This is a genomic window from uncultured Psychromonas sp. (assembly GCF_947489755.1).
GTDB lineage: Bacteria > Pseudomonadota > Gammaproteobacteria > Enterobacterales > Psychromonadaceae > Psychromonas.
This window is the reverse complement of sequence record NZ_CANLFB010000020.1, coordinates 1-57,671: the sequence shown is the minus strand read 5'-3', so window position 1 is coordinate 57,671 and position 57,671 is coordinate 1. Positions and strand designations below refer to the sequence as shown.

The 57,671-nt window shown below is 36.4% G+C and carries 48 protein-coding genes (1 of these 48 running past the window's edge); 21 read left to right on the top strand and 27 right to left on the bottom strand.

The genetic code is table 11. The features are described 5' to 3' along the window. Together Q0794_RS12295 and Q0794_RS12290 are read left to right on the top strand one after the other, a co-directional pair. Nucleotides 1-910: the 3' portion of a polysaccharide lyase family 7 protein gene (locus Q0794_RS12295; protein WP_298942291.1), read on the top strand. It extends 137 nt beyond the left edge of the window; the window shows 910 of its 1,047 coding nt (coding positions 138-1,047); the start codon falls outside the window, past its left edge; it ends in the stop codon at nucleotides 908-910. Nucleotides 911-1,234: 324 nt separating this feature from the next. Beyond that, nucleotides 1,235-2,323 carry a mannose-6-phosphate isomerase gene (locus Q0794_RS12290; protein WP_298942289.1) on the top strand — a complete coding sequence of 363 codons (1,089 nt, stop codon included), beginning with the start codon at nucleotides 1,235-1,237 and terminating at the stop codon, nucleotides 2,321-2,323. A gap of 202 nt (nucleotides 2,324-2,525) precedes the next feature. Here the strand turns inward: Q0794_RS12290 and uxuA are convergent, their stop codons facing one another. Next, the gene (uxuA, locus tag Q0794_RS12285) at nucleotides 2,526-3,710 is read right to left on the bottom strand and encodes a mannonate dehydratase (protein ID WP_298942287.1); all 1,185 of its coding nucleotides are present in this window, start codon (nucleotides 3,708-3,710) and stop codon (nucleotides 2,526-2,528) included. Between the two features lie 381 nt (nucleotides 3,711-4,091). On the opposite strand from uxuA, the gene Q0794_RS12280 reads away from it, so the two are divergent. Together Q0794_RS12280 and Q0794_RS12275 are read left to right on the top strand one after the other, a co-directional pair. After that, on the top strand, nucleotides 4,092-5,552 hold the full coding sequence (locus tag Q0794_RS12280) for a fructuronate reductase (protein ID WP_298942284.1): 1,461 nt from the start codon (nucleotides 4,092-4,094) through the stop codon (nucleotides 5,550-5,552). A gap of 228 nt (nucleotides 5,553-5,780) precedes the next feature. Further along, entirely contained in the window at nucleotides 5,781-6,596 is an 816-nt protein-coding gene (locus tag Q0794_RS12275; protein WP_298942282.1) for an FCD domain-containing protein, read from the top strand. A gap of 83 nt (nucleotides 6,597-6,679) precedes the next feature. Here Q0794_RS12275 and Q0794_RS12270 read toward each other — a convergent pair whose 3' ends face one another. Beyond that, nucleotides 6,680-8,812 carry an MFS transporter gene (locus tag Q0794_RS12270; protein ID WP_298942341.1) on the bottom strand — a complete coding sequence of 711 codons (2,133 nt, stop codon included), beginning with the start codon at nucleotides 8,810-8,812 and terminating at the stop codon, nucleotides 6,680-6,682. A 542-nt stretch (nucleotides 8,813-9,354) separates the two neighbouring features. Between Q0794_RS12270 and poxB the strand changes: the two genes are divergently transcribed. From poxB to codA, 4 genes are all read left to right on the top strand, one after another. Next, on the top strand, nucleotides 9,355-11,079 hold the full coding sequence (poxB, locus tag Q0794_RS12265; protein WP_298942281.1) for a ubiquinone-dependent pyruvate dehydrogenase: 1,725 nt from the start codon (nucleotides 9,355-9,357) through the stop codon (nucleotides 11,077-11,079). Between the two features lie 400 nt (nucleotides 11,080-11,479). Next, on the top strand, nucleotides 11,480-12,736 hold the full coding sequence (codB, locus tag Q0794_RS12260; RefSeq protein WP_298942280.1) for a cytosine permease: 1,257 nt from the start codon (nucleotides 11,480-11,482) through the stop codon (nucleotides 12,734-12,736). Nucleotides 12,737-12,739: 3 nt separating this feature from the next. Further along, the gene (locus Q0794_RS12255) at nucleotides 12,740-13,912 is read left to right on the top strand and encodes a PucR family transcriptional regulator (protein ID WP_298942278.1); all 1,173 of its coding nucleotides are present in this window, start codon (nucleotides 12,740-12,742) and stop codon (nucleotides 13,910-13,912) included. Nucleotides 13,913-13,953: 41 nt separating this feature from the next. Next, the gene (gene codA, locus Q0794_RS12250; RefSeq protein WP_298942276.1) at nucleotides 13,954-15,204 is read left to right on the top strand and encodes a cytosine deaminase; all 1,251 of its coding nucleotides are present in this window, start codon (nucleotides 13,954-13,956) and stop codon (nucleotides 15,202-15,204) included. A gap of 98 nt (nucleotides 15,205-15,302) precedes the next feature. Here codA and Q0794_RS12245 read toward each other — a convergent pair whose 3' ends face one another. Continuing rightward, nucleotides 15,303-16,166, bottom strand: coding sequence for a YicC/YloC family endoribonuclease (locus tag Q0794_RS12245; RefSeq protein WP_298942274.1), 864 nt, complete (start codon nucleotides 16,164-16,166; stop codon nucleotides 15,303-15,305). Between the two features lie 486 nt (nucleotides 16,167-16,652). Here Q0794_RS12245 and Q0794_RS18295 point away from each other — a divergent pair, with 486 nt between their 5' ends. Next, nucleotides 16,653-16,814: a GTP-binding protein gene (locus Q0794_RS18295; RefSeq protein ID WP_366522549.1), complete on the top strand. Its 162-nt coding sequence runs from the start codon at nucleotides 16,653-16,655 to the stop codon at nucleotides 16,812-16,814. A gap of 200 nt (nucleotides 16,815-17,014) precedes the next feature. Here Q0794_RS18295 and Q0794_RS12240 read toward each other — a convergent pair whose 3' ends face one another. From Q0794_RS12240 to Q0794_RS12230, 3 genes are all read right to left on the bottom strand, one after another. Then, nucleotides 17,015-17,845: an HDOD domain-containing protein gene (locus Q0794_RS12240; RefSeq protein WP_298942273.1), complete on the bottom strand. Its 831-nt coding sequence runs from the start codon at nucleotides 17,843-17,845 to the stop codon at nucleotides 17,015-17,017. Nucleotides 17,846-17,990: 145 nt separating this feature from the next. Then, nucleotides 17,991-19,880 carry a bifunctional diguanylate cyclase/phosphodiesterase gene (locus Q0794_RS12235; protein ID WP_298942271.1) on the bottom strand — a complete coding sequence of 630 codons (1,890 nt, stop codon included), beginning with the start codon at nucleotides 19,878-19,880 and terminating at the stop codon, nucleotides 17,991-17,993. Nucleotides 19,881-20,152: 272 nt separating this feature from the next. Beyond that, complete coding sequence (locus Q0794_RS12230; RefSeq protein WP_298942269.1) at nucleotides 20,153-22,495, bottom strand: fatty acid cis/trans isomerase; 2,343 nt, start codon at nucleotides 22,493-22,495, stop codon at nucleotides 20,153-20,155. A gap of 193 nt (nucleotides 22,496-22,688) precedes the next feature. Here Q0794_RS12230 and Q0794_RS12225 point away from each other — a divergent pair, with 193 nt between their 5' ends. The 3 genes from Q0794_RS12225 (at nucleotide 22,689) to dapB (ending at nucleotide 24,044) form a co-directional block, all read left to right on the top strand. Then, a complete protein-coding gene (locus tag Q0794_RS12225; protein ID WP_298942267.1) occupies nucleotides 22,689-22,904 on the top strand; it encodes a DUF1289 domain-containing protein in 216 nt (71 codons plus the stop codon). Between the two features lie 62 nt (nucleotides 22,905-22,966). After that, complete coding sequence (locus Q0794_RS12220; RefSeq protein ID WP_298942265.1) at nucleotides 22,967-23,293, top strand: DUF2956 domain-containing protein; 327 nt, start codon at nucleotides 22,967-22,969, stop codon at nucleotides 23,291-23,293. Nucleotides 23,294-23,312: 19 nt separating this feature from the next. Next, on the top strand, nucleotides 23,313-24,044 hold the full coding sequence (gene dapB / locus Q0794_RS12215) for a 4-hydroxy-tetrahydrodipicolinate reductase (protein WP_298942264.1): 732 nt from the start codon (nucleotides 23,313-23,315) through the stop codon (nucleotides 24,042-24,044). Nucleotides 24,045-24,147: 103 nt separating this feature from the next. Here the strand turns inward: dapB and Q0794_RS12210 are convergent, their stop codons facing one another. From Q0794_RS12210 to Q0794_RS12170, 9 genes are all read right to left on the bottom strand, one after another. Beyond that, the gene (locus Q0794_RS12210; RefSeq protein ID WP_298942263.1) at nucleotides 24,148-25,326 is read right to left on the bottom strand and encodes an MFS transporter; all 1,179 of its coding nucleotides are present in this window, start codon (nucleotides 25,324-25,326) and stop codon (nucleotides 24,148-24,150) included. Beyond that, nucleotides 25,327-26,232, bottom strand: coding sequence for a cyanophycin synthetase (locus Q0794_RS12205; protein WP_298942261.1), 906 nt, complete (start codon nucleotides 26,230-26,232; stop codon nucleotides 25,327-25,329). Next, complete coding sequence (locus tag Q0794_RS12200) at nucleotides 26,232-27,080, bottom strand: hypothetical protein (protein ID WP_298942259.1); 849 nt, start codon at nucleotides 27,078-27,080, stop codon at nucleotides 26,232-26,234. The genes Q0794_RS12205 and Q0794_RS12200 overlap by 1 nt, the downstream gene beginning before the upstream one ends. Nucleotides 27,081-27,098: 18 nt before the next feature. Then, nucleotides 27,099-27,590, bottom strand: coding sequence for a hypothetical protein (locus Q0794_RS12195; RefSeq protein ID WP_298942258.1), 492 nt, complete (start codon nucleotides 27,588-27,590; stop codon nucleotides 27,099-27,101). Between the two features lie 2 nt (nucleotides 27,591-27,592). Then, entirely contained in the window at nucleotides 27,593-28,048 is a 456-nt protein-coding gene (locus Q0794_RS12190; RefSeq protein WP_298942256.1) for a YHS domain-containing (seleno)protein, read from the bottom strand. 228 nt (nucleotides 28,049-28,276) lie between these two features. Further along, nucleotides 28,277-29,770, bottom strand: coding sequence for a sodium/proline symporter PutP (gene putP, locus Q0794_RS12185; RefSeq protein ID WP_298942254.1), 1,494 nt, complete (start codon nucleotides 29,768-29,770; stop codon nucleotides 28,277-28,279). 307 nt (nucleotides 29,771-30,077) lie between these two features. Further along, nucleotides 30,078-31,070, bottom strand: coding sequence for a DUF2860 domain-containing protein (locus Q0794_RS12180; protein ID WP_298942252.1), 993 nt, complete (start codon nucleotides 31,068-31,070; stop codon nucleotides 30,078-30,080). 330 nt (nucleotides 31,071-31,400) lie between these two features. Next, nucleotides 31,401-31,622 carry a DUF3820 family protein gene (locus tag Q0794_RS12175; protein ID WP_025563471.1) on the bottom strand — a complete coding sequence of 74 codons (222 nt, stop codon included), beginning with the start codon at nucleotides 31,620-31,622 and terminating at the stop codon, nucleotides 31,401-31,403. Further along, on the bottom strand, nucleotides 31,616-33,025 hold the full coding sequence (locus Q0794_RS12170) for a PLP-dependent aminotransferase family protein (RefSeq protein ID WP_298942248.1): 1,410 nt from the start codon (nucleotides 33,023-33,025) through the stop codon (nucleotides 31,616-31,618). Before Q0794_RS12170 ends, Q0794_RS12175 begins: the two co-directional genes overlap by 7 nt. 106 nt (nucleotides 33,026-33,131) lie before the next feature. On the opposite strand from Q0794_RS12170, the gene Q0794_RS12165 reads away from it, so the two are divergent. Further along, on the top strand, nucleotides 33,132-34,001 hold the full coding sequence (locus Q0794_RS12165; RefSeq protein ID WP_298942246.1) for an EamA family transporter: 870 nt from the start codon (nucleotides 33,132-33,134) through the stop codon (nucleotides 33,999-34,001). Between the two features lie 87 nt (nucleotides 34,002-34,088). After that, nucleotides 34,089-34,757: an HAD family phosphatase gene (locus Q0794_RS12160; RefSeq protein WP_298942245.1), complete on the top strand. Its 669-nt coding sequence runs from the start codon at nucleotides 34,089-34,091 to the stop codon at nucleotides 34,755-34,757. 11 nt (nucleotides 34,758-34,768) lie between these two features. Here Q0794_RS12160 and Q0794_RS12155 read toward each other — a convergent pair whose 3' ends face one another. After that, a complete protein-coding gene (locus tag Q0794_RS12155; RefSeq protein WP_298942243.1) occupies nucleotides 34,769-35,308 on the bottom strand; it encodes a lipocalin family protein in 540 nt (179 codons plus the stop codon). Between the two features lie 68 nt (nucleotides 35,309-35,376). Then, nucleotides 35,377-36,393, bottom strand: a complete 1,017-nt coding sequence (locus tag Q0794_RS12150; RefSeq protein WP_298942241.1) for an AraC family transcriptional regulator — start codon at nucleotides 36,391-36,393, stop codon at nucleotides 35,377-35,379. A 624-nt stretch (nucleotides 36,394-37,017) separates the two neighbouring features. On the opposite strand from Q0794_RS12150, the gene Q0794_RS12145 reads away from it, so the two are divergent. The 6 genes from Q0794_RS12145 (at nucleotide 37,018) to Q0794_RS12120 (ending at nucleotide 45,081) form a co-directional block, all read left to right on the top strand. After that, nucleotides 37,018-37,998, top strand: coding sequence for a rhodanese-related sulfurtransferase (locus tag Q0794_RS12145; RefSeq protein WP_298942240.1), 981 nt, complete (start codon nucleotides 37,018-37,020; stop codon nucleotides 37,996-37,998). 533 nt (nucleotides 37,999-38,531) lie between these two features. After that, entirely contained in the window at nucleotides 38,532-41,873 is a 3,342-nt protein-coding gene (locus Q0794_RS12140; RefSeq protein WP_298942238.1) for an MHYT domain-containing protein, read from the top strand. A 5-nt stretch (nucleotides 41,874-41,878) separates the two neighbouring features. Next, on the top strand, nucleotides 41,879-42,862 hold the full coding sequence (locus Q0794_RS12135) for a two-component system response regulator (protein ID WP_298942237.1): 984 nt from the start codon (nucleotides 41,879-41,881) through the stop codon (nucleotides 42,860-42,862). A 148-nt stretch (nucleotides 42,863-43,010) separates the two neighbouring features. Continuing rightward, nucleotides 43,011-43,637 (top strand): guanylate kinase, encoded by a 627-nt coding sequence (gmk, locus tag Q0794_RS12130; RefSeq protein WP_298942235.1) that lies wholly within the window; start codon nucleotides 43,011-43,013, stop codon nucleotides 43,635-43,637. An 86-nt stretch (nucleotides 43,638-43,723) separates the two neighbouring features. Continuing rightward, nucleotides 43,724-43,999 carry a DNA-directed RNA polymerase subunit omega gene (gene rpoZ / locus Q0794_RS12125; protein ID WP_025563521.1) on the top strand — a complete coding sequence of 92 codons (276 nt, stop codon included), beginning with the start codon at nucleotides 43,724-43,726 and terminating at the stop codon, nucleotides 43,997-43,999. Between the two features lie 92 nt (nucleotides 44,000-44,091). Continuing rightward, a complete protein-coding gene (locus Q0794_RS12120) occupies nucleotides 44,092-45,081 on the top strand; it encodes a calcium/sodium antiporter (RefSeq protein WP_298942232.1) in 990 nt (329 codons plus the stop codon). Nucleotides 45,082-45,269: 188 nt separating this feature from the next. Here Q0794_RS12120 and Q0794_RS12115 read toward each other — a convergent pair whose 3' ends face one another. The 5 genes from Q0794_RS12115 to Q0794_RS12095 all read right to left on the bottom strand — a co-directional run bounded on the left by Q0794_RS12115 (nucleotide 45,270) and on the right by Q0794_RS12095 (nucleotide 50,350). Next, on the bottom strand, nucleotides 45,270-46,082 hold the full coding sequence (locus Q0794_RS12115) for a formate/nitrite transporter family protein (protein ID WP_298942230.1): 813 nt from the start codon (nucleotides 46,080-46,082) through the stop codon (nucleotides 45,270-45,272). 131 nt (nucleotides 46,083-46,213) lie between these two features. After that, nucleotides 46,214-46,540 (bottom strand): nitrite reductase small subunit NirD, encoded by a 327-nt coding sequence (gene nirD, locus Q0794_RS12110; RefSeq protein WP_298942229.1) that lies wholly within the window; start codon nucleotides 46,538-46,540, stop codon nucleotides 46,214-46,216. Then, on the bottom strand, nucleotides 46,540-49,086 hold the full coding sequence (gene nirB, locus Q0794_RS12105) for a nitrite reductase large subunit NirB (RefSeq protein WP_298942227.1): 2,547 nt from the start codon (nucleotides 49,084-49,086) through the stop codon (nucleotides 46,540-46,542). The genes nirD and nirB overlap by 1 nt, the downstream gene beginning before the upstream one ends. Nucleotides 49,087-49,342: 256 nt before the next feature. Beyond that, the gene (locus tag Q0794_RS12100) at nucleotides 49,343-50,134 is read right to left on the bottom strand and encodes a dTDP-glucose 4,6-dehydratase (protein WP_298942224.1); all 792 of its coding nucleotides are present in this window, start codon (nucleotides 50,132-50,134) and stop codon (nucleotides 49,343-49,345) included. A 24-nt stretch (nucleotides 50,135-50,158) separates the two neighbouring features. Next, nucleotides 50,159-50,350 (bottom strand): DUF1289 domain-containing protein, encoded by a 192-nt coding sequence (locus Q0794_RS12095; protein ID WP_298942222.1) that lies wholly within the window; start codon nucleotides 50,348-50,350, stop codon nucleotides 50,159-50,161. 98 nt (nucleotides 50,351-50,448) lie between these two features. On the opposite strand from Q0794_RS12095, the gene Q0794_RS12090 reads away from it, so the two are divergent. Next, a complete protein-coding gene (locus Q0794_RS12090) occupies nucleotides 50,449-50,805 on the top strand; it encodes a glutathione S-transferase N-terminal domain-containing protein (protein ID WP_298942221.1) in 357 nt (118 codons plus the stop codon). Nucleotides 50,806-50,857: 52 nt separating this feature from the next. On the opposite strand, the gene Q0794_RS12085 is transcribed toward Q0794_RS12090, so the two are convergent. The 5 genes from Q0794_RS12085 to hemC form a co-directional block, all read right to left on the bottom strand. Next, entirely contained in the window at nucleotides 50,858-52,867 is a 2,010-nt protein-coding gene (locus tag Q0794_RS12085; RefSeq protein WP_298942218.1) for a permease, read from the bottom strand. Between the two features lie 375 nt (nucleotides 52,868-53,242). Then, complete coding sequence (locus Q0794_RS12080) at nucleotides 53,243-54,424, bottom strand: heme biosynthesis HemY N-terminal domain-containing protein (protein ID WP_298942217.1); 1,182 nt, start codon at nucleotides 54,422-54,424, stop codon at nucleotides 53,243-53,245. Between the two features lie 5 nt (nucleotides 54,425-54,429). Further along, entirely contained in the window at nucleotides 54,430-55,557 is a 1,128-nt protein-coding gene (locus tag Q0794_RS12075; RefSeq protein ID WP_298942215.1) for a uroporphyrinogen-III C-methyltransferase, read from the bottom strand. Nucleotides 55,558-55,581: 24 nt separating this feature from the next. Next, nucleotides 55,582-56,334, bottom strand: a complete 753-nt coding sequence (locus Q0794_RS12070) for a uroporphyrinogen-III synthase (protein WP_298942214.1) — start codon at nucleotides 56,332-56,334, stop codon at nucleotides 55,582-55,584. Continuing rightward, entirely contained in the window at nucleotides 56,331-57,257 is a 927-nt protein-coding gene (gene hemC / locus Q0794_RS12065; RefSeq protein ID WP_298942212.1) for a hydroxymethylbilane synthase, read from the bottom strand. Before hemC ends, Q0794_RS12070 begins: the two co-directional genes overlap by 4 nt. Nucleotides 57,258-57,671: the final 414 nt, after the last annotated feature.

The following is a 57,671-nucleotide window of genomic DNA, read 5'->3' as shown; positions in this document are numbered from 1 at the left end:
TCCTTCAGATATCAATAAAGATGGCAAAGTCGACGAAATCGAAGGCGTTGCTATGTTGAGTTACTCACATGAAGATTTTTTCTTTTTAGATAAAGACGGTAACATGGTCTTTGAAGTACAAAATGAAGCAGTGACGACTAAAAACTCTAAAAATGCACGTTCAGAGTTACGTCAAATGCCTCGTGGCGCTAAGTTTGATATTGACACAGCTGCACCAAAAAATAACTTTGCACTTGCAAGCAACCTTAAAGCTGCTGATTACAGTCAAGTTGGTGGAACATTATCTGCAACATTAAAAGTTAATCACGTATCTGTTAATGCAAAATTTCCAGAACGACCAGCTGCACACTCTGTTGTTGTAGGCCAAATTCATGCTAAAAAATACAATGACCAAATCAAAGCAAAAACAGGATTCGGACACGGTAACGAACCACTAAAAATATTCTTTAAAAAATTCCCAGATCAAAAATATGGTTCAGTTTTCTGGAACTACGAACGTAACCTAGCGAAAAAAGATCCAAACCGTGCAGATATTGCTTATCCAGTATGGGGTAACACATGGGATAACCTTGCTGCACCAGGTGAAGCAGGAATCGCCTTAGGTGAAGAATTTAGCTACGTTGTAGATGTTAAGGGCGATATTATGCACCTTACCTTTGAAACGGCACGTCATAAAACAGTGACTTACAATATTGACCTAAGTAAAGGTGTTGACGAAAAAGACTCTCCAACAGGTTACGCACAAGACGCTTTCTACTTCAAAGCGGGTGCGTACGGACAGTGTAGTGTAAATGATACACATCCTGTTTGGGGTCCTGGTTGTGCAGGTACAGGTGACTTCGCTGTTGATAAAAAGAACGGCGATTACAATAGCGTAAGCTTCTCTGCACTTAAATTAAACGGTAAATAATCGAGTAACTAGCTATTTTACATAGCCTTATTAAATAATAATTTTACCTATACATAAAAGCCTATTTCAATGAAATAGGCTTTTACTATTCCACACACACTCATAACTGGCATACCAATAAAAACAAAACAAGCCTAGTTCACAACTGTTACATAGCATTTTTTAAAAAACAACATTTGGTAAACCAATTGCAGTATAATAATGCCATTCTTAACACTTCCATTAATATCGGTCAGAACAAACAACCTTTTAATTAAACAATTAAGAACACTTAATACAAAAAGCACTGACATAAATATAAGGCTTTAATCAGGAGAGCATCTTATGCATTACAAAGGACAATTAATCACTTTCGCACCTAACAGAGTATGGCGCTCTTATGTTGGTGGAAAAACACTTGATGGCCTACAAAATGTGGAAGAGCCAACTGATGCCCACTTCCCTGAAGAGTGGATAGCCTCTACGACTCGAGCAGTAAACCCCGGCAGAGAATCACATGTAGAAGGCATATCAACAGCGTTAATATCATCTCAAGGCACTGACTTTGGAGCATTAATTCAGTCAGATCCGGATTATTTTTTAGGCCCAAAGCATGCTAAGAAATACACGAAGAACCCAATGGTACTGGTAAAGTATTTAGACTCTTCTGTAAGATTACACTTTCAAGCACACCCAACGGCTGAGTTTGCAAAACTACATTTAAACTCAAACTCGGGCAAAGCAGAAGCTTATTACATACTTGATATTAGAGAAGATGTCTCAGACCCTTATATTTACTTAGGCTTCCAAAATCCACCTAGTCGTGAAGATTTTAAAGACATGATTGAAAATCAAGACATGGAGAAAATAGAAGCGTGCTTTAAGAAAATCCCCGTCAAACCAAATGATTGCTTTTATATCCCAGGCGGCATGCCTCATGCCATTGGCGAAGGTATTTTAATGATTGAAGTGATGGAACCTTCTGATTGGGCTGTAAGGTTTGAGTTTGAGAAGTCTGGTTATACTTTGCCTGAAGAGGCGCGATTTATGAAAAGAGGCTTAGATTTTTGTTTAGATGTATTTGATTATACTCAATATACGCCTGAATATATCAAAGAGCATTTTCAACAAAAAGCACAGAAAGTAACGCAATATAATGATCATTCTTACAAAGAGTCTTTAGTGGGTAGCCAAGCCACTGATCGATTTAGAATTTGTAAATCGACAATTAAAGGAAGTGTTCAGAAAATAGAAGACGAGTTCTTTATCGGTGTGATCACTAAAGGCTCATGTACTATAAAAACCGGGACTGAGTCTTTGACGCTATCGCAATATGATACTTTCTTCTGCCCTTACGGCCTTGAGGAATTTACTATTACTTCAAGTGATGGTGTAGAAATTATCGAGTGTTACCCACCTTTAAGCGATCAATAAATAATTTATTTCTCTCCCATCTCGAGTGGGGGAGAAACCTCTATAAAAGCATTTAACAATAAAGCAAAAAAAACATTTATTATCAATACTTTAATTAAAATAAAAGATAGTGTTAGATAAATATCAAGACATAAAAAAACCGAGCTTTTAAATGCTCGGTCAAGTTACAATAGAAAATAACGTATGTAATACTATTAAAAAGCTACGTCTTAAAAAAGCTACGTTTTAACCCCATTTCTAAACCTCTAATCTCCGCTAACCCTTTTAATCTACCAATTGCAGAATATCCAGGATTCGTTTCTTTTCGTAAATCATCCAACATTTGATGGCCATGATCAGGACGCATAGGGATCGCACGACCTTCCCCGTTATTCTCTCTACGATGCTCTTCTTCAAGGATCGCCATGACAACATTGTACATATCAACATCACCATTAAGGTGTGCCGCTTCATGGAAGCTCATTGGGTTATCTTCTCGCATTGTCGAACGCAAATGCGTGAAGTAAATACGACTTCCATACTGTTTAATCATATTAACTAAATCATTATCACCACGCACACCGTAAGAACCCGTACACATAGTTAATCCATTTTGTTGGCTTGGAATCTCAGTCGTTAGCCATTCAATATCTTCAATGGTTGAAACAATACGTGGCAAGCCAAGAATAGGACGTGGTGGATCGTCAGGATGTACTGCCATCTTTAAACCAGTGGCATCACAAACAGGCATTAAAGATTTCAAAAAGTACGCTAAATGTTCACGTAATTTATCTTTACTGATGCCATTATAACGGTCTAGTTGAGCCTGAAATTCAACTAACGTATAACCTTCTTCTGCGCCGGGTAAACCTGCGATGATATTGGAGGTTAACTTATCAATATCAGCTTGAGTCATGTTATTAAAGTAAACTTGTGCCTGTGCAATCTCTTCTGGCGTGTAAGCGGACTCTGCACCAGGTCTTTTTAATATATGGAGTTCAAATGCAGCAAAAGCAATTTGATCAAAACGTAAGGCGCGAGAACCATCTTCCATCTCAAAAGCAAGATCGGTACGCGTCCAATCTAATACAGGCATAAAGTTATAACAAACGGTATCAATACCACTTTTAGCAAGGTTTTCAATGGTTTGCTTATAATTATCTATCCATTGCTGAAAGTTACCTGTTTGGGTTTTAATTTCTTCATGGACAGGAACACTCTCAACAACAGACCAAGTTAAGCCTTTCTCTTCGATTATTGCTTTACGCTTTAGAATCTCTTCAACGGTCCAGACTTCACCGTTTTTAATATGATGCAAAGCATTCACAATACCCGTCGCGCCAGCTTGTTTAATATCATCCAAAGAAACGGGATCGTTTGGTCCATACCAACGCCAAGTCTGTTCCATTATTTACCTCTCTACACTCATTTCCATATTCATTTCTACGTTAATATTCGCTTATATTTATTGCTAATAATTAATAAAAACAAAAATTGGAATTCCAATTAAAAGACCATTTACCCATTAAATATAAGGGATAGCAGTGAATTTCGCAATATAAAAACAAGCACTGGTTTACCAAATATAAAAAATAATATAGATTGCATACCAATAATGCGATATTGCTCTACCACTTATAATTTAATCTTAAAGTGTTTTAATGTAACCACAGAGCCTATTACTTGAATTCAAGCTTAAATTTGATCGTCCAATAATTAAAAATTAACAACAACTTCAACTTAGTAAAATAGATGATTTGTTACTGATGTTGATGAGTCCGGAGAAATTATGTCAATCACAAAGCCACCTTTAAAAACAACCGTTATCGCTAGCCAAGTTGACCAAGCGACGTTGAAAACACGTATTGTACATATTGGGTTTGGGGCATTTCACCGAGCGCATCAAGCGTTATATACCAATGAAATGCTTGAAAAAACACAATCTGACTGGGGTATTTGCGAAGTTAATTTATTCACTGGCAGTGACATCATTAAAAAACTCCGTTTACAAAATCATCGCTATTTAGTCGCTGAAAAAGGCGCTAACGAAAATATAATTAAAATGGTAGGTTCGATCAAAGAATCGCTCCATCCTAAATTAGATAGTCAACAGGCGATTATTGAAAAAATGGCCGAAGAACAAGTCTCCATTGTCTCTATGACGATTACAGAAAAAGGCTATTGTGTTGACCATTCAACAGGTCAACTAGACCCAACTAACTCACTTATTATTCATGACTTAGAAAATCCAAGTGAACCTAACTCAGCGATTGGTTATATTGTTGAGGCACTGCGTTTACGTAAACAACGAGGGCTAAAAGGTTTTTCTGTTATGTCATGTGACAATGTACAAGAAAATGGTCACGTAGCGAAAGCCGCTGTATTAGGTTTTGCAACATTATTAGATACACAACTTGCTCAATGGATAGAAGATAACACAAGCTTCCCTTGTACTATGGTCGATCGCATCGTTCCTGCAGTAACACCCGAAACACTTATTGAAATAGCAAAGTTATCTGGTACCAACGACCCTTGTGCCGTTGCTTGTGAACCTTTCCGCCAGTGGGTTATTGAAGATAACTTTATTCAAGGCAGACCAGATTGGAATGTTGCGGGCGCTGAATTTGTTAAGGATGTTGTCCCATTTGAAGAAATGAAATTAAGAATGCTTAACGGCACCCATTCATTTCTTGCTTATTTAGGCTATCTCGGTGGTTATACCCATATTTCAGATACCATGACCAATCAAGCATATCGAAATGCAGCCTTTGATATGATGTTAAAAGCTCAAGCTGTTACGTTAACTATGCCAGAAGGAACCGACTTAGAAGACTATGCTTCATCCCTTATTCAACGCTTTGCCAATCCATCGCTAAAGCACCAAACATGGCAAATAGCGATGGATGGTAGTCAAAAAATACCACAACGATTCGGTGCTTCACTCAAGTTTCATTTAGACAACGGTAGTGACTATAAATGGATAGCAATCGCCATCGCTGGTTGGATGCGCTATGTAAAAGGCATCGACGAACGGGGCAATGCCATTGATGTTAAAGATCCATTAGCAAAAAAGTTTTGTACCATTAATGCTAATCATATTGACCCAACAGAACGCGTTAAAGCCTTTCTTTCCATTGAAAGTATTTTTGACCCTTCTTTATTATTGAACACAGCATTTGTAAACACCTTAACCAAAGCTTATATGCTTGTTAATACTAAAGGTGCTTGTTACGCTGTTTCAACGCTATAAAAAAAGCGGTTAAATTAAAAAACGTAAAACACTGAAAAGGCTTAGCTTAAAAGCCTTTTCAGTGTTTTATTGTTACTAATATTTTAAACTCATTAGCTTAATTGATAGAAAGATAATCTGGAAAACTAAGTTCTCATTTCTTTCCTTCAATATTGAAATAGATAGAGTTATTTTGGTTTTTCTATACACTATTCCTCCTTAAATTTAATTAACTGAGAAACTATTAAGATGTCTATTAATCATGCTCAATCACAATCACCTAACACTCGACGTTACGTGGTCATTGGTACTGAATTAAGAGACCAGTTATCTCAGAATATTTATAAAGTTGGCGATCGCTTACCAACAGAACGTGATATTGCTGAATCCTATGGTGTTAGCCGCACGGTAATTCGTGAAGCTATTATCATGTTAGAAATTGAAGGTTTAGTAGAAGTACGTAAAGGCTCTGGCGTTTATGTCATCAACTTACCACAGCCTGATAATGCGCCTCAAAGTGACACGAACAATTCAATTGATGCAACAATGTTATCTGCCTTTTCAGGTTTAACAGGTACCGATATCGGCCCTTTTGAGCTATTACAGGCACGCCAACTCATAGAAAGTAATATCGTAGAGTTTGCGGCGCATCAAATTACTAAATCTGAAATCAGCGCAATGCGCAAAGTCCTTGAAAAAGAAAAGGAAGCATTAGCAAATGGTAATAGTAACGAAGAATACGATCGTGATTTTCATATCTTGATTGCAGAAGCCACAAAGAATACTTTTCTAGTGGATATGGTCAAACTGATGTGGAGAATACGAGAAGAGAGTTTAATGTGGGCACAATTACATGCCCATATTGATACTAAAGATTACCGACAAACCTGGTTAAATGATCACGCGTTAATCTTAGCCGCGTTGCAAAAGAAAGATGCAGTAACCGCTAAAAAAGCAATGTGGGGTCATTTAGAGAATGTAAAAACCACCTTACTGTCATTATCTGATGTAGAAGATGAAAATTTCGATGGTTACTTATTTGATTCTTATCCTTTAGGAAAGTAGTTAACTAAAAAATCTCAATGGTTTATTACCTTGGCTTATTAACAAGAGCAATCCAAGTTAATAAGCCTGAAAAAATAAAACCATTAACTATCAAGTTTCTGCGTTTCCACCGCATCTGATAATTGTTCTTCTATCGAATTCTCTTCTGGTTTATCGTCAATTGATGCACTTAAATCACCGCTATCAACCGCGTCGGCGTCTTGCAACAACTCAACCATTTCGGAAGCCACTTCAGGCACGGAATCAATAAAGGTACTAGCAACGTCTACCGCATATTCAGGCATATTCTCTACTACTTGAGATAAATAATCGTTAACCGCGTCTTCGATATTTTCAGCTGAATCCGTATTATCTTTCTGCTCATTTTCACCTTCAATCAAGTTACTCACATAGGCTTCTGCAACCATATTAGAAGATTCAGGTAACGCTTCAGAGACTGTTAATGCAATTTCAGCAGAATGCTCAGGCGACACATCACTTAAACGATTATACAACTCAGTCGCCGTTTGTTCAGACTCTGCAGCACTTCTATCGACCGGACGCATTTCATCTAAAGAGTCAGAAAATTCAGTCATGTATTGTTCTGTCATTTGTAATAATTGCTCAGGATCTTCATCAGACATATTTTCAGCAGCATACTCCATGACACCAATACCGTTGTCTGGCATTGAGTTTGCAATCGCAACAATAATACTGGTTAATTGTTCAGGATGATCATTGGTTATCCAGTCAACTAATTCTTCAGCTTGTTCAGGAGAAGCGGTGGTTAATGCTTCGGCAATATGTACAGCCATTTCAGGGGCTGCAGTGGTGATCGCCGCATATAGTTTACCAATATTGATTTCATCAATAGTACTCAAAGCCGCCGCTAAATGTGATGCATTTTGAGGATCTTTTAATGCCAACGCTTTAGCCATATTGACCGCAATAGCTGGGTTCTTAGTCGCAAGGCTAATCGCCACATCCACTTCTGCACTTTGTTTAAACACTGGCTCAATATAATCTGTACGAGGGTCGAGCACTGAAACTGCACCAGAAGGCGTCTGCATCACGAAGTTATCTTGATCTTCTTGCGGTAACGCAGAACGTTGTTTCATGCGTATCATAATGAAAATAAGCAAAGTACTCGCGCCAATAATCATAAAAGAAAATAACGCTTCGCTGCCAAACCATTTCATCGTTAACGAGGCAAGGTATGGCCCCAAAATACTGCCACAAGCATAAATAACTAATAGTGAAGACATCGCAGATAGAATTTGTGTTTTTAAGACTTTATCAAAGGTTTCCGACATACTCATCGGATACAAACAAGCCGCAACACCAGTAATCACAGCGATCGCGAATAGCGTTAAATTAAACATATCTAATGCCATTAAAAACGGAATGCTTAGGGAAGCTAAGATAATCGTTGAAACCATGCCCAGCATGATTTTTCGACGGTCAAAATGATCAGAAAGGTAAGCGATAGGATATTGGAATATGATGGCCCCTAAAATCGCAGAGCCCATAAAAATCGATAAATTAAGATTCTGAATACCGTGGTCATTAGCAAAAATAGGTAACATATTCAGTAAACCTGCGTAGAGTAAACCACAGTAAAAACAACTTACTACACCTAGAGGCGATAATTTTGCAATGGTAATTAAAGACATCGACTCACTGTCTTCAATAATCGGCCCTTGTTGTTTGCTGATCACAATAGGCGTAATCGCTAAGCTGAATAAAACACCTGAAATAACAAATAAAACCATGCCATCAATAGGCGCAACACTGAGTAAAAACTGCCCTGAAAACAATGCACTCATTAATACCATCTGGTTAATAGAGAGTATTCGTCCTCTATTTTTTTCCGTCGCGCTAAAGCTTAACCAACTATCAAGCGTTGCATTGGTACAAGCAATACAAAAACCAGTCAATACTCGCATCAGGCCAAGTACATAAGGGTCAGGGAAAAGACCTGAAATTAAAATGGCCACTGAGGTTAAACTACCGCACATCGCAAAAATTCTAATGTGCCCTACTCGTTGCAACAACTTACGGCTGTAATATGAACCGGCTAAGAACCCCACCGACAACATCGATAACACCAGACCAATATTATCAACACTAATACCGTCATTCTGCATACGCACAGGTAATAAAATATTGCTCAAGCCATAACCTGTCATTAATAAAAAACAGCTTATTAGCAGAAGAAAGAAAGGTTTAATCGTCATTATCACGGGGCAATTCTCTTATTTTTTAGCGGCTTTATTGCTCCTAAACAGATACTAACGAACGGCACTTTTCAGAAGAAAGGAAATAGGTATCCGATTGTTCAAACAATCGACAAGAAAGTTAAATATAAAGGAAAAATAGACAACAAAAAAGACAAAGATTAGTCCACCAGCATTATATTAGTGCTTTATAACACCATTTGAATTTTCCAACTAAAAAAACATCATTTGAACTGATAAAAATTCTTTCCAATAACGTAAATATTTTTATATTGAAGCATTTAAAAAAACAGCAATAACCAATCTAATCCGTTTTAAAATAAGGGTTTTATGTTTTAGGTCTCACTTTTCAGCCCTCTTTATTCTCTCAGCGAATATTAAAATCTCCTCTTATAACAAAGTATTACAAAGGATATCGCCACTACCATTGTGAAAAACGCCTCTCAAGAGGATGATAATTGTATAGATCTTATGTTTATCATTGGCTCTATTACCCACAATATATTTTTTTATATAAATATAATACTGAGGAGCATCTTAATATGAGTCAAAGTATCGCAAGTTTTATTACTCAAACCCTTGAACAAGCTGGTGTAAAGCGAATTTGGGGAGTAACTGGCGATTCACTCAACGGAATAAGTGATAGTTTACGAAAAATGGGCACAATAGAATGGTTAGGAACACGCCATGAAGAAGCAGCCGCTTTTGCCGCAGGGGCAGAAGCACACATTTCAGGAGAACTAGCCGTCTGTGCAGGATCATGTGGACCTGGTAATTTACATTTAATCAATGGTTTATTCGATTGTCATCGTAATAAAGTACCCGTACTCGCGATCGCAGCACACATACCTTCTTCAGAAATTGGCTCGAGTTATTTCCAAGAGACTCATCCACAAGAATTATTCAAAGAATGTAGCGTATTTTGTGAGCTAGTCTCTAATCCAGAGCAAATGCCCTACATGTTAGAAACGGCGATGCGCCAAGCGATTTTACATAATGATGTGAGCGTACTTGTTTTGCCTGGTGATGTAGCACTTAAAGCAATGCCTGAAGGGACATCGGCGAAATGGAATCATCCTAAATCCGCCACCTACATGCCAAATATTGCAGATATCAATGAAATGGCAGATAGACTGAATCAAAGTAAAAAAGTGACATTACTATGTGGCGCTGGTTGTAAAGATGCACATGATGAGATCGTTGCACTAGCTGAAAAACTACAAGCGCCTATTGTGCATGCGATGCGCGGTAAAGAATACCTTGAATATGACAATCCATATGATGTTGGTATGACTGGGCTAATCGGTTTTTCATCGGGTTATCATGCGATGCAACAAGCAGATACTTTATTAATGATTGGTACAAGCTTTCCCTATAAAGCATTTTATCCTGAGAAGAGCACTATTCTACAGATTGACCATCAACCCGCTTCACTTGGACGACACGTACAAGTTGATTTTAGTGTGTTAGGTGATGCAAAAAATACGGTTGGTGGATTACTGAATCATATTAAAGGTGGTCGTAATGACAGTCATTTAAAGCAATGTATTAAAAACTATAAGTCCTCACGTCAAGATTTAGATTTATTAGCCAATGGTAAAACTTCTCATAATTTAATACATCCACAATACCTAACCCGTCTACTAGATGAACAAGCGGCAGAAGATACTATCTTTACCTGTGATGTTGGTACTCCGACCGTCTGGGCAGCACGCTATTTAACAATGAATGGTAAACGTCGATTAATTGGCTCGTTTAATCATGGCTCAATGGCAAATGCCCTATCCCAAGCAATGGGAGCACAATCATTGAACCGCGATCGACAAGTTATTGCAATGTGCGGCGATGGTGGTTTTTCAATGTTAATGGGCGATTTACTCTCTCTGAAACAACTTAACTTACCCATTAAAATCATTGTTTATAACAACCGTTCATTAGGCTTTGTTGCGATGGAAATGAAAGCTAGCGGCTATTTATCTGATGATACGGACTTAGATAACCCAAGCTTTGCAAAAATTGCAGAAGCCTGTGGATTAAAAGGTATTCATGTTAGTGATCCCGAAGCACTACCTGATGCTATGGCAGAAATGGTCGCACATAATGGCCCTGTTGTACTTGAAGTAGACACAGCAAAAGAAGAATTGGTCATGCCACCACAAATTAAACTTGAACAAGCAAAAGGGTTTAGTTTATACATGATGAAAGCGCTCATTAACGGTAAAGGTAATGAGATTGTTGAGTTAAGCAAAACTAACTGGTTGCGTTAACTTCAATTTATATGACGCTATTATTTAAAGCCTCACCATGAGGCTTTCCTTATCTCACATCACTTTATATTGCGCTTCTTATATTATTCTTCATATAAACCTTCTCCATATTATTAATTTACACGTCGATCATTTACTCATTATTTAGCTATGTATCTCATTCACATATAAATAGTAAAAATGCACAATAATAAGGCACAAACTGCCCATTAAACGTGCAATAACTTCATGAAATCAATTCAGCCTTCATTACACAAACACCATTATGTTCAAGTGGTACAAAAAACAATGAGATATGCACGCTTATTGCACAGCTATCTAATTTAAACCGTTCCTTTCTTAAACTGGCATAAATGTTGTAACCATAAGGTTAATATCAACTTAATAAAGGAATAATACTATGGATAGTAAAAATGATTTTCCACTTAGTGCCGTGCCAATTGACCAACGTAAAGGTTTATGGTCAATGATGTCTGTCTTACTTGGTTTTACCTTTTTTACTGCAACAATGTGGGCTGGGGGTAGTTTAGGCACAGCATTTAGTTTCTATGAGATCTTAGGTATTATTTTTATTGGTAATCTACTTTTAGGAAGTTATGCAGCAAGCCTTGCTTACATAGCCTACAAAACAGGCTTAAATACCGTGTTACTCGGCCGCTATAGCTTTGGTTTACAAGGTAGCAAGTTATCGGACTTTATATTAGGTTTTACTCAAATAGGTTGGTACGCGTGGGGTACAGCAACAATTGCTATTATTTTAGTGAAATTATTAGACCTATCTGCTGACTGGTCAACGCCTTTAATGCTGTTGTTTGGGTTTGGCTTTTGTATTAGCGCTTCAATAGGATATAAAGCAATGGCATTACTTTCTAAAATATCCGTACCTTTAATGTTATTTTTTATCGGCCTTTGCTTTTATAAAGGCATTATTGATGTGGGTGGGGTTGGTGAGTTAATTGCTAAGCAACCAATAGAAAGTATGACCATTGGTGCTGCTATCACAATGGTATTTGGTACCTTTGTGAGTGGTGGTACACAAGCGACTAATTGGAGCCGATTTGCTAAATCAGGAAAAATAGCCGTTGTTGCAACATTAGCTGCATTCTTTATAGGTAATGGATTAATGGTATTTGTGGGGGCATTTGGTGCGCTTGTTTATCAACAATCAGATATCGTCGATGTACTCGTATCTCAAGGTTTTATGTTAGCGGCAATTATCATGTTATTTACTAACATTTGGACAACTCAAGATAATACAATCTATAACTTTGCTGCTGCAGGTTGTAACTTATTACGTACAGAGAAACGTAAACTAATTACTGTTATTGGTGCTGCGCTGGGCACCGCTATGGCAATTATGGGTATGTATAATGTGCTCATTCCTTTCCTAATTTTACTCGGTACTTTTATTCCTCCTATTGGTGCAATTATTATGACTGATTTTTGGGTACGCTACCGCGGTAATATGCCTGCATTATCTGATATCAACCTGCCTAAATATAATATGCAAGGATTGTCTGCTTATGTGATTGGTTCAGCAGTTGCCTATTTTTCTCCTTGGATTGCACCACTGGTCGGAATTGTTGTTGCGTCAATCACTTATAGTATTTTGATATATGTAGAATCAACTAAATCAAACGCAGTACAAGGCGCTTAATTGATGATAAAAGTTCATTCACTTCCACTTATATCTGGACTCGAGGAGATTACATTAAAGGCAGGCAAACAAGGCTCTGAGAATATTATTCGATGGCCTTACATTGCCGAAAATAACGATATTGAAAACTGGGTTTATGGTGGTGAACTGATATTTGTGACAGGTTTAAATTGGCATTGGGAAACGAAAGACTTTATTCAGTTAATTCGTTTAGCAAAAAACAAAGATGTAAGTGGATTAGTTATTTTAACTCAATCACCTTACATTACATCAATAGCTGATGAAGTCATCGCTTTTGCCGATAAAGAAGGCTTTCCGTTGTTCGAGCAACCCTACGCTTTACCTATGGTAAAAGTAACAGAGCTACTCTCCAACTCAATTATTAAATCAGACCTAGCTCATCAATCAATCCGTTATTTAATGGAACATTTATTAGCAAGCACGAGCCCTGTAGAAATGACTCTCATCAAAGCAGTAGAATTTGGAATAGATACTACCTGTGCATTTTCCGCAGCAATGGTCGTCCCTAATAAATTACAAACAGGCGATCTTAGTCGGTGCCAATTTCTTTTAAATCAATTCTTATCAGACAACGGTAGCGCTTTTCCATTACTCGAATATCACCAAGGGTGGTTATTAACTTTACCCATTGAGCAAAGCGATAAAAATAACGAGTCTAACAAATGGAATATTTTATACAAAACACTCAATAAACAAGATTTTCGTTGTCACATCGGTATTAGTGAGGGACAAAGCTTAGATCAACTTCGGCGAGTCGCTTTAGAAGCAATACAGGCAGTTGACTTCTCTCTATACCAAGCAACAAATACAGTATTTGATTATCGAGACTTAGGGATATATCAATTATTCTCAGGCATCGAAGACTATGCTCAATTAGCTGTTTTTTGTCAGAAAAATTTAGGTGAATTATACAATCGTTTTGATAAACAAGCCGAACTATTAAAAAGTACATTAAATTGTTATTTTAAAAATTTAGGCTCTGTAAGACAAACGTCCACCGTGCTTAATATTCACCGAAACACACTCACCAACCGATTAAGTAAAATAGAAACGCTCACAGGTAACAGTTTAAACGACGCACAACAGCGCCTATGTTTACAAAATGCATTAGCAATGGAGCGACTCATCTTAACTAAACCTATCGAATCAAAATGAAATTTATTATTAAATAAATATAGAGTAATTAGGAAAATATAATGAAAATAGTTAACGCTCGCTTACGTGGGAAAGCAGATTTATACACACTACTTTGTGAAGAAGGTTTATTCAAAGAAATTATATTACAAAACGATGCAATCGATGACAAAAATGTCGACATCGATGCTAAAGGCAACCTATTATGTGCCCCCTTTGTCGAGCCTCATATTCACTTAGATGCAGTATTAACCGCAGGGCAACCAAACTGGAATATGAGTGGTACTTTATTTGAAGGCATTGAGCGCTGGGGCGAACGCAAATCGATGTTAAATCATGAAGATGTACAAGAGCGGGTACTAAAAGCAGTAGAGTTATTACTCGCCAATGGTGTTCAATATATTAGAACACATGTCGATGTGACAGATCCCGATTTAGTCGCCTTAAAAGCAATTCACGCTTTAAGAGAGACCTTGTCACCTTACTTAGAATTACAAATTGTCGCTTTTCCACAAGAAGGTATTTTATCTTTCCCTAACGGTAAAGCATTAATGGAAGAGTCATTACAATATGCTGATGTTATTGGTGGAATCCCACATTTTGAATACACTCGAGAATACGGAGTGGAGTCGATGAAGTGGGTAGTAGAACTCGCTGAAAAACACAATAAACTGGTTGATGTACATTGTGATGAGATTGATGATGGCGCGTCAAGGTTCTTAGAAGTACTAGCAACAGTAGCTTTAGAAAAAGGCATGGGCTCAAGAATTACAGCAAGCCATACAACTGCGATGCATTCTTACAATAACGCTTACTGCAGTAAGTTGTTTCGTTTACTCAAAAAATCTAACATTAACTTCGTTTCCTGCCCTACTGAAAGCCTACATCTCAATGGTCGTTTCGACTCTTACCCTAAAGTACGGGGGATTACACGTGTCAAAGAGATTCGAGATGCGGGGATGAATATTTGCTTTGCGGAAGATTCAATACAAGATCCCTGGTATACCTTAGGTAATGGCAAACTATTACGTGTATTAGACTCGGGTATTCACGCCTGTCATATGATGGGCTACGAAGATTTATCAACAGCATTAGACCTAATTACTGACAATGGAGCAAAAACGCTAAACGTCACAGAACGCTATGGTATTGAAATAGGAAAGCCTGCTAGTTTTATTATTCTTGAAGGTTATGATGATGTAAATGTCATCCAACGACAAGGTGAGGTTTTATGGTCAGTGAGAGCTGAAAATATACTTACTTGTCGTGAACCGAGCACTCTTAAAAAACAAGTTAAACTATCGATTAAATAATAATTTGTCATTAAAATCGGTCTTAAAAAGATATTAAAGTCACCTTATAATTGATGACTTTAATATCTAGATAAAATGAATAAATATAATTTTAAATATTATTCAATATTCTGTACCTGTTCGCGCATCTGCTCAATTAACACCTTACATTCAACGGCTGCGGCTGTGATATCTGTGTTAATGGCTTTTGAACCTAATGTGTTCGCTTCGCGGTTAAACTCTTGCATCATAAAGTCTAAACGACGGCCGACTGCTCCGCCTTTTTTGAGGACGTTACGTGCTTCTGAAATATGCGAGTCTAATCGGTCTAGTTCTTCTGCTACGTCTGATTTTTGTGCTAACAATACCAACTCTTGTTCTACGCGTGTGCTGTCTAAATCGACTTTAGCATCTTCGAATTTTTTCAAAATACGTGCTTTTTGCCATGCATGTACCGCTGGCATAAACTCTCGCACTTTAGCTGCTTGTTCGCTAATACCGACTAAACGTTGGTCGATAAATACTGCTAAGTTAGCGCCTTCTGCAGCACGAGAATCGACGAATTCATTTAATGTTGTTTGGAATCCAGCCATTAATTCAGCACTGACTGCATCAACGTCTTGTTCTGGTGCTTGCATGACGCCAGGCCATTTTAAAATATCTACAGGGTTAACTTCGCCAGAACCCATTTGCTCTACCACCCATTGTGCATTTTGCATCAATTGAGTTGCTAGTTCTTGGTTCATGCTGAGTGACGTACTGCTTGTTGAGTTAGCTTCAAAACGTAAGCTACATTCGATTTTTCCACGCTCTAAACGTTGACGGAATGTTTCTTTTAATTTAGTTTCTAACCCACGAAATTGCTCAGGCAAGCGAAAATATGTTTCAAGATAACGTTGGTTAACAGAGCGAATTTCCCATACTGCTGTACCCCAATCACCCTTTAATTGTTTGCGTGCAAACGCCGTCATGCTGTAAATCATATTTTCCCCTTTAAATTTGAATTAAGAGTATAACTGACTAACCACTCAAGATGCTACGATGTGCTGCATTTTTGGAGTTGATTTAATGCAACAAAAAATAAGAGACTATCTAATCACTGGATTTTTAGAGGTAAGAAAAATACACTTTATTGAACAATTAACCGCTAATAAACCAATCCAATAAATTGCACTTACTTATATGCACCTAGGAATTAATAAATATTGGATCATTTTAGTTAATCTCAATTCTGTTTAATGGAAGCGGAATTATATTTAACATCATAAGGTTATATTTTTTGACTATCCAGTGTCGTTCGTTTTGAGGAGTTCAACGTCAATTATCTCTCAATAACGGGTTATTGAGAGATAATTTAACGCAGAAATCCGCGGAAATAGCCGTACTGTATGGCTTTGCTTATGCAGAACTGAGGTTAGTTAATGAAGTGGGACAACAAAATTATTCCACCTATCAACAGAAAGTAAAGCATAGCGTTTAAAACAGTATTAAGTGGGTGTTTATGTTGCCTTACAGGCTTACCCTTTCCCGTCACCTTGAATGGAATGATAACGAATAACAAACCCGATCTGATTTTTGTTGAGCCAGTTAGAACAGGTCATTTAAATGAGGCTACATTGACCATGCATTAGAACTATCTGCAAGTAATTCAATAATCTAATGTATTGTTAATTTATTTAGATGAAGGCGTTAAACAAGCAAAAATAATGGCTAAGCGCTTTGCTAAACCATGAACTGTCTTTACAAAAGATAAACAAGCACCCCGTCTATTGAATGCGAAACATTAAATAAGGCTGGATAACATTTACTTAAAACAGTTAATCGTTATCCATTATTCTTTGATCATTCGCGCTAAATCCTCACCTTCCTCTATCATGCTAGAAAAGGTATCTAGAATCCCATCTTTATCTAATTTAATGGCATTGGTCAGCGGCTCAGGAAAGCGTTGTACAATCACTTCAGGAGGTAAACCTGCTGCCCATGCAAAACGCATAAAGACTGACAAACGGATCAGAATAGCGGCTTGTGAGGGAGTCTCATAAGATAAGGGATCAAGTTGCTGCTCAATAGCATCACAAAAGGTAGATGAAAAGTTCCAGTGCTTAGCTAATTCGACGCCTACTTCTGTGTAATCGAAACCAAAAAATTCACGTTGTGCATATAAACGAGGTTGACCAGCTTCAATTGCGGTTTTTACTAACGCACACTCTTCAGGTTTGCTTATTTGTAATAATAATTCACCAATATTATGCATCATGGCACAAGTAAAAGCTGTTTCATTATTTACAGTAGTATGTTTCGCTAAATTTTTTGCAATACAGGCCGTTATAAATGTTTCTTTCCAAAACTTATCTTTATCGAATCCTGTAATCTCAGGAAAAACATTAGAAAATGTTGCTGCAACAACAAGACTTCTGACTTGATTAAAACCTAAACGGATCACGGCTTCTTCGATAGATTCAACTTCTTTACCACGACGATAAGCCGTTGAGTTTGCCATTCGAATTACTTTTGCACTAATTGATTGATCTTGAGCGACCTTTTTTGCGATGTCTTCTACTCGTGCCTCTTCATCTGAAAAAGAGTCCATAAGTTCAAGTAAGATATAAGGTAAAACGGGTAGTTTTTTTACATCTTTAAAAAGTCGTGTCGTTAACTCCATGTGGATATATTGCCTATTTAATAATTAATCAAACAAAATAGGCCAAAATACATATAAAATCAAACATTAACCCTTAATGGGTATTAATTGCTAATCTTAGACAATAACGTAATTCATTAGAGAACCTATAAACATACTGTATAAGTTAATTGATTAATTTAATCGCCTCTGAGAAACGAATTGGTTTGCTAAATAAAAAACCCTGATATTTATCAACACTTAAACTTTCTAATATCGCCAATTGCTCTTTCTTTTCCACACCTTCTGCTATTACTTTACAGCCGATCATATGGGACATTTTTGTTACTGCGGAAACAATACTTTCATCTTTTGAGCGATCACAAATATTATCAATATAAGATTTATCAATTTTAATATAGTCAACAGATAATTCTTTTAAAACGGCAATTGAAGAGAAGCCTGTACCAAAATCATCAATCGATATATGCACACCTATATTTTTTATTTGCGTAATAACTTTAGATAAATACTCTAAGTTTTTAATCATCACCGTTTCGGTTATTTCTAAATGTACGTTACTTGCCTCAATGGCATATTTTTCTATTAAACCAGTTAAGAGGGTTAAAAAATGATGGTTTTCTAATTGCAGTACAGAGACGTTAATTGAGAGTGCGAGTGTGCGATCTAATTCATTTAACTGACTCAAGCTTTGAATGGCTTGATCTAGAACAAACTCACCTAAGAAGTTAATTTTCCCGTACCTTTCAGCGATATCAATAAATTCAGATGGTGGAATAAATTCATCATTAAATTGCCATCTTAATAACACTTCAAATGAGGTTATTTTATTCGTGACTATGTCGACAATAGGTTGATAACAAAGATGGAAATTACCTTTTTCAACACATTCTTTAATTGAACTACGTAATGTTTCCTCTCTTTTTAGAGACGCGTACATACGTTCATCAAATACAGAAATACCATTACGACTTTTTTTACCTTCATACATAGCAACGTCGGCATATTTTATTGCTTGAGTAAGATCGAATGCATCATGTGTGAAATACAGTCCAATTTTAAAAGAGGGTTTTACCTGATAGTGCTTGTTATTAACAGGTTTGGTCAATTCATCAACCAATCGATGAACGCAATCAAACAAATGTTCTTTAGAGTCCTGTCGTGTGTAGAAAATGAATTCATCACCGCCCCAGCGACAAGCAATAAAACCATTATCTTTTTCTGAGCCCACTAATCGACGACCTGTTTCTGCTAATACAAAATCCCCAAAGTCATGACCATATTTATCATTGATAACTTTAAAGTAATCCATGTCTAAAAATAGAATCGCTTTAATATCATTATTATTGTCAGCTAAATCTAATTCAACATTAGAGACAAAGCTTTCTCGGTTAAATAGCTGCGTTAAGTTATCTCTTTGCTCTAGTAGGATGATTTTATCGGTTCGTAATTGCACTTCTTTTTCTAGGTTTTCGATGAAAAGATCTAACTTTAATTCATTCATTATCGATAACTTAACATCTTTAGCAGTGCGTATAGCAGTTACAAAACAAAGAATAAACCATAATGTAAGCCCTAATACCCCTAGCATTCTGTGATCACTAATGGGCTGCTGTAATAATAAAAGACTAAAGGGAACGAGCAAGCAAGTGATGTAAGCAATAGAGGAACGAATATCTGAGGCTAAAACATTAACACCACCACAAGCGAGTGAACTAAACACTACCAAGGAAACAAACTTTTCATGCATTAACATTTGTTCAAAAAACAAAATAGGGAAAAGTCCCCATGTCAAAGCAGTTAAGAAAACACCAATGAAATAAAAATTGTATTTGTTTTTATTACAATCGCTTACATAGAAGTGATTAATGAGACGAAGGAGTGAGATAAACGTTAAAAGGGCAAACCAATATAGCTTCTCTTTGCCACCGGTATGATTGATTCCACTGAATACAACAAAACAAGAAACTATTGTGTTAATAATGATGGCAGAGCCAAAATAAGAGCTAACAAAAGCTAGCCGTTTGTCGCTAAAGTTACTTTTTTTGATTGTCATATTTGTTACTTAAGTCGTCAGTCCATTGATATTGACAGTCTACTTAAATTACAAAGTTTAAACAGCATACTGTCTCATTTAATACTCATATAGAGTTAAAAATCAAAGAGCATGCCATTACTAATGCTAATGTTACTTATTAAATATTTGAACTTGTTTTATTTACTCATTTATCGTTGTTCGAAATACAGTTTAGATAATAAGAAACTGATTTATAGCTTATTAAAGAAAGCCTACCTATTCATTCTGAAACTTCACTTTCGATTCATAAATTAACGATTAATTAATCGATTATAATCAAATAATCCATATTCGATTGGATCTTGTTGCAAGTATAAATCATGCAAATGGTCACTGACTTCCCAAAACTTATTATCACTACGTCTTACGCCATATCGAGTGATTAAATCTTGGAATTTTTGTGGATCATTCGCTTGTAAAAAGAGGCTAACAAAATCCCTTTTATCAACAGCAGACACTTTAAAAATAAGCCCAGGATAAGTGCCTAAAAAGCCTTTAAAGACTTCCGCTGTATCTTCAGTAATCGCACGGTTCGCTTCTTCATTGAGCAAACTAGAAACATTTTTGTGCGCATTATGTCGTATCAATGTATACGCCCTATCATCGCTCTTTTTATCTTCAATAATGATAAAAGAAACTTGAGGCAATGCAACAACGACAGGATTATCTAAGTTATTCAATCGCTTTAGCTCAAGATCTTGTTCAGGTACTCGATATTGATTGTTTTTTACCTTCAACATCGGTTGTGTATAAACATAATGTTTTAAACGATTTAATAATTCTTCTTTTGGTGAGTCGGTTTGATATTTAATACCTGATGGGCGAGCATGCATCAGGTTCTTATCATTCAAGTATGTACTTAATTCTTTAGTTGCCCCTAAGTACCAACTCGCTAATACGGGCTTTCTAAATTCATTGGGTATAAAAGAGATAAAGTTAGTTTCTGACTCAATACGCAAAAAGTCCATGTATAAACGAGTCGTTACTTGATGTCCGACATTGCCATAAACATCGAACCCCGCCACCAATAGATAATGAATTCGCTCTAGAATTGGATAATCAATTAACCAAGCGGTTTTCGGTTGTTTACCTAAGGCACCTTTTACAACCGTAGCACTATCGATATGCCTAAAAACCGTTAACGCCGCATTTTCATTACCAGACCAAATATTAGTCAGGTTTAAACCTGTGTCATGATTCATAAAGCGCTTAATATAATCACTTTTTGCTTTCACATACTGACGACTGCCTTTGGCATAAGAAAGCCATTCGATAACAGATAGATTATTACTACTTGATTCTGCTGGTAGTCTTAAATTATTAGCTTGCTCGTAAACAAAACGATCCACATCTGCATTACTTGTAGAATCTGGCTCCACAAAAAACACCCAAAATTTATCGTTAATAACATTTACGGCGACTTGCCCACGACAAACAGGCCCTTTGATAAAGCCGCTGATCGTGAAGTAAGCCTCTTTCAACATAAATTGATAGCGCGCGCTGGTTGGGATGTCTTTAAACACGATGAAAGGATTAAAGTCTTTATAATCAGGTAACGTCCCGATCGTAAAGTCTGCGTTATAAAATAATTTATCCCATAATTGTTCACGCTGCTCATTAAACACATAAGGTAAGTTCGTTTTTGCTAATGTTGTTGCACGATCTAGCATTAAACGATAATAAACACGCTCGACTTTAGGATCATCGTAAGGACGGCGTGTTGGGATTATTTTTAGTGGTTCACCTGGTGGCGTTGATGAACGGACTAATTTAAAGAATCGAGGAGGTGTATCTGTGCTGATAGGCAATGCATCAAAATAAATATGGCCAATAAAAAGGTGCTCATAAATATAACGATTCACTAGCTGTTCTTTAAGCGAATCTCCATTTAATTTTTGTTCCCAATGGGCAACTAGTTTTGATGTTTCCTCTGACAAAGGTAATGGCTCCGACATCGGCGCACCTTTAGCAATCCATGCTTCTAATGTTTTAAATTCATGGTTACTTAAATTAGGTAACCCGTATGGCATGCCGCCTAATGGAAAATCTTCTTGATAATCATCTAATTCATTAATATCTGGGCATTGATCTTGACGATCTAAGGAGTAATTAAACTCTTCCGGTAAAATACCTTGCAATTCAGGATTATTTTCTTTTTGTAACAGCAATTTATACATTATGCTGCCTTGTAAATTAGCGAGCATGGTTTGGTCTCGCTCGTTCAATACGGATGAGAACCCTTTTTCACGCCATTTCGTCGTATCGTGAGCATCAATAAATAAACGAGAAGGTGTTGCACCTAATAATCGTTGGCCATTATAAACTTGCGCTTTACTCGCACCACGATCAATGCCTTCAGGCGAAGATAACTTTAACTGGCAAGGCGCATCGTAACAACCATGGCAAACTACACAACGCTTCTCAAGAATCGGCATAACTTGATCTCGATACTCCTTTGCCAACAAGTCATCTATTGATAATTGTCTAGGCCGAGCTTGGTCTTTACCATAATCTTCGGTGAGTTGATCTTCAGTATCGGAACAAGCACTAATAAGTACACTGCACAGTAATATAATTAATGCTTTAAAAGTCATGAAGCGGCTCTCTAAAATTGCTAGAATATATATCTAGTTTGTTAATGCGAATATTAATAATTATCTAAATAACTATACAGTTTGATGTATTTAGATAAGTAAAGAAACCATTATAGATGCTAAAAAATATATGGATGTAAAGAATTAGTATAATAATCAAATAATTTAGTATGAAAGAAATAGGATACATTAAATGAAATTTAGTCCATGCACAGGCGACTGTACAAGTAATGAAGATCGTTGTGGCGGCTGCGGTAGAAGTAGAGAAGAAATTACTGAAACTCAATTAATCACCAAGCAACTAGTAGAGCATTTAGTGAAATATCAATATGATGACCCTGAAAAATTTTTAGACAATGTCGGCAAAAAAGCAATTAAACGCTCGAGTAAAGCGCAAGAAAGCAATTAAGCGTTTAAAAGAGAGAACTCAGCTAAAAAGATCATTCACGTTCTCAATACAGAAGATATCAAATGGCTAAACATCACAAATCTATCGTATCGCAAGAAACTCAAGATGAAGCACTCGCCATGGCAAAAAAAGTGCAAAAGCCAGGGCAAACCAAAGAACAAACTCGATTGATTGCATTAGGTATTCAAAAAGGCATCGCTGAACATAAAAAACTCGCAAAGAGCAAACAACGTGAAGCAGATAAAGCTAAAAAGAAGAAAGCACCTGTCATTGAGACAGACCCAGAAATAAGTATTAGCAACAATAAATCTAACAGCCACTTCCTACCTTGGACACTACTTGTGTTGAGCTGGATTGGATTTATTGGCTACCATTTTTTAAATTTATAAATGAAGTAAAGGAATAAACATGGTTAAAGTAATTGTAAACGGCGCAAAAGGTCGTATGGGCGGAGAAGCCGTTAAAGCCGTTAATAATGACGGTGAGTTAGAGTTAGTCGGTGCTTGTGATTTTGGTGATGATTTAGCGGCCTTAATTAAACAAACAGGCGCACAGGTTGTTGTTGATTTAACCGCTGCCTCTGCTGGGTTTAATAACACACAAACTATCCTTAATGCAGGTGCTTGCCCTGTTATTGGTACCAGTGGTTTTTTAGAGCAACAAGTAGAAGAATTACAAGCACTTGCTAAAGAGAAAAAGCTAGGCGGGTTAATTGCCCCTAACTTCTCAGTGGGTGCCGTATTAATGATGAAATTTGCAGTACAAGCTGCAAAATACTTACCTGATGTAGAAGTCATTGAAGCACATAGCCCACAGAAAGAAGAAAGCCCTTCAGGTACTGGTATTCGTACCGCTGAGTTAATTGCAGCAGCACGTACTAAAGCGGCCACACCTTGTAATGACAAAGAGTTAATTGAAGGTGCTCGTGGTGCAGAATTAAATGGTGTTAAATTACATTCAATCCGTTTACCGGGTGTTGTAGCTCAGCAAACTGTGTTCTTTGGTGGGTTAAGTGAAACCCTAAAAATTGAGCATAACTCGCAACATCGCGAATCATTTATGCCAGGTATTTGTTTAGCCTGTAAAGAAGTCGTCAAACGTACTGAGTTAGTTTACGGTTTAGAATATTTGATGGATTAATGAGTTAATAGATTATTAACAATACATTGTTAGTAATTCTAGCTAGTAAAACGCCAGCTTCTTGCTGGCGTTTTTGTTAGTGATCTTTAGCTATAGGTATTTGTTACGCATGTGATGATTGATGAGAGTATTTATTACCATAAACAAAATAGATGAAAACAAGCGGAATACATAAGTAATATAAGACCTGTAATTGCTGTAATGCTTGCCCTGTTGATACAGTAAAAAATCCAATAACACTAAACAATAGAATCAACATAAATTGTGAGTAATAACTTTTACAAATAATGTAACGTGTCGGTTGTTCACGACGAGCAATATCATAAAAGCGTTTATTGAAAGCCAATCTAAAAAAATTACTCAAAAAAGCAATCAATAACAAACCACTGTATAACATAACCGTACTCGACTCCTCATTTAACTGGGCGCGGAACAACCATGAACAAGCATACCCAATCACTGCTATGCTATAAATAATCTGCGCATTAATGCGATCAATTTGTTTCTTTATAAAAAAGAAAATCAACGCTAATAAAATACTAAGTGCAATTAAAATCAACCCTAATTGCATCACGTTTTCCTGTGTCAGCATGTAGATTGTTAGCATCCAAAAATAACTTTCTAAAAACAAAAATAAACCATCAACAGTAAAAATCATCACTGAATGATGTGAATCCTTAAACCCAATAATTTGCTTTAAACTAAAGGCTGGTACTTGCTTTAAATCGTATAACTCACTTTTTCCTTGTAAGCTTTTATTAACCAGACTAAACCCTAACAAAGACAGCAATAAAGATAGAGCAAGTAAGCTAATAAAATATTCTATGCCTAAAAGGTAACTACCGACTAATACCCCTATTTTTAACGCAAAGACGACTAATATCTGGAAGTTTCCGAAAGTATTACCTGTATTTTTATCTTCAGTGATGGCTTGAAATAAGAGACGTTGTGTTGACCAATAAAAACAACCTGCAGCACCGTTAATTAAGGCGCCAATGGTCACTAGAGCGAGTTGATTATCCCAGACTAATAACAACACAAAGACACTTTGAAAAATAAACGATAAGCTTATTAACTTACGCCAACTATGAGTCGCTCGAAGGCGATCCCAATAATATAATGCAGCAACAAACCCTGCTGCAGTCAGCGCAATAACATAAGAGATATGACTAATGGTTAAGCCTTTATCCCATAAAATAACGGCAATAAATAAAGGCAATAACCCTAATAGGAAAGAATGAAAACCTGTAAATAGATAAAAGGTACGAGTTAAACCTGACACTTAGAAGGTATCTGACTGTTTGATATCTAACGCATCTAATTGGTTAAAATCATCACTTAAATCTTCAGCTTCACCATAACGAGGATACGCATGCATTTTTAAATACGGGCGAGAATTAACTTCAAGGAAAATACACTTTTGATCGCGATAATCGAACTCGATGCCTTTTTCCAAAATAACATCAATGCCTAGAATATTCGCATCAAATAAATTCAGTACATTTTTAAATAGTGCATTGTTAACTTCTGGTAACAACTGTTTATTAATCACTTCAACCACACCACCGGGCGCTAAAGAGATACGGTAAAATAAGGTCACACGTTGCTCTGCTTTAAGCACAGACTCAAAATTTAAACCTTGTTTCGCTAAGAATGCTTTCGTTTGTGCACTTTCTTTTAATGGATAAATGACCGGATATAACTTCATTTCTTCACGAATCGTATTTTCTTTCAACATCAATTCACGAATTGTTGAAGTACCATCGCCTTTTACAGCAGGAGCATAGCGTTGTAATACAGACACTATTTCTCCATTTGCCACAACGACGCGGTAGTTATTACCTTCTAGGAATTGCTCAACAACCGTAAATGGCCACCAAAGTTTCGCTAAGAAAATCGCTTTCCATAATTCTTTATAATCTCGAATCGGGAAATGGCTACCACGAGAAAAACCACTCACATTAGGTTTAATCACTAAAGGAAAACCATGCTGTTTAGCAAAACGAATAGCAGCAAAAGGGTTTAAGAAAATTAAACCTTGAGCGTGAGGAATACCACCAGACTTAAACTTGTCGCGAGCTTGTTCTTTACTACGACAACTTCTACGAACTTCTAAGCTATTGTAGTTACTACAACCACCCATAAATTTTTTACTGATCCATGCATATATTATTTTTTTTATGTTCATTAAGAGAGCTCATTTTTTATATTCGATTTTAATAACCGAGCTGATTGTAATTTTTGAAAGAAGATAGACTTAACCGGTTGTGAAGCGGGAATATCTTTTGTTACTAACGATAATTGTTTCATACCTGAAAATACAAACTTAAGTTTGGATTTTAAGCTCATCTCTTTCGTTAAGAGTATGAGTGGCATCGGTACATAAACATTAATTTCTACAATAGAAAACTGTTCGTCAAGCAAAGCTTGTAACGAGTCTGCTCTCGCACAAAAACGGGCGATTTTGAAATTACCAATTTTAGAGAATAATGATTCAATTTTTTGTAGTTGCTCTGCATTTAAATGCGGCATACAAGATTGGTAATAAGTATCGCTATTATAAATACCATTCACTGGCATTAAGTCATCACTATTATTACAGGTTTCAGTCACTGAAATAATTGCAGAAGATTTATTAGTGGTCGCTCCTGGAATATAGAATATTTCAAATTCTCGCTTCCCTTTTGCTGCCGCTTGTATCAAATAACGAGGGCTTTTTTCTGCACGATGTTGGCGATGCTCTTGTAGGTCTGCAAAACTATCAACACGACAAACACCCTGTGAGTTCTGTCCCCACTCAGGTTTTAGAAACACAGGGTAATCATCAGGTTGTTTATTATTTTGATCATCACCTTGGTCAACGAACTGCATTAAACGCCATTTTTCAGGTATGAGCAGATCCATATCTAGCTTAGAAAAAATATGTCGATGCTGATTAAAATAATTGGCATTTAATTGAAAGTACTTCCAAGGTGCAATCAGAAATCGACAACACCATAGAATATAAGAAAGCACTAGCAGTATACGTATTAGCAAAATTGTACCTTATTGATTTTATTTACTTTTATAGTCACGGTAATTAGTAACAAACAGGATAAATCCTAATATTACGATAGACACTGCAGCATAAAATAAACTACCGCCGTCACTTTGGCCTTCATGGATAACTTCAATACCTAATGGTGTAAATAGATGAAAGAAAGCCGCACCCGTCATCACGCCAAAAGCCATTAAGCCACCAATTGCATGCATCAAACTACGGCTTGGTGTGCATCGTAAAAGTCCAATTTTTTTCAATCCCCAAAATAAAGCAGGTATTAATAAAACGATTGAAGTAATTAATTCCACTGTCCCTACTGCATAAGAACCATAATTTGCAAATAAGGTTCCAATAGGATTACCAAATAAACCTTGCATCCATACGCCAATCGTACCAAAAATATGTTGTGTGTCTGGATGTAACGTAAACTTATAAGGTAGCGATAATACAAAAACCTTTGCTACCCACAACACAACAACCCAACTAAAAATAGGTAATACTCTCATTTTTATTCCTTGTCTAATGTAGACCAATTAAGGTCAGCTTTTTTAATAAAACCATCTTTATCAGCAACCCATGTATCTTGAACAGACTGATCATAATTTAAGTATAGTTTATCATTATAAACTGTCCAAAAGGCAGGTTTACCTGGAGCAGTTTCATTGCTAGCCATCGCCCATGCACAGTAACCACCGTATTGTGGCGCATATTTTTCAGGGTTATTTTTAAATAAAGTCAAATGTGCTTCACTCGAAAAATACCAATCTGCTCCGTTATATTCTAATTGATACTTACTGCTACCTTCTACTGGTTTATTTTCAGTAAAGTAAGCAACAACATCATAACCACCAGCCGCTTTATCACTAAAGTAGCTGGTATACACAGCATCAGCAGCATTCGCACTTTGAAACAAAGCAAAGCTCATTAATGCTATCACTTGGAAAAGAGAAAATATCTTTTTCATGTTTAGTCCCACCTTTTTTGAATTAATATATCTAACAGACCACTAAAGATGCTTTTTTATTGCTTACTTTAGCTAATTAATAAAAAATATTTATTAAAATTAGTCTATTGAATGGAAGTATAGGATAAAAAATCGAAATAGAAGATTATTAACATTACCTTTTTATAGGTATAAAAAAACCTCACTTAATGACTTAAGTGAGGTTTTAGGAATAAACGAAAAGTTAGTTTATAACACTGAAAGTTTATCTTTCATTTCTTGGTGTTTTGCTAAGATGCTTTGACTTGGTGTTTTGGTTAATAAACTGACCACAACAATCGCAATTGATGCGAATATAATGCCTGGTACAATTTCATAAACATCAAACCAGCCGCCTGTTAATTGCTTCCAAACTACAATAGTCACACCACCAACAATGATTCCTGCTAAAGCGCCATAACGAGTCATACGCGACCAGTACAAGCTTAAGATAATAACTGGTCCAAATGCAGCACCAAAACCAGCCCAAGCATACGATACTAAGCCGAGCACTGAACTCTCTGGGTTAAACGCTAATGCTAATGCAATCAGTGATAAACCAACTACGCCTAAACGTCCGACTAGTACGACTTTTTCAGAGCTTGCTTCAGGATTGATATGTTGCTTGTAGAAGTCCTCTGCTAATGCTGAAGATGAAACAAGCAATTGTGAATCAGCGGTACTCATTATTGCAGCAAGGATAGCCGCTAATAAGATACCCGCGATCACAGGGTGGAACATGCCATTCACTAAGATCATAAAGATAGTTTCGCTATCTTCTAAAACACCACCTAAGTGAGAATCTACGTAAGTGATACCGATTAACCCAACAAAAATAGCACCAATGATTGAGAGCATTGTCCAGATCACCGAAATACGACGAGCTGTTGTTAATGATTTATTACTACTTGCAGCTTGAAAACGCGCCAAGATATGTGGTTGTCCAAAATAACCTAAGCCCCATGCAAGTAATGAAATAATTGCGATAACACTCATTGGCGTACCGTCATTATTAGTAAAAGCATCCAACAGCTCTGGATTTTTAGCTGCTAATGACGCAGTTAAATCACTTATAGAACCGTCTAATGCAAGAATAGGCACTAACATTAATGCAGCAGCCATCAACAACCCTTGTACTAAATCAGTCCAAGATACTGCTAAAAAACCACCAAATAAGGTGTAAGACACAACACAAACAGTACCGATAATCACAGCTAACTGATAGTTAAGATCAAATACAGTTTGGAATAATTTACCACCAGCCACTAAACCTGCACTAGTATAAAAGAGGAAAAATAGCAGGATGAAGAAAGCAGAAATAGTTTGTAATAGTTTGCTTTTATCTTCAAAGCGGCGTGCAAAATAATCTGGTAACGTTAATGAGTCATTAGTAATAATGGTATAAGTGCGTAAACGTTTCGAACATATTATCCAATTTAACCAGCTACCGACTAATAAACCACCAGCAAGCCAGAACGATCCATAACCAGCAACCAATGCATAACCAGGTAAACCCAGTAATAGCCACCCACTCATATCTGATGCTCCTGCAGATATAGCCGTTGGCCAAGGTCCTAATTGACGTCCACCTAAAAAATAATCCGAAGAATTAACGGTCTTTCTGAAAGCCCAATAACCAATACCCATCATCATTGCTAGATAAAGGATAAAAGTCCCAATAACCGCAAAATTTTGTTCTATCATAAAAATTAAACTCCTAAACACAGCCTTGTGATAATTAGTATTAATAAGAACACAATCATTCCTTAATCACAGTTCCTCACAATACCCTAACAAAATCAGCAGCGACTAATCCAGTCGATTGATATTTCACAGAGGATTAAATTTGATTAGGTTGCTTTTAACGGCCTTTATGTGATCTGAATCACATTTAATTTCAAGATAAAAAATGACACTGCAATGATGATTTACACATAAAAAGAACAAAATAATTTGTAAAATTGCTGATTTACAAACAAAATCGTTCATTAATCAATCACAAACACAATATTTAAAATTTATATAACAAACCTGTAGAAACAATAAAGCTTTTGCTATCGTAAAAGTTAATATCTGACTTCTCTTCGCTATATCCACCCATCAGAGTCCAAGTCCAACGCGCCCAGTCAAAAGGGCTTTTGTAACTATAAATAGAAAAAATGCCCGCTGACTTTAAATCTTGTTTATCATTGAAAATAGGATTAATTTCCTGATATTGACGACTCCCTACATTAATAGTGGTAATCAAACTATGTCGATCACGGAAAATCAAAACAGATAACTGTGCAGTATATTGATCATAGCTATTTGCATTACCTTCAGCATTTCGATGAGTATATTGAAAGTTAGGTTTTAACAATATGCCTTTTGCTACTGGAAATAAGGTCTCAATATCGACTCTTTGATAAAGACTATCGCGTTGTAGTGAGGCAATTTCAGCAGCATCGGTTAATTGACTTTGTCCGCTGCGTTCGTCGTCAATACAGCTGCTGGCAATCGCATATTTTAACGTCAATGGACTGCCAAAAATTCGCTCTACAGCAATTCGCCCCCCGCCTACTTTTTCATCGGTAGTTTGTCGATCGCTGCCCACTAAAAAAGGGTCTTCCCAAGTTTCATTTAATATTGATAACTTAGGAAAAACAGCAAAAGTTAGTTTACTGTCATTATTAAATTGATGAACAACACCAAGTTCATATTGAAATTGTGCCGTTGAAACTTGTTCGCGGCTGTTGCCTAAGAAGAACTGTGTTTTAAGGCTATCTAATGTGTACTGCACTCGTCCTAATGGAAAAGCCAATGCAGAATATTCAGATTGACCACTATTATTTAAATCATTAATGGTCTCGTTATCGCTGTCCGTATCAAATTGAGATTCTCCACCGCTGTAACCAACATTAACACTAAGTGAGAACTCCCAACCCGCTTCTTTACTTAACGGTTGAGCAACAATAGAGCAGCTCATGAAAACACCTGCAGTGAAACAACTTATTCCTTTTAACATGATCTTTTATCCCTATTGTTTTTTGGTCACTATTATTTTGGGTCACTATTTCAGTGTTAAATAATGTCATTAATAGAATGTAATGTAGCTATGGCAGAATAAAACGATGTAATGTCTTATCATTATGATATTAGTACGTAATGAATTTTTTAAAGTTCATCTATTATTTATAAAGAAGATTTTATTCATAAGAAACACCTTATTCATAAAGAAAATCAATATTAAAGTAAGCCTAATCCTTAGTGCTATAAACAAGTGTTCGACACCTAGTAAACCATCTAATCTTTCATTTTCCCTTTAATCATTTTTTATTATTTTTATTTTGCCCACTTAAAACGGTTTAATTAATGGTGCAAGCATTGTCTCCAACCCATTTAATTTAACTTCATACATCAATGCTAACTGCTCGCCTAGCTTACCTTCAGGAAAACCTTTACCATGAAACCAGACTAAATAAGGTTCAGGTAAATGGATCAGCTTTCGACCTGCGTATTTGCCAAATGGCATCGTTTGGTTAATCGCATCACTAAGGGCTTTAGGGTTGTCTAACATATTGTATCCTCTGAACAAATTTTAACTAATTTCATTAAATGGCTTAATTGTAATTTAACCTCTGCAGCAGTTATACTAAAACCAATATTCAATCTAAAACAATGTGGATACAAGCCTAACGTACTAAAGCTATCACCCACGCGTATATCTAGTTTCTTTTGTATACCAAGATCTCTTAATTTAACCGTATTAAGATCAGCCACCTCAACCCATAAAACAAAACCACCAGCAGGTTGGCTAATTTTACTGTTAATGGGTAAATGTTGTTGTAAATAATCAATGAATTGTAATGTTTGTTGATATAAATGTAAGCGTACTTTTTTAAGGTGATTGATATAATCACCACGTTGGATAAAATCAGCAATAGCAAGCTGTAATGGTGATGTTACACCTTGATTCGCAAATAAACGTTGTTGTAAATAAGCTTGTAAATAACGACCAGGTAAACACCAACCTAAACGATAACCTGCCGCAATGGTTTTAGAAATAGAACCACACCATAAGATGTAACCTTCTCGATCCCAATGTTTTGCCGGTAATGGTATGACCTTCTCATAGCCTAACTCAAGATAAACATCGTCTTCGATAATAGGAATTTTATACTGAGTCGCTAACTCAACAAGCTTTTGCTTTTGCAGCGAACTCATTGAAGTACCTTGTGGGTTCATGTGTGAAGTACAAAATAAACCTGCTTTTATCGTCCCTAATTGCATCTGTTTTTGTAATTGTTCAAGGTCAATCCCCTCTACAACCGACGGGATCTCAACCACACGTCGCCCCATCACACCTAATAACTCTAATAAACCAGAAAAACACGGCGAACTAATAGCGATAGCATCACCGACTTCAGTTGTGATTTCTATGGCTGTTCTAATGGCATCTAAACAACCATGAGTGATCACACAGTCGGCAGCAGAGAAGTGAAAATCAACCGTCTTAAAATGCTCACTCAAGTTATCGCGTAATATCATTTCTCCTTGAGGCGCGGGGTAATGACTAAGTTGATTGCCTTGTTGTTTCATTGCTCGCCGAAAGCTTTGTTGTAGTTTATCCACAGGCATTAAATCAGGATCATAACGTGCAATACCAAATGGACAGGGGTCAATAAACGGATTATACAAAGCAGGTAATTGCGGCTGTGTAATAGCACTTTGAAAGCGAATAAAAGTGGGGGTTTGCGGTTTTTCCACTAACAATGATTTTTTAGCGACGTAATAGCCTGACTGTGGCTTTGCGAGTAACCACCCCAAAGCCTCTAAATATTGATAGCAATTTAAAGCCGTTGTCATGCTGACATTATGTAATTGTTTAAAATTACGCAACGAAGGCATTTTACTGTTTACAGCGAGTTGCCCAGATTCAATCTGTTGCACACATTGTTTAGCTAATTGTTTATAACGCATAAATTGTACCGCTTAATTTTATATTTTTTGTATCTGTTATCTTTTTTAGTTTGTTTGATAATACTGATAAGCGCAAGCACACATTATGTAAATTAAAGGATCAATAATGAAAAAGAACGATTTGATACTCGGTATTTTAGTCATGATTGTCTGGGGATTAAATTTCTCAGTGATCAAATTAGGTGTAAACGAAATTGATCCTTTGTTATTAACGGCACTCAGGTTCACTTTAGCAACACTCCCCGCTATATTTTTTGTCAAAAAACCAGAGGTCTCATGGTACTACCTGATCATTTATGGCTGGTTATTTGCGATTGGTATTTGGGGTATGGCAACCTGGTCTATCCAAGCAGGGTTAAGTGCAGGTATGGCTTCCGTTCTATTACAAATGAATGTGGTATTTGGTTTATTCTTAGGGTATTTTTTATTAAAAGAGCCGCTTCCTCTCAATAAAGTGATTGGCAGTGGTATTGCTTTAGCAGGTTTATTATTAAGTTTAACCGTAACAGATGGTTCAGTAACGCAATTAGGACTCATGCTAATTTTATTCGCAGCTATATCGTGGAGTTTAGCGAGTATTACCATCAAAAAAGCAGGCACAAAACAGGTCTTTGCATTTAGTTTATGGGCCATGGCTTTTGCGCCTATTCCTCTTTTCTTAATCGTCTACTTGCAATCAGGGAGTGATGCTTTCATACAATTATCAACACAGCTTAATGAACGCGTTATTTTCTCGGTGTTATTCCAAGCTTATCCAGTGACGTTATTAGGTTATTGGATTTGGAATCGACTATTAGTCAGTTATCCATTAACGACTGTTGCGCCTTTGACCTTGCTCGTGCCTATTTTTGGTTTATTAGGTGGGGTATTGTTCTACCAAGAAGAAGTTGGAATGATTAAGTTCATTGCCAGCGTATGTGTGATCAGTGGCATTTTAATTGGCTTTATTAACCTTAAAAAACGCAAGACAGCTTAAAAGTAAATGTCATTATTAACACTCACTTTATAGATCATAAAATGTAGGTACACTAGCGAGCAATGTTAATTATTGATTGAGAGTTTTATGTCCTACCAAGCTGCTATTTTTGATATGGATGGCCTACTACTAGATACCGAACGTGTTTGTATGCAAGCTTTCGAACAAGCTTGTGTAAAACTATCACTGCCTTTTGTTAAAAGTGCTTATTTGAAAATCATTGGTCGTAATGCCAAAGGGATTGAAGAAGCAATTATGTCTCATTATGCACAGTACATTGAGTATGCCCCTTTACGTAAAGCTTGGATGGATGGTTATTGGCCCATCGTAGAGAATCAAGCTATCCCTGTAAAATCTGGCGTCATTGATTTATTAGAATGGTTTAAAGCACACAATATTCCGGTAGCTGTTGCAACTTCAACACACAATAAATTAGCAGCGACTAAGCTCAGGTTGGCGAAAATAGACCATTATTTTGAACATATTAGTAGTGGTTGCGAAGTCACTCATGGCAAACCACACCCTGAGATTTTTTTGTTAGCAGCAAAACGTTTAAATATTCCAGCAGAGCAATGCTTAGCTTTTGAAGACTCAAGTAATGGTGTTTTATCCGCGCTAGCAGCAAAAATGCAAGTTTACCAAGTCCCTGACCTAGTCATACCAGATCAGGAGGTTATTGCCTTAGGCCATCATATTGAACCATCGCTTAATGCCGTTTTAACGCAACTTAAACAACAGAAACTAAACATCGGTTAACGATTAGAAACTTATTGGGCAACTGATTCTTTGTTAAGAGTTTGATCGACAAAAATAAGCTGCTCAGTTTCAAAGCCATATTTAGCTGCTGTATCAATAAAGTCTTGCTTCACTTCATCACTTACCTGTGGCGTACGAGATAACAACCATAGATATTCGTGGTTATAACTACTAATAAATGCATATTGGTAATCAACTTGGTCCAATTTAAAAACAATATACGAGCCATAAAATGGGCCAAAGAAAGACACTTTTAAATGTCCTGTATTTTCATCATCTACAAAATAAGCTTTACCAACGGCCTCTTGCCACTCCTTATCTTCAGCAGAGTAGCCTTTGTTGACTACTTTAATACCGCCATCATCGCGCATAGAATAAGTTGCAGAGACTTGATCTAGCCCACGCTCAAAAGAGTGGTCCAAACGTGCTATTTCAAACCAAGTCCCTAAATAACGTTCACTGTCAAAATTCTTAACGGCTGTCATACCATCGGGAACGCCTGTACAAGCTGTTTGTAATAAAATTGCTGCTATTAATAATAAGAATTTCATTTTTTGCCTCTAATAATTAAGCCATCATAGATTTATATAGCTTAGTACGTATTAACCCCAGATAAAGCTCACCATTCCACATTATTCTTTTTCAATAACTCTATATTTCGCAAGCGTATATATTCTCTTGGCGTGATCCCACTCCAGCGTTTAAAAGCACGTACAAAATTATTGGCATGGGTATAAGAAAGCTTTTCAGCTAATACTTCATAATCATGTATATCTTGTTCAATTAAATCACATGCTTGCTGAAAACGTACTTCATCGAACACCTTTCGTAATGAAGTGCCTTGAGCATGTAGTTTTCTTTTTAGAGTACGGACACTCGTATTTAAAATAGACGCTATATTTTCAGCTAACCACCCTTGCCCAAAATAATTTTGTCTTAGGAGCAGCTTAAAACCTTGTACAAAAGAGTCTGGAATATATTCAAGATCAGACGGCTTAGAAAGCGTGGTTTCTAATGAGCGTTCCTTTAAGAGGCTATGATCAATTGCAATAGCAGAATAGGGTTGCCCTAATGTAATCTCAGCGTTTTTAAAAAAACGGGATTGTTCTATTCCCATTGCTTGATTATCTTGTAGCTTTACTTGCTTAGGGCTCCAGCCGGGACCAGCATAATGTTCAATTAACATGCAAAGCAAAATCATTACATGCTGTTCAACTTGCCATTGATTATCTTTAACATAAGGATGTTGAGGACGACAAATCCAAATGCACTGTTCACTTTCTTTGAGCCAAAAATAGTTATTATTATGGTGTAAGCTAATTTCTTTAATTAAAAACTGTAAAGCCTGATAAAGATTGTCTGCTTGTAACAGTTGCTCGGTAAATTCACCATATTGTGAAAAATGGCTCTGCTCTGTTAAAGAGGTCGCTAAGTGCGGCGTATTATTGAACTCAGCGGCAAGTTCTAAAAAATGCCAAACTTTATTTTCTAGAATTAACTGGTTAGGCTTTCTTAATAAATCCATACTTAACTCTGCTTGCTCAAGCAAAGACTCTACTGGCATCGATAAAGTTTGCATATACTGAATAACAGGGCTTAGGTGACTTGCTCTAATCAAATGTAATCGTGTTGGCATTTTACCCCTCCATGTTGATGAATCAGAATTTACTTTTAAGTCAAAAGCGTATTAAGCGCTAAAGCAGTATAAACATTAATTGTTAATCCTCTATCGATTAATACCTCAAAAAGGGTAATTTTATTTAAAGTTGACCATTAACTTTCATTTTTGTCATCTTGATCGTTTAAAATACCTGCAGTTGAAAATAGTTATTAATATCAAATAAAAACAAGGTATTAGACAATAATAGAAAAGTGTTATTTAGCTTGATCATTAAAGAGTGGCTACAAAATAGAAGCACTTATCTTTTTAATTAATATCGCCAAAAACTTATCGTTAGACTAATAACGCACGAGTGACTGTTTAAAAGAATCAACAGTGCGTCGATTGATTCACTTAAATAAGAAGAAATAACATGAAATACTTGAAAATATATCATCACAAAAAAAGGGGTTAGTACGGTAAGGAGTTATCTTAAAACATGTTACGTTTCAAACGTTAATCCAAAGAAGCTAGTAATCTCAAGGCTTCTAGACACGTTGATTGATAGGATAAAAACAAGATAAAAATTGCTTATAGCATTTCTATTCGTATAATGCCTTGCTAAATTTACGTTTCAGATCGTAGAACGAGGAAAAAAACATGTCAAATACTGTTGTTTGTGCTTTATATAGGTTTGTTGATCTAGCAAATTACGAAGAGATCCAAACCCCACTACTTAATATATTAAATGCAAACCAAGTTAAAGGCACTTTGTTGTTAGCAAGTGAAGGTATCAACGGTACGATTGCTGGCGATCAAGAAGGTATCGATAATGTGCTCAACTGGCTGAAGTTTGATCCTCGTTTAGCTGATCTAACTGCAAAGTTTTCGTTTGATACTGAAAACCCTTTTTACCGTACTAAGGTAAAACTGAAAAAAGAAATCGTAACGATGGGTGTCGAAGGTATAGACCCAAATCGTGTTGTAGGTACTTATGTAAAACCAAAAGATTGGAATGCTTTAATCAGCGACCCTGAGGTTTTATTAGTGGATACACGTAACGATTACGAAATAAGTATTGGTACTTTTGAAAATGCAGTTGATCCAAAAACAACTAATTTTCGTGAATTTCCAGCCTACGTAAAAGAAAATCTTGACCCTGCAAAGCATAAAAAAGTGGCTATGTTTTGTACCGGAGGTATTCGTTGTGAAAAATCAACCGCTTACTTAAAAGAACAAGGTTTTGATGAAGTTTATCATCTTGAAGGTGGCGTGCTTAAGTACCTTGAAGAAGTACCTGAAGAAGAAACGATGTGGAAAGGCGAGTGTTTTGTTTTTGATAATCGCGTATCCGTTAATCACCAATTAGAAAAAGGTCAATACGACCAATGCCATGGCTGTCGTTTACCTATTACGGAAGAAGATAAGAAGTCAGAAAAGTACATGCAAGGTGTTAGTTGCCATCAATGTCACGACAGCATCTCTGAAGAGCAAAAACAGCGTTTCTTAGAACGTGAAAAACAAATCCGTTTATCACTTGAACGCGGACAAGCGCATATTGGTTCGGAAGCGGTAACGCAACTAGAACAAAATAAAGCCAAAAAACAAGCTCAAAAAGAACAACAACGCGAAAAAGTATAGCCTGTCAATTAAGACCAACAGTTAACCTTAGCTGTTGGTGGCTTCCTGCTTATTTCACCTTCCTATGTTTAGACATTTCCTTTGTATCATCACTGTAATACGGCAACACTACCAGCCTAGCGCCAATAACTCATACCAGCATTAAATACTGCCAATTCCTATTTTGAATTTTTGCTTAATAAGCAAACCACTACTACAGTCCTCTCGTCATGGGATTATTTTTTTTAAAAAAACAACGACAACAAACATAGGTAATAATTTCATCATAAACCATAAAAATATATCAAAATTGTTCGATAAAGTTCAACTTTATTGAAAAATCGCCGATAGTAATAAAATGGAACTCAATTCAAATAATAAAAAACAAGTTCTTAGTAAAAAATATGAGCCAACAATACCTCTTTTTACGTATTTATAATAAACACTTATTTTCATCAATAATATCGATCTGCTATTTAATGACATTTGCATAAATAACTTATCCTTTTTATAAAAAACAAAATGTCTTTTAATTTAATAGCGGTACTTAATATATGTTAGAACAGATCCTAGATATTTTTAATTATAATGAATCAAGCTTATTTGTACTCTCAAAGTACAATCCATGGCTTATCTTATTATCAATATCTATTGCTATCCTTGCTTCTTTTATGGGGTTTCAAGTTGCACATCAAGCACAAGATGCAGCACCTCTGCGTAAAAAGATCTCTCTTATGATTGGTAGTCTCGTTTTAGGTGGCGGTGTTTGGTCAATGCATTTCCTTGGCATGTTAGCACTCGACCTTTGTACCAATATAACTTATCAAATAGATACGACTCTTATCTCTGTTCTCCCTTCTATCGCAGCATCTTGGGTGACACTGAATTTAATAACTCGTAAAGAAATAAAGAGTCGTCAATTAGTGTTTGGAGGAATACTAGTGGGTTCAGGGATCGGTGCAATGCATTATATTGGAATGGCAGCCATGGAAATGGCCCCGTTACTACGATATGACCCATTCATGTTTATCACTTCTATTTTAGTGGCTATTGTTCTTGCTATATTAGCGTTATGGATCAGCTTTGGTTTAGATAAGCATAATACACCTCGCTTCAACAAAAATATAAAAATAGCCATCTCAAGCTGCGTCATGGGTGCAGCGATAGCGGGTATGCATTATATAGGTATGATTGCTGCCCGCTTTGTATTGCCGCCAGGCATGGAACTTTCTGAGCAAACAGGTGAAATATCGACGATATTAGCGTTAATTGTGACTGGGATTACTGTTGTCGTTATCTTTATTGTTTTAGGTGCAAATATTATTTTTCGCCATAAAGATATTTCAACAAAAGCGATGAATAATGAACGTCGTTTAATTGCGACAATGAATACTGCGATAGATGGCATCATAACCATTGATTCAAAAGGTATTATTATTAGTGTGAATAAGGCTGTATCTACATTATTAGGTTGGCAATCAGAAGAGCTTGTTGGCAATAACGTTAAAATGATTGTGCCAGTTCCTTATCAAAATGGTCATGATCAATTCATTGATAATTACTTACAAACTCGAGAAGCTAAAATAATAGGCGAAGATAGGGAAGTAGAAGCGCTTGCTAAAGACCATGAAAAGATTCCCGTTCGCCTAGGTATTGGACATATAGAATTAAATAACCAACACATGTTCATTGCCTTTATTTCAGACCTACGTGAGCGAAAAGCAATGGAAAGCTCATTGCGCAACAAAGAAGCTAAAATACGCTCTTTAGTGGCTAATATTCCTGGTATTGCCTATCGCCACTTAGATACTCCTGGTTGGCCAAGTGTTTTTATTAATGACGAAGTAGAGAAAATGCTGGGTTATCCTGCTGAAGACTTTTTATTACCTAATGCTAAACGGACTATTGCCGACTTTGTGCATCCTGAGGATATGCAAATTATCCTTGATACTGACTTATATCATCCAGATGGTTATCAACTTGAACTAAGAATTATTGACCGTTATAAAAATATAAAATGGATACTCGGCTACGGTAGAGCAGTACAAGGAGACAAGCCTGATGAAAGGTATTTTGACGGTTTTATTATGGATATTAGCGATCGTAAAAAAATGGAATCTGCATTAATTTCAGCAAAAGAAAAAGCAGAACAAGCGGCGACAACACGCGCAGCCTTTTTAGCGAACATGAGCCATGAAATTCGCACCCCAATGAATGCAATTATCGGCTTTAGTGATATTTTATTAGATGAAGAACTAAATAATAATCAAAGAAAACAACTTAATACGATTAACCAGTCTGCAAAATCACTGCTGCATATTCTTAACGATGTACTTGATAGTGCAAAATTAGACAAAGGTAAATTCCAATTAGAATACCGTGACTTTTATTTAGTGGAAGAAGTCGATTCAGTGGTATCTACTTTGTGGTTACAAGCACAACATAAAGGTTTACAAATTAACCTTAATATAGACAAAGATGCACAATGTTTCTATAACGGCGTGCCTGATAGGTTAAGACAAGTACTAACAAATATCATAGGTAACTCAGTCAAGTTTACAGAGGCAGGTAGTGTCACCATTGACATAAAAAATACTCAACTAGGCTTTTTGCACTTTGCTATTTCTGATACTGGTATTGGTATGACGCAAGCTCAATTGGACTCTGTGTTTGAGCCTTTTGCACAAGCAGATGAGTCAATGAGCCGCCGCTTTGGTGGAACAGGTTTAGGCACAACCATTAGTAAACAGTTAATTGAACTAATGGGGGGAACGATTTCAGCAACGAGTGAGAAAGATAAAGGCTCAACTTTTGAATTTAGCATTCCACTTAAATTAGCCAAGGTCCCTGCTAAATCAAAATTGAAAGAGATTTATACTGAATTACCACAACTCAGCATATTAATCGTTGATGATATTGAACAAAATATTGATTTGATGAGTTTGATATTAAAACGTAATGACCACTCTTTTGCTGTGGCAAGAAACGGAGAACAAGCACTGCATAAAATGGAAAATGAACGTTTTGATATTGTATTAATGGATATCCAAATGCCTGTGATGGATGGATTGACTGCATCAAAGAAAAGACGTGAATATGAAGTAGAAAATGGACTCCCTAGACTACCCATTATCGCTTTAACGGCCAGCGTATTGCCTCAAGATAGAAAATCAGCTGAAGAATCAGGTATGGATGGATTTGCTAACAAGCCAATCGATCTTCGCCAATTATTAAATGAAATAGCCAGAGTATTAACCTTAAACAAAGCAATAGTTGATATAAATGAAAATAAACCAACACAACAAGTATCGATTGATATTGAGAAAGGGATTGATTTATGGGGTTCAAAAACAACGTTATTTAGCGAGATAGTACAGTTTTTAAGTCAATCTAAAACGAATATTTTAGCACTACCGCAGCTCATAAAAAATGCAGAATGGGAATTAATAGAAAGTACAGCTCATAAATATAAAGGTGCCGCTGGAAACTTAGCATTGAACCGATTAATGTTGGCATTAACCTCGTTAGAGGATGCAAGTCGTAAACATAAAGAAAAAGAAGCATTAGCATCACTTGAACGCATTGAATTTGAAATTAATTCAATCACCGAATGTACTAAAAAAATGAGTACCAGAACATATCAAGAAGTGAAATTAGAGAATACTTCGCATGAAGCATTACTGGAAACACTATTAAAGCTTAAAGTTTCTGTGGAGAATAATGAATTTGATGATGAGCAATTAGATATATTACATGCTGTTCACTCTAATTATAATAAAGATATTGAATCGATCATTACCGCATGTAATGACTTTGATTTTGAATTAGCCTTAAATCATATTAAAGTGCTTATTCAATCGCTAAAACCTTCTATTCAAATAAGTGTAAATGAGTAATTTAAATGCCAAATAGTAAACAAAAAATATTGATTGTTGATGATGAACCTATTAATTTAAAGGTCTTAAACAATATTTTAAAAGACATTTATAAACTCATTTTTGCTAAAAGCGGCGCTGAGGCATTGCGTTTAATTGAAAAAGAAAAGCCAGATTTAATTTTACTCGATGTCATGATGCCAGAAATGACCGGGTATGAAGTGTGCGAGCGCCTCAAAAAAAATCCTTTATATAAAACAATTCCAATTATATTCGTCACTGCTTTAAACGATGCAGTGGATGAAGCGAAAGGCCTTAATGTAGGTGCGGTCGATTATATTTCTAAACCTGTAACCCCTGCCGTCGTAAAAGCACGCGTAAAAACACATTTGTCTTTAGTCGATATAGATGAATTGAAGCGCACCAGATTACAAGTAATTCAACGATTAGGCCGCGCAGCTGAATACAAAGATAATGAAACGGGTATGCACGTGATGCGCATGAGTCATTACTCTAAAGTCATTGCTTTAGCGTATGGCCATTCAGCAAAAGAAGCTGACGCATTATTTTTAGCCGCACCGATGCACGACATTGGTAAAATTGGTATTCCTGATAGCATCATGCTTAAACCAGGAAAACTAACCGATGAAGAATTTACAATAATGAAGAAGCATCCTGAAATAGGTGCAGAGATATTAGGTGAATCAGACTCAGATTTAATTGAATTAGCTAAAACAGTCGCAATGACACACCATGAGAAATGGGATGGAACAGGTTACCCTAGTCAACTAAAAGGGACTGATATACCAATTGAAGGGCGCATAGTCGCGCTTGCAGATGTATTTGATGCATTAACCAGCGTACGCCCTTACAAAGAAGCATGGCCCGTTCAAAAAGCATTAGAATTGATTCGCTCTCAAAAAAATAAACACTTTGACCCAGAATTGGTTGATTTATTTGAATCACAGCTAGATAAAATTATCGAAATAAAAAACCGTTGGAAAGATTAGCATCCATTGGATTATTATAAAATTAGTTGATCATTAAAAAGACTTCATTCATAAAATAAGCGATAATCCGCGCTTACAAAAATTCAAGTGCTTAAAATTCCACCAGCCAGGCACTTAATTTACAAAAACTGTTTCAGGAAATTTAACTATGTCCCAAGTCGGCACTCTTTTTATTGTATCTGCCCCGAGTGGCGCAGGAAAATCTAGCTTAATTAAGGCACTATTAGCCGAAAAAAGTGACCACCCTGCTCAAGTCTCAATTTCACATACAACACGTTCACCACGTCCAGGAGAAGTGGATGGTGAGCACTATTACTTTGTAAATGAAGCTGATTTTAAAAAGTTAATTGCAGAAAATGCTTTTTTTGAATGGGCTGAAGTTTTTGGTAACTATTATGGTACTTCACGTATTACTATTGAACAATCTCTAGCACAAGGTATTGATATTATGCTGGATATTGATTGGCAAGGTGCTCGTCAAGTACATAGTGTCATGCCAAATGCCAAAGGCATTTTTATTTTGCCACCCAGCCGAGCAGAATTAGAAGCACGTTTAAACAAACGTGGACAAGATAGTGCAGAAGTTATCGCTAAACGCATGGAAAAAGCACAATCAGAGATGTCGCACTACAATGAATACGATTATTTAATCGTCAATGACGATTTTGATACAGCTACACAAGAGTTTTCTGCTATTGTACGCGCATTGCGTAATGAGCAAGAAAAACAAGCGATTAAACACCGCGAAACAATCAGAGAGTTATTAGAAGTATAATCTCTATACTAAGATGCTGGATCAATTCGTATTTAGCACATATAATAACCGCCCTTTTTTATGTAATTAATTTTTGGAGTTCAGCAATGGCACGAGTAACCGTTGAAGATGCAGTAAATGTAGTAGGCAACCGTTTTGATCTAATCTTAATGGCTTCTCGCCGAGCTCGCCAGCTTGCTACTGGAGGTAAAACACCTTTAGTTGATCCAGAGAATGACAAACCAACCGTAATTGCTTTACGTGAAATTGAAGAAAACTTAATTACTAATGAATTAATGGATATTCAAGATCGCCAAGAAAGACATGAAAAGCAAGCAGCTGAGTTAGCTGCTGTTGCTGCGATTGCAGAAGGTCGTGGCTAAATACCAACAGACTTTATAAATTTGAAGAAGCGCTGATCATGAAAATGATCAGCGTTTTTTTATAGGTAATTCAAAATACTCAGGAGGAAGTTTTGATCACTTTATTATATCCAACATTAGCTATCTTAATTGGCTTTGCACTGCTTATATGGAGTGCTGATAAGTTTGTATTAGGCGCATCGAATACAGCCCGTAGCTTTTCTATCTCACCTTTAATTGTCGGTGTTGTCATTGTTGGTTTGGGCACATCTGCACCGGAAATGTTAGTATCATCTATGGCCGCATTAGACGGGAATACTGGACTATCAATTGGTAATGCAATTGGCTCTAATATTACCAATGTAGGTTTAATGTTAGGTTTAACAGCTTTATTCTACCCATTACATATTCATTCAAAACTGCTTAAACGAGAAATGCCTGCCCTTTTAGTGATTATGGCAATCAGTTATTTCCTTTTGTTAGATCAGTACCTTAGCTTCATTGATGGTTTGATATTATTGTTAATGATGTTTGCTATGCTTGGTTTTACTATTTGGGAAGCCAAAAATAATGGTGGTGACACATTACCACAAGAAATTTTAGATGAGCTACCAGAAGAAATAAGTAAAGGCGCGGCATTAAAATGGTTGATCATTGGTATTATTGTTTTAATCGCCTCTTCTCGTCTTTTAGTCTGGGGAGCAGTAGAAGTAGCGGAATACTTTAAAGTCAGTGATTTAGTTATTGGATTAACCGTTGTCGCAATCGGGACGAGCTTACCTGAATTAGCAACAACAATTGCAGCAGCCCGTAAGAAAGAATTTGATTTGGCGGTAGGTAATATCGTGGGTTCTAATATATTTAATATTCTTGCCGTCATGTCTTTACCTGGTTTAATCCACGCAAGTAGCTTTGAGGCTTCAGTATTAACACGTGACTACCCAGTTATGTTTGGACTGAGCTTAGCATTACTGCTGTTCTCTATCGCTTGGAAGAAAGGAAAAGTAGGAATTTTAGGACGTGTTGAAGGCGCTTTATTGTTAATCGCTTATATTGCTTATATGTTTTGGCTGTATAAAGATACAATAGCAACCACTCTCTAACGACTTATGTATTAAGAATAGTCATTGCGTTAATTACTTTTAAACACATAATAAAAAATAAGGCCGTAAACTATCGTTAGTTTACGGCCTTATTTTTTGATAACAGATCAAAACAGTCATCATACGCTGTAGCCCTTCATCGTATGTACTTAAAAAACGATGAGAGGCTCAAGATCAGACTTTAAAAATTATACTAAGTTACGTGCAGGTTTTGTTTTAGCATGTGTAACGTACAGTGCCATCCCAGTAAACACTAAACCACCAATGATATTACCTAAAGTAACTGGTAATTGATTCCATGTTAACCAGTCCATAATAGTAAATTCTGCGCCTAACATCATACCAATTGGAAACAAGAACATATTAACAACCGCATGCTCAAACACTAACGCAAAGAAGATAAAGATAGGGAACCACATTGCTAGTGTTTTACCACTCACTGATTTTGAAACCATTGCGCCAACCACACCTAAACAAACAAACCAGTTACATAAAATACCTTTTACAAAAGCGGTGATCCAACCATCCATACCATGCTCAGCAAAACCAAGTGAGCGAGCTGTTGATGCTTTAATAAAAGCTTGCCCTACTGCACCAGGCTCAACACTAAAGTTCATAGTAAACGTTAAGGTTATTAAGAAGGCGACACTCACTGCTCCAATCAAATTACCTAAGCCAACTAATAACCAGTTACGTAATACGCCGGCTTTAGTCACCCCTTTTCGTTTATCAAATAATGCCAATGGTGCGAGCGCAAAAACAGCGGTTAGTAAGTCAAATCCCATGAGATTTAATACAACAAATCCGACAGGAAAGACTAAAGCGCCAACAATTGGCAATCCCGTTTGAACAGCTGCAGTAATCGCAACAACAACGGCAACCGCTAAAATAGCACCAGCCATGATGCCTCGAAGAACGGTATCTCGCGTTGACATGAACACTTTATTTTCGCCTGCATCGATCATGGTTTGAACAAATTCAGCTGGTTTAATGTAAGACATAGTTAAGTCCCTATTGTTAAGTTTGAAGTTAAAATTGAATAGTGAAAGGCTCCTTACTTACTTTATGAACAACATGCGTATCATCATAAGCAAGAAGCATTTAAGCTATTTAATCTTTACAGCTAAGCCTTTTATAACTGGACCTCGATATTGCCTTCTTTAACACGTGTTTTATAGGTAGAAACTGAGACTTGATCATTTTCTAAACATGAACCATCAATTAAATTAAAACGTTGTTTTTTCAATGGTGAAGCAACCCATAACTGATCTTTATGCTCACAAAGAATACCGCGAGACAAAACATTTGATCGGGCGAATGGGTCCATATTATCCATGGCAAAGACTTGTTGATCATCACGAGGACGGAAGATAGCAACTTGCTTACCATCAATTAAAGCACAAACACCTGTTGCTGGGTAAATACTGTCTAATGCACAAACTTGGTTCCATTTTCTCATTATATTTCCTCCAAGTTAATAGTGTAAGTTGGGGCTTTTTCTTCAATAAATGCTGGGCGTTTTTGACCACGCTCAGGAGTGAATACAACATTGTCATCCTGTTGATCACTATTAATGAAGTGTGAGAAACGCGATAACTGTTGTTGATCTGATAACGCCGTTTTCCATTCACATTGGAAGCTATTAATGGCGTCAGCCATCTCTCTTTCAAGCTGATCATTAATGCCTAACTTGTCATTCATGATCACCTCTTGTAAGTATTCAATCCCACCTTCAAGATTCTGTAACCATACTGACGTACGCGTTAATTTATCGGCTGTACGTACATAAAACATCATGAAACGATCTAAGTACTTAACTAACGTTTCTTTATCTAAATCAGAAGCTAATAGCGATGCATGTTGTGGTTTCATCCCGCCATTACCACATACGTAAAGATTCCAACCAGAGTCTGTTGCAATAATGCCGACATCTTTACCCTGTGCTTCAGCACATTCACGAGTACAACCTGACACACCAAATTTTATCTTGTGCGGTGTACGTAAGCCTTTGTAACGATTTTCAAGCTCAACACCAAGACCTACACTATCTTGAACACCAAAACGACACCACGTACTTCCTACACAGGTTTTAACCATGCGTAACGCTTTCGCATAAGCTTGACCCGTCTCAAAACCAGCATCGATTAGTTGTTGCCAAATATCGGGTAAGTCACTTTTGTGAGCACCAAATAAACCGATGCGTTGTGCACCTGTTATTTTGGTATAAAGCGCATATTGTTCAGCCACCTTAGCGACGACACCTAATGCTTTTGGCGTCACTTCACCACCCGCCATACGAGGAATAACAGAATAAGTCCCATCTTTTTGCATATTACCTAAGAAGATATCATTGGTATCTTGTAAACCATTATGATCTTGAGTTAATACAAAATCATTCCAGCAAGACGCTAAAATAGATCCCACCGTAGGTTTGCAGACTTCACAACCGTAACCTTGACCGTATTTCTCTAATAACGCTTTAAAGGTTTTAATCCCGCCAACACGAATCAAATGGAATAGCTCTTGGCGAGAGTACTCAAAATGTTCACAGATATGGTTTTTAACTTCCACACCTTGTTTTTTCAGTTCGGCGTTCAATACTTGCGTAATAAGCGGAACACAACCACCACAACCTGTGCCAGCTTTTGTTTCCATTTTGATTGCACCAATCGTTGTATGACCAGCGGCAACGGCTTCAGAGATGTCTGATTTTTTGACATCAAAACATGAACAAACTTGAGCTGTTTCAGGTAAAGCATCTACGCCTAAACCCACTTTTTCAGCACCAGAATGACTAGGTAAAATAAGTGCATCGGGGTGTTTTGGTAATTCGATATCATTTAGCTTATATTGCAATAAATCACTGTAGCTACTGCTATCACCAACTAATACTGCCCCTAATAATTTTTTACCGTCTTCAGAAACAATAAGACGTTTATAAATTGATTTACTGCCATCTAAATACACATAGCTTTGACAGTTTGGTGTACGGCCATTTGCATCACCGATACTACCAACATCAACCCCTAACAGTTTTAATTTTGCGCTCATGTCTGCGCCAGTAAATGCGTTCTCATTGCCTAATAATGTATCAACGGCTACTTTTGCCATGTTGTAACCTGGCGCAACTAAACCAAAGAACTTTTCATTCCAAGAAGCACACTCACCAATGGCAAAGATATTGGGATCAGATGTAATACATTGATCGTTAATCTGAATACCACCACGCGGTGCTGTTGCTAGGCCACATTGTTTTGCTAATTTATCTTGTGGGCGAACACCCGTAGAGAAGACGATAAAATCAACTTCTAATTCACTACCATCGGCAAACTGCATGGTATTACGTGCAGTCTCTCCTGAAGCAATAATCTCTTTGGTGTTTTTACCGGTATGAACATTTACACCAATACTTTCAATTTTACTGCGTAATATTTGGCCACCTTGCTGATCTAATTGTTCAGCCATTAATACAGGGGCAAATTCAATAACATGTGTTTCTACGCCCAATGCTTTTAATGCACCCGCCGCTTCTAGCCCTAATAAACCACCACCGATAACTGCACCACTTTTACTTCGTCGAGCAGTAGTTTCGATAGCATTCAAGTCTTCAATAGTACGGTAGACAAAACAATCTTTGCTTTCGTTACCTTTAATGGTCGGTACCCACGGATAAGAGCCTGTCGCCATGATTAGCTTATCGTAAACAATGGCACGACCGGTTTGTGAATGAATAATTTTTTCAGCACGATTAATAGTTAAAGCTCGTTCACCAACAAAGACTTCAATATTATGTTTTTGGTAATAACCTTCTTTTACTAATGACAATTCGTCAGCGGTATGATGAGAAAAATATGAAGAAAGATGTACGCGATCGTACGCTACACGTGGTTCTTCACAGAAAGTAACGATATCAAAATGATCCAAACCACCTTTATCAACAAACTCTTCAATAAAACGGTGCCCGACCATGCCATTACCAATAATGACTAACTTTTGTTTGCTCATAATTTCCTCTTCCACCAGCTAAAACTAAATTCAGGTGAAAGATAACCTACCCTTGTAAACAGAACTTGATAGATATCAATAGAAATCACATAACGCTTAAAATAAGTGCATTTATTTTAATAAATGTTATAGCCCTTACTTTAACTATGGTCTTTTTGTGGTATGGGATAAGTCATATAGGTGGTTAGCTGTATTAATTGCATTGTTAATACAGCGTGCATAAGAAGGGGTTATTTGCGAATCAAAAGAAATGAAGTTAACAGACGATATTACATATATCAGGATAAATAAATTGATAACCTAACTGCGTTTTTATTTTTTCATTACACACTATTTTAGAGGCACTTGGCTCTGTAATAAGGCATTCAGGTTCTGGATATCCTAATGATAATGCCATTTTGGTATAATATGACTGTTTAGTGGGATGATTATCAGCACAACCATTAAACACATCACCCCATGCTTGTTGTTGTAAAATAGCTTCAATTAATTTAATGCAGTCAAGTTGATGAATTAGGTTCACCTTAGCATGACCATCTTTAATACGCTTGCCTCCGGCAAAAAATCTACCGGGATGACGTTTACGTCCGATTAAGCCAGCGAAGCGAATAACTGAACAGTCAAAGTGTGTATTCTCTGTAAATAACTTTTCTATTTTACGTAAATTAGTTTCAGTTTCTAAGGTGTCACTTTCTTTACATATTCCTTGGTGATTACTATAAACCGAAGTAGAACTAATAAATAAAACGTGTGCAATAGGACTTTTTTCAATGACAGTTACAAGGTCTTGGAATGCGGATAATGACTTACTCGTAATATTGATAACAAGCGTATTCGCTTGTAAAAAGTCTTCGACGTTATTTAAACTGTCTAAGCCTCTTTCTATATCAACAATATAGGATTTAAAATTCAAATCTGTTAACTGTTTCGCTTTGCTTGCCGTTCGAGTTGATAAATGCACTGTTTTCCCAGCAAGCTGTAAACTACTCGCTAATGGTAAACCTAGCCAACCACTGCCTAATATACTGACCGTATCATTCTGATTCATACTCATAACCTATTTAAATGTTAACTATGATGGACATGAGTGAGAGGCTTTAATCTTCTCACGCCGTATTTTTGTATTAGCAATAATATCTTGTTTACCTGAGTCTGATGCTTGTGACCAACCGGTGATTTCAGTCAAACTACGAAAACAGCCTAAACAAATATCTTCTTCATTTAAACAACAACTTGAAACGCATGGAGAAGCAGGAGTACTCATTTATCTTCCTTAATTAGTATTCGAGGGGTAATCATCTTTTATGAACCTCTTGGATCGGTTACAATTTTACTCTCACAGTCAATTACAAAGAGAAAAAAATGAAAATAATTCGCTGGCTATTAGGCCGTTTAATTTTAGTGTTAAACTTTATTTTTGCACCTAAGAAAGCAAAACGCAAAGACGATTTACAACAACAAGTTGACCAAGAAACAAAGAACCTACAATTATACCAATTTGCTGCTTGTCCTTTTTGCGTCAAGGTTCGACGTGCTATACGCCGTAACGCACTAAATATTGAATTAGTCGATGCAAAACAACCAGAACATAAAAAAGTGCTAGCTGAGCAAGGCGGTCACGTAAAAGTCCCTTGTTTACGTATAGAAGAAAATAACACGGTTACTTGGATGTATGAGTCATCAGACATTGTTAGCTATCTAGATAAAAGATTTGCTTAATAATGCCTGTACGCTAGCCATAACAATATGATTAGCGGACTTTTAATCTTTTTTAGTGATGATGGTGACGATGTGCTAATAAACTTTTAGGTAATAACTCCGCAATAAACGCACGCGCCCCTCTTCGTAATAATGAAGCAAAATATAAAACAAGAATAACGGCCAAACTAACAAAATGCCACCAAGAAAAGTCAGCTTCTAACTCACCTAACCATGGTAATGGGAAAGCATCGATATACTCATTAAACGACAGCCCAATTAAGAAAGCCGCCACCAACATCACCATCGCAAAGGCAAAAGCGGCAAAGTAACCTTGTTGAAGCTTTAATTGTTTTAATAAATCTAAACTAATACTCGGCCCAATTAACAAACAAGCAATGGCCGCCCCTGGCGATAAACCAGCTATTAACATCACTGCAATCACAGGTGTCATTCCCGTTGCGCATAATGCAAATGGGAAAGCGATAAGCACCATCACTAACACTTGTAGCCATAAGGCTTGTTCAAAGAAAGCCCAAGCAGGTGTAGCGGATAAAGTAGCCGCTAATGCCCAACCAAAAATAACCCAAGGTGCAGTATGATCTAACTGATGTTGATAACCTTGTTTTATCGCTGTTATAAAACGTGACGTTGTATGTCCACTCTGACAAGTTTGTGCGACAACAGCAGAGATGGGATTCTTAAAGTGTCGCCCTAATAACCATGCGATTATTACAGCAAATAAAACGGCAAATACAATGCGCAATAAAACTAATTGCTCACCTAATAACGGGATAGAAATTAGAATAGCGTCAAAACCAATGATTGGAGTGGCAATTAAGAACGCGGTCGCAAAAGTTTGATTTGCTCCTAGGTTTAATAATTGCTGATGCATTTTACTCGCGACAGGTGAACAAATAGGTAAAGGAAGTCCATATAAAACACCTTTGATGGCATCTTTAAAATGACTTTTATTTCCTTGAGCAGGCAACACATTTAATACTGGTTTAAAGTAATGCATTAAACCACTTAACAGGTAAGCAAATAACAGCATAGGTGCACTGTATAAGGCTAATTTGCCAAAGTTAACTAGCGTTAATGCGGTATTGTGCTGTTGATGTAGCGCCTCGCTTTCTTCGATACTTTGATTATGATGTACATCTTCATGCTCATGTTCGTCATGGACTGCATCAGTATGCAGCTCTTCATGATGTCCTGTCTCTTCTTCTATATGCTGAGACTCATTTGTTTGCGCATGTTCTTCAGCATCATGAATAAAGTGTTCTAACTGCGAACCATCATGTTCGACCTCTTGAACAAGAAGATGAGCTTCATGTTCATTGGATGCGGCATGATCATGGTTATGTTCTACATAGCCAAGCCAATGTGGTAACAATACAAACCCTAAAACTACTAAACCGAAGAAGCTACCAATACCTGCAGCATATTTATGCTCTTTTGTATTACCTTGCTGATGCTTTTTATGATGCTGTAAATAAGGTCGATGCAAGACAACATGCATAATAGATCCCATAACAAAAGCTTGGAACCAAGCAAGTAGCTGTCCATCTAATTGAGCCATAGAAAGCTCCGCATAAGACGCGCCAAGTAAAGTCGCTGCTGCCATACTAATTAAAACAATAAAGGGTAAAACAACACCATATTGCGGGCGTAACAACCACCAGATAGTCAAACCAACGGGGAAACGATGTAATAGAACACCTAGCGCCAATAACCATCCGGTATGGTCAGCTTGATTTGTTAATAACACAGTGCCATCAAGGCTAGCATGTAGTACTAAGCCTAATACACCAAGAAACAAGGTTGTGTTATGGGCTTTATTAGCGGCTTTATGGAAGTATTTTTCTATCAGAGAAGGTGTTAGTAGACCTAAGCCTGTTAAGACCAGCACAAATAAGCCACCTTCGTACAATAATTCAGGGAGAATATGGAAAAGTACAAGGCCAGATATGCTAACAAATATAAAAGCATCTAATAGATCTAACCAACCAGGTTGTCGTTGTAATAGTCGGTAAGTAACAGGGCCTAAGAATAAGGCTAAAATGCTTAAAATAAGTAACATAAAAAAACCAATTAATTTAAAGATGTTACAGTATAACATCTTAAATTAATGGGCTATCAGAAATAATAGTAATTCAATTAAGTATGTGGTTTAAGTTTTGCACAGAAGAAACAATTTAATTTAAGGCATAAATTAAGAAAAGAGATTGTTCCCTTTGTAAAACTTATCACCAAGAAAAGGACTTTTAAACAGAACGATAGCTCGACTATTGATTGTAATTAGTCTCATTATAAAATTATTTAGAAGAGTATTAGTGAGAGTTTAATTGGCTCATTAGCCTAGACAATATGAACTGTAGATTACTGACTATATATCAAATACAAAAAAGGTAAGTCGAAACTTACCTTTTAAATTAAACCATTTTAAGCAGCAGACTTATTTTGCCGCAAATGCCAAACCTTCACGGTAATATAAGTTCGCTTCTTCAAGCTTATCTTGCTGCTCTAATAGAGAAGCCAATAACTGGTAGTCAGCAACATTAGGTAATGTTTTAAGGCTTTCGGTAAGGTGCTTAATAGCAGCATCTTGATTGCCCTCTTTTAGCTTTAAATGTGCCAATGCTTGATTAATATAATCCGCATGTGTTGATTTTTTTAACTGCTTTTCCAGAAAAGTAATAATAGGATAATAATCCGTTACTTTTATTTTTTGAAGATAAGGTAGCAATGGTAATGAAAATTGGCGCTGTAACTTATCCAGTAAAAATTCTTGAGCTAACTTACCATGGCCGTTATCAACAAAAGCTTCCAACACCGCTTGCTGATAAGACAATTCTTTACGCATCCAACGAGCAACATCTTTATACCAATAGTCATTGAGTAATTGTCCGCTTTCAGATGCTAACTTTTGGAATAGTTGTTGGTGAGCGTAAAGCTCTAGATCTGCAAACTCCTGTTCATTTAAACCAGTCAATTTACGTTGCGTATTAAGTAGAGAAATTAGTTTACGCCATTCATTAATTGCAGGATAAAGCGTTAAATAGTGTTGTAATATTTGCTTGTTTTTAGGGAATCGTTGATCTAATTCAGTCATGGTCGCTAATGCATTTTCATACTGTTTAGCATCAATTTGCAGTTCAGCCCATACTAATCCAACAGCTAATTTACAACCTGGATTTTCATTTGCTAATTGCAAGTAATCATCACGTTTATTAAATTCACCATTTTTATGTGAGGCACGTGCAGCCGCAATATAAGTTAATGCAGGAGACTCACTACGATCAGCTGATTTAGATAATAATTTTTGTGCTTGTTTAGTATTTCCCTCTAATAGGGCAAGCATACCTAATAAACTATTCTTTTGTGCTTTACGGGTTTTACGCTGTCCAAACCAACCACGAGTGACGCTACTCATAGATAGCAGTTTACGTAATATCCATTCTACAACTAATAATAGAAAATAGAATAAGATTGCGATAAAAGCAGCATTAATAATCGTTGTTTCATAAGTAGTATAACTATCAAATGAAACTAGAATATAACCTTTATGCGCACTTAACTCCGGTGCAAAAATCAATCCTGTAAGTAAAAATATAACAATAATTAAAAGTCCAATCATAATCGTTACTCCGCATTTTCAATAGTAAATGACTTGCTAATGCGTTGTTTAAGAATGCTAGAAAGTAAAGGCGCACTTTTGAATTGATCAGGGTAATCAATTGATACATTTTGCTTACTTAATCTTTTTACTGAGGTATAAAATTGCTGAGTTCTTTTATCTTCCATATCGTAATAAAGAGCTACCAATTTCAATGCATTCTGTAATGCAAGATCATAAATATCTTGCTGTTCTCTATACACGGCAAATTCAGCTTTCGATAATGCATTTCTTAAGTTTTCTTTTAAGTACCAAGATTGTTCAGGTGATAATAAAGCTTCAACAGGTTTATCTCGATGAGAAATAACGATAAAGCTTTCAATAAATGAATTCCAAGATTTATCGACATTCGCTTCCCAATCAGCAACATCCCCAGAAACTTTTTTATCTTTAGCCTGTTTAATTTCAGGCACTTCTAATCCCGCTACCACTAGCTTATCAATATTACGTTCTAAACTAGATAATGCCAAAATAACACCATCAACATCACGTTGAGGCAATGCTTCAAGCATATTAATATCTTCAAGTAATGCGCGACGTAAAGGATTTAAACTAGGGTCGCCCATTTCAACAATACGTTTATCAGCAGTACTTAATAAATCAATCGTTGATTTTAAATCATGCTCTAACCATAGCTTTCGACCTGACAAATTAATTAAATATTCAACTTCAGATAAAATCCAGTCACTTGGATGGCGAATATTAGTTTCTGCAACACTACGCTGGAGAGCTTGCATATCAGAACTGTATAATTTGCTTTTATTTTGAGCATCTAATAACTGAATGTTAAGTTGTTCAATTTGTGTTTTGAACTTATCGTTCAATGATTTACTTTGTTGAAATTGGTTATTTTGTTGTGCAACTTGAGATTCTAACTTGTTCGCTAAAGTTTCAATTTTTTGCTGATAAGCAGTATTAGTCGTCACATTATTTTTATAGAAATAAAAGCCATACCCTATAATACATAACAGTAAAATAATAAAAATCAGAGCAATAATGGCTAATAGCCGAGAAGATTTTTTGCGTTTCTTATTAACAACATCTTCAGATTCAGATGTTGATGTATTTTGAGTTTCAGTATTAGTATCAGTCATAACATTCCTATTTAAACTAATGGGCTATATACAGGTGCCATTATTTACTTTAAAAAATTCCACAATTTGATCTGTATGTAAGCTTGGTAACAACACAATATGCTGAGCACCTAACAGTGAAGCCTGATTGGCTACACGTTCACTTGGGACATAAAATATTAAGTCGCATATCCAGCTTGTATAATCCTTTGGTACAAGACTAAAGAGTTGATTTAAAATTTCCACACTGCTGATAATAGCACCATTTATAGACGCTTGTTGCCAATTATTAACTAATTCGTGACCGTTAAGATCAATCTTAATACGTTTATATGTTTGAAAGAAATCAACTTTTGCACCACGCTCAATTAATGTCGTTTCGAGTAAATCTCGCCCCCCTTCACCACGTAAAATTAAAATACGTTTAGTTTTAATTGATTTAAGCTCATCAAGTTCAAGCAACCCCTCACTATCAAATCGAGTAAAAGGGCACAAAACACGCTGACCAGTGACTTCGCTAAGTATATTTTGCGTAGATTGACCTACTGCAAAATAACAAGCTTCAGGCCAATTAATATTTATCTGCTGTTGAGCATACTTAACTGCATTACCACTTACTGCGATAACATAGTCATAATAACCAGATAAAAATGTATTAAGTGTTTTAGCATCATCTAATGCGGTCACCGTTAATAGTGGCTGCGCAAGAGAAAAAAAACCAATATCATTTAAACTATTAGCAAGTCGCTCTGCATGAGGGGCAAAACGAGTCACTAATAAACGTGGTTCAATTATCACTTATAAACTTCACTTAAAATTTCTTTCGCTCCAGCATCTAATAACTGCTGTGCTAATGTTTCACCTAGCTCATGAGCTTGATCAACATGACCCGTTAATTCTTTTCTAATGATATTAGTACCATCAACACTACCCACTAACCCACGCAGAAATAGTTGATCGCCATTCATTAAAGCAAAACTACCGATAGGGACTTGGCAACCACCTTCAAGTGCTAAATTCATAGCGCGCTCAGCTGTTACTCGAACACGTGTTTCACGATGTTCTAAAGGAGCAAGTAAAGCAATAGTTTCAGCATCATCTAGTCGACACTCAATACCGACAGCACCTTGACCTACTGCAGGTAAACTTACTTCTGGTTCAATAAAACTAGCAATACGAGATTCCATCTCTAGACGAATTAAACCTGCGGCAGCAAGAATAATCGCATCATATTCACCATCATCTAATTTACGTAAACGTGTATTAACATTTCCACGTAAGTCTTTAATTTTTATATCTGGTCGTAATTCACTGATTTGACATTGACGTCTTAAACTACAAGTACCAACAACTGCACCTTCAGGTAGATCAGCTAATTGTTTAAAGTGATTAGAAACAAAGGCATCACGGGGATCTTCACGTTCACAAATAATACTTAACCCTAAACCTTCAGGAAATTCTACCGGTACATCTTTCATCGAATGAACAGCTATATCAGCACGCTTTTCTAAGATAGCAACTTCTAGTTCTTTAACAAATAAACCTTTACCACCCACCTTTGCTAAAGGAGTATCTAAAAGAATATCGCCTTTTGTTTTCATTGGTAATAATTCAACAGTTAAATCTTTATGGTGCTTCATTAACTCAGCTTTAACAAAATGAGCTTGCCACATCGCTAAAGGGCTATGACGAGTTGCAATACGGATTATTTTTTTAGACATTATATTCTCTCTTACAAAGGGGTAATTAATGCTATCAAAAACAAACTAATGATCCATACAAATATCATATAAAGTGTCAAAGTTGACATTAATGTATAAATTTAATACATAAAAGCATAATATTTTAACGTATTAGAAGCCTAGTTTAAGTTCAACATCGAGATAGCATAAGCACTTCTCATAACAGTACCCGATAAGGACACCTATTAACTTATACTTTTCATTGAAATCAAACTATCTTTCATCAAAATATGGCTTGGAAATATATAATTGTTACTACCTACATTAAATAAATAGACATAAAAAACTTTAACTAAATTAAACAATAAAACGATTTATACCATTCCGCCTAATTAGCTGATCAGATTCATCCAATCCCTAGTGCACATTTTTATTACTCTTTGACTATCACTT

Bases quoted from the DNA above. Each gene is read 5' to 3' on its own strand.
- Q0794_RS12290 (WP_298942289.1), top strand. From the start codon at position 1,235: ATGCATTACAAAGGACAATTAATCACTTTCGCACCTAACAGAGTATGG.
- uxuA (WP_298942287.1), bottom strand. From the start codon at position 3,710: ATGGAACAGACTTGGCGTTGGTATGGACCAAACGATCCCGTTTCTTTG.
- Q0794_RS12280 (WP_298942284.1), top strand. From the start codon at position 4,092: ATGTCAATCACAAAGCCACCTTTAAAAACAACCGTTATCGCTAGCCAA.
- Q0794_RS12275 (WP_298942282.1), top strand. From the start codon at position 5,781: ATGTCTATTAATCATGCTCAATCACAATCACCTAACACTCGACGTTAC.
- Q0794_RS12270 (WP_298942341.1), bottom strand. From the start codon at position 8,812: ATGACGATTAAACCTTTCTTTCTTCTGCTAATAAGCTGTTTTTTATTA.
- poxB (WP_298942281.1), top strand. From the start codon at position 9,355: ATGAGTCAAAGTATCGCAAGTTTTATTACTCAAACCCTTGAACAAGCT.
- codB (WP_298942280.1), top strand. From the start codon at position 11,480: ATGGATAGTAAAAATGATTTTCCACTTAGTGCCGTGCCAATTGACCAA.
- Q0794_RS12255 (WP_298942278.1), top strand. From the start codon at position 12,740: ATGATAAAAGTTCATTCACTTCCACTTATATCTGGACTCGAGGAGATT.
- codA (WP_298942276.1), top strand. From the start codon at position 13,954: ATGAAAATAGTTAACGCTCGCTTACGTGGGAAAGCAGATTTATACACA.
- Q0794_RS12245 (WP_298942274.1), bottom strand. From the start codon at position 16,166: ATGATTTACAGCATGACGGCGTTTGCACGCAAACAATTAAAGGGTGAT.
- Q0794_RS12240 (WP_298942273.1), bottom strand. From the start codon at position 17,845: ATGGAGTTAACGACACGACTTTTTAAAGATGTAAAAAAACTACCCGTT.
- Q0794_RS12235 (WP_298942271.1), bottom strand. From the start codon at position 19,880: ATGACAATCAAAAAAAGTAACTTTAGCGACAAACGGCTAGCTTTTGTT.
- Q0794_RS12230 (WP_298942269.1), bottom strand. From the start codon at position 22,495: ATGACTTTTAAAGCATTAATTATATTACTGTGCAGTGTACTTATTAGT.
- Q0794_RS12225 (WP_298942267.1), top strand. From the start codon at position 22,689: ATGAAATTTAGTCCATGCACAGGCGACTGTACAAGTAATGAAGATCGT.
- Q0794_RS12220 (WP_298942265.1), top strand. From the start codon at position 22,967: ATGGCTAAACATCACAAATCTATCGTATCGCAAGAAACTCAAGATGAA.
- dapB (WP_298942264.1), top strand. From the start codon at position 23,313: ATGGTTAAAGTAATTGTAAACGGCGCAAAAGGTCGTATGGGCGGAGAA.
- Q0794_RS12205 (WP_298942261.1), bottom strand. From the start codon at position 26,232: ATGAACATAAAAAAAATAATATATGCATGGATCAGTAAAAAATTTATG.
- Q0794_RS12195 (WP_298942258.1), bottom strand. From the start codon at position 27,590: ATGAGAGTATTACCTATTTTTAGTTGGGTTGTTGTGTTGTGGGTAGCA.
- Q0794_RS12190 (WP_298942256.1), bottom strand. From the start codon at position 28,048: ATGAAAAAGATATTTTCTCTTTTCCAAGTGATAGCATTAATGAGCTTT.
- putP (WP_298942254.1), bottom strand. From the start codon at position 29,770: ATGATAGAACAAAATTTTGCGGTTATTGGGACTTTTATCCTTTATCTA.
- Q0794_RS12180 (WP_298942252.1), bottom strand. From the start codon at position 31,070: ATGTTAAAAGGAATAAGTTGTTTCACTGCAGGTGTTTTCATGAGCTGC.
- Q0794_RS12175 (WP_025563471.1), bottom strand. From the start codon at position 31,622: ATGTTAGACAACCCTAAAGCCCTTAGTGATGCGATTAACCAAACGATG.
- Q0794_RS12170 (WP_298942248.1), bottom strand. From the start codon at position 33,025: ATGCGTTATAAACAATTAGCTAAACAATGTGTGCAACAGATTGAATCT.
- Q0794_RS12165 (WP_298942246.1), top strand. From the start codon at position 33,132: ATGAAAAAGAACGATTTGATACTCGGTATTTTAGTCATGATTGTCTGG.
- Q0794_RS12160 (WP_298942245.1), top strand. From the start codon at position 34,089: ATGTCCTACCAAGCTGCTATTTTTGATATGGATGGCCTACTACTAGAT.
- Q0794_RS12155 (WP_298942243.1), bottom strand. From the start codon at position 35,308: ATGAAATTCTTATTATTAATAGCAGCAATTTTATTACAAACAGCTTGT.
- Q0794_RS12150 (WP_298942241.1), bottom strand. From the start codon at position 36,393: ATGCCAACACGATTACATTTGATTAGAGCAAGTCACCTAAGCCCTGTT.
- Q0794_RS12145 (WP_298942240.1), top strand. From the start codon at position 37,018: ATGTCAAATACTGTTGTTTGTGCTTTATATAGGTTTGTTGATCTAGCA.
- Q0794_RS12140 (WP_298942238.1), top strand. From the start codon at position 38,532: ATGTTAGAACAGATCCTAGATATTTTTAATTATAATGAATCAAGCTTA.
- Q0794_RS12135 (WP_298942237.1), top strand. From the start codon at position 41,879: ATGCCAAATAGTAAACAAAAAATATTGATTGTTGATGATGAACCTATT.
- gmk (WP_298942235.1), top strand. From the start codon at position 43,011: ATGTCCCAAGTCGGCACTCTTTTTATTGTATCTGCCCCGAGTGGCGCA.
- rpoZ (WP_025563521.1), top strand. From the start codon at position 43,724: ATGGCACGAGTAACCGTTGAAGATGCAGTAAATGTAGTAGGCAACCGT.
- Q0794_RS12115 (WP_298942230.1), bottom strand. From the start codon at position 46,082: ATGTCTTACATTAAACCAGCTGAATTTGTTCAAACCATGATCGATGCA.
- nirD (WP_298942229.1), bottom strand. From the start codon at position 46,540: ATGAGAAAATGGAACCAAGTTTGTGCATTAGACAGTATTTACCCAGCA.
- nirB (WP_298942227.1), bottom strand. From the start codon at position 49,086: ATGAGCAAACAAAAGTTAGTCATTATTGGTAATGGCATGGTCGGGCAC.
- Q0794_RS12100 (WP_298942224.1), bottom strand. From the start codon at position 50,134: ATGAATCAGAATGATACGGTCAGTATATTAGGCAGTGGTTGGCTAGGT.
- Q0794_RS12095 (WP_298942222.1), bottom strand. From the start codon at position 50,350: ATGAGTACTCCTGCTTCTCCATGCGTTTCAAGTTGTTGTTTAAATGAA.
- Q0794_RS12090 (WP_298942221.1), top strand. From the start codon at position 50,449: ATGAAAATAATTCGCTGGCTATTAGGCCGTTTAATTTTAGTGTTAAAC.
- Q0794_RS12085 (WP_298942218.1), bottom strand. From the start codon at position 52,867: ATGTTACTTATTTTAAGCATTTTAGCCTTATTCTTAGGCCCTGTTACT.
- Q0794_RS12080 (WP_298942217.1), bottom strand. From the start codon at position 54,424: ATGATTGGACTTTTAATTATTGTTATATTTTTACTTACAGGATTGATT.
- Q0794_RS12075 (WP_298942215.1), bottom strand. From the start codon at position 55,557: ATGACTGATACTAATACTGAAACTCAAAATACATCAACATCTGAATCT.
- hemC (WP_298942212.1), bottom strand. From the start codon at position 57,257: ATGTCTAAAAAAATAATCCGTATTGCAACTCGTCATAGCCCTTTAGCG.